This is a genomic window from Aliiroseovarius conchicola (assembly GCF_041403445.1).
Lineage (GTDB): Bacteria > Pseudomonadota > Alphaproteobacteria > Rhodobacterales > Rhodobacteraceae > Aliiroseovarius > Aliiroseovarius conchicola.
The window spans coordinates 1-57,671 of record NZ_JBGEHL010000009.1; the positions used below are offsets into that span (position 1 = coordinate 1).

Here is a 57,671-nt window from a genome sequence, read left to right on the forward strand (position 1 = left end):
GCACATTCCCGCGCTGGACTGGCAAGTAGGGCTGGATCAGCGCGTATTGATTTTCTGTTATCTCATTCATAACAGATACCTAGCATCAAATAGCACTAAGTAATAGTGTTAACAGGCCCTAGCAAAACCATCCAACAAAAGTTTCTGCAGGTTGGCTTGGTGCCTATTTCGTTTTGGTAAATGCTTGGCGAGATAACGAACTGCATTTCAGTTAAATACCGCGGGTTTTGAATGCAGGTTGTTAAGTTCTGTAGGTTAAACGGGATGCCGGTTCGTATAGATTACGTGGTGTCGGGATGGCGAAGCATGATGACGATGTTTTTGGTGAAGGCTCTCATGAGCGAGGTGGATTGGACGAGAAAGAAAAGCTAACAGAAGCGTTTTCTGGTACCACTGTTGTGGCGCAAGACGATCAGACACGCAGTGCGCTGCATTATGGTCAAGACGAAGCTGGTGCGTTGGGAGGCAGTGGACAGCTCGGTGGTGCAACGGTGATAGCTGAGGGGCTTAATGCCTCGTTGCACGGGTCCGCGAATGGCAAAGAGCTAAGAGCCAACGAGGCTGCTGAATACGTAGCACGAAGCGGTCGTAGCAATGCGCCGGTCTCCGTGGCCCAGCCTGTTGAAGAGGATGGTGCTAACGTACAGATATCAACCGTGACACAAAGCACCCCCGAAGTACAAGTTTCAGACGCGGCAACGCGATCAATAGCAGGTGAATCGGTGCACGTTGACGGACCGAGCCATAGCTCAGCGTCCGAAAGTAGTACTGTCGTCGTAGATGGCAAATTTCTAGCACCCACGACCGAGATTGACACTCCAAATACCGCCGCTGTGTCCCGCGACAACGCTGGTGATATCCCACAACCCTCCGAACCTGCCGCGCCTGCAGAAAAGCAGTCCATCCTCAATCGTGCTCCGGAGGCAGTTGAGATCAGCGAAACGTCCGTTGCAGAGAACGCAAGCGGCGCTGTCGTTGGGACTCTGACGGTGATTGACCCGGATGCGGGAGATACGCACGAGTTTTCAGTGTCTGATGATCGATTTGAAGTGGTTGACGGTGAGTTACGCCTGAAAGATGGCGAGCGCTTGGATCACGAGACCACTGCACAGATCGACGTTGAAGTCACCGCGACAGATGCCAGTGGTGCATCTGTGACCGAAGCCTTTGCGATCAACGTTACTGATGTAAATGAAGGGCCAATAAATCTCGGGCTATCGAATTTTGCCGTCGCAGAGAACGCAAGCGGCGCTGTCGTTGGGACTCTGACGGTGATTGACCCGGACGCGGGAGATACGCACGAGTTTTCAGTGTCTGATGATCGATTTAAAGTGGTTGACGGTGAGTTGCGCCTGAAAGATGGCGAGCGCTTGGACCAGGAGACCGCCGCGCAGGTCGACGTTGAAGTCACTGCGACAGATGCCAGTGGTGCATCTGTGACCAGTGTATTCAGTCTGAACGTCATAGAGGTCCCCGGTCTTTCCGCTACCACAGGTTTTAAGGCCGAGTACTTTGATGTTAATCATCGGCTGACAAAACTTGACGATATCAATTGGGAAGGTGATCCGACCTATCAGGAGGTGACGCCCAACGTAAACTACATCAACGGTCGCGGTTCATTCTGGGAAGGCGGCTCCAGGGATACGTTTGGGGCAAAAATCACGGGTAATATAGAGGTCGAAGAAGGTGGAAATTTCAATTTCCTGCTGGGTGGTGACGATGGTGTGATGCTGTTCGTGAACGGAGAGCCGGTGATTGACAATGATGGTTTGCATGGATTCCGAACACGGTCTGGTGAGGTCGAATTGGAACCAGGAACCCATCACATCGAAGTGCGCTATTTTGAGAACTACGGTCACGCCGGCCTGAAACTGGAGTGGGAAGGCCCGGGACTGGTCGGGCGCGAACTTGTGGCGGCGCCCGGGCTGGATGCGCTGCAAACGGTCAGCGGTATACCACTCACCTTAAATCTGGACTTTGATCATGCAGCCCTCGGCGTGGAAGACACTCTTACGTTGACGGGTTTGCCAGATGGTGCTGTTGTCGCCGCTGGTGGCGCCAATGTCATAGTGGACGGCACGGGTTCGGCAGACGTTTCAGGTTGGGACACAGACGCCTTATCGATCACGCCACCGTCCGATTTCACTGGTTTTGTCGACGCCAGCTTAACGGTAGCGATCAGAACTGGCCCAGACCAGATTGCGGAGGTGAGTTATCCGTTGGATTTTGCGGTAAATGAAGCACAGCTCAGTGCGCCTGAAGCAAATATGGTTGGGGGGTTTACCGCAAGTTATTTCGATGTTGATTACAGCCTACGCAAGATCGACGACATCGATTGGAACGGCGAACCAACTTATCAAGAATTCGTTCAAGATATCAATTACGCCAACGGACGCGGTTCGTTCTGGGAAGGTGGCTCTATAGATACATTCGGTGCGAAACTTGAAGGTCAAGTTAGGATTGAAGAAGGCGGCTCCTACAAATTCTTCGCGGGCGGTGACGATGGCGTTGTTCTATATGTTAACGGTGAGCCGGTGATTGATAACGATGGTTTGCATGGATTCCGAACGCGATCCGGTGAAATCGAGTTGGAACCTGGAACCCATCACATTGAAGTGCGCTATTTTGAGAACTACGGCCACGCCGGCCTGAAGCTGGAGTGGGATGGGCCAGATACCGAAGGTCGCGAACTCGTCTCGGCTGATCTTGATGATTATGTGGAGGAAAATGGGACCTTGGAGTTGGGTCTGAGTTTCTCGAACATAAGCGAGGATGCGAGTGTCCAACTGGATGGATTACCTGCAGACACTATTCTTACGTCAGGTGGTGTATCAGTGGTCACAGACGGTGGGCCGGTGGAAGTATCAGCGCAGGACACCGTGGCGCTGGAGATTTCACCGCCGCCTGGGTTTGAAGGGGTTATTGAGGGAAATGTCCTTATCACGGACACCGCGTTCAATGGCGTATCAGTTAACACTTCTAGCCCCTTCTCGTTGGCGGTGGGCGACCGAGATGTGTCGACAGAGCAAGCGAGTATTGATGAGGTGCTGCTAGTGGCCGACAGCGTTGATGTACACCAAACCGACGACCATGCGTGGGATGCCGATCCAGATGGCGTAGAAGAGATTAACTCAGATGACGATGTCATGGCGGAGCCGGTGCCGATCTACGAAGGAGACGAGAGTGCCGTGACTAGCACCGAAACCTATGAGCGAGTCGATTGGTGATTTCCAAACTGGTTTGCGGCAATTTGCGGAGAGAAGGCATTGTTCACGTGCGGACAGTGGGTCAAGTGAGCCCCTCGCTTCGGTTTGGAACCCCTGCCGAGACCGCGATTTACGGAACTTCACAACCGCTCTGACAAGGATCATTTGCTAGAAACCTGACAAACATGTGGTCAGTTTCCGCGACGGGTCTGGCCTGGCCAGACGGCGTATGGACCTAGAGATTGGAGTTTCCCGCCGCGAGAACGTGGGTCAGATCTTCTCGGTCGAAACCGTGGTGTGCGCGGTGATCCGGTATCGCTGTGACACTCGGGCCAGGTACTGCGAACTCATATAGGGCTTCGGCAGAACTAACTGAAACGCATGTTTGTCTGACGACAGCTTCGACTTTTTCCACCGATGATGTCAGCTCCGCTCGATTTGGGCGCATGGTGAATCTGATCCGTTTCCATGTGTCGAGATTGCTTGGACCGTTCGGCTCGGTCATGGAGGCGAAATAGTCAGGGCCGACGACCAAATATATCTCGGTATGCCGATATTGCGTACCATAAGCTCGCTGTTTTCCAGCCCGCCGGCCCTGACGGCGGCATCAAATCCGTCACAGATTAGATCAGACCGGCGGTCTGAGAAGTCGAAATATATGTCGAGGCCGGGCTAGTTGGGGGCGAATATCGAGAAGGCCGCCCAGGCTTGGTTTGTGTCAAGAATGCGGGCGCTGATACGCGGGAAGATCTTGTTCTGCGCAGCCAGTGATGGGGCGATACAAAAATGCACAGACATGAGCGAATGTCAGGTAAGGGCGGAAACCTTCTATACGAAACCGTCTTGTCTATCGGTATTACGACCTTACGAAACTGTAAGCTTCATGTCGGGCAATTGTGATCTTAGTGCTCCATCTCTGTTCCATCGGAAGGCAAGACGCCCTCCCAAACATCAAAATGGAGTAACGAAATGAACACGAAACTTATCACGGCTGGCGCCTTGTCAGGTCTGATTCTGGCAGGCAGCATTGCAGGCGCGGTATCCGCCCAATCAGTGGCGGATGCAACAAATCTGACCGAAGAACAGGTGATCGAAATTGCTTTGTCCGAAGTTCCCGGCGAAGTCACCGAAGTCGAACTGGAAGATCGCCGCGGAAAGCAGATCTACGAAGTCGAGATCACGGATGCGGATGGCGTTGAGAGAGAGGTGAAAATTGCAGCGGACACGGGCGATGTTCTGAAGGTCAAGACAGACGACAAAGACTGTGACAGTGACGACGATTCAGACGACGCATAAATTCAGACGGATTTTATCTTTGATGATTCCTCTATAGGCTGCCGGTAACGGCAGCCTCAATCCGTTTCACCTTATGATACAGGACGACCATGCGAATTTTGCTATTGGAAGACGATGACCAACTTGGCGCATGGGTCTCTGACGGACTTCGGGAAGAAGGTCATGTTGTCGATCACTTCACGGATGGAAAAGATGCGCTGATGGCCGCCATAGGACAGGGCTTCGATGTACTCATCCTAGATCGTATGGTACCCAGTCTGGACGGCTTGGCGGTGCTGAAATCACTGCGAGCGTCGAAAAACAATACACCGGCTCTTTTTCTGACAGCATTGGGTGAGGTGGATGCGCGTGTTGAAGGGTTCGAGGCTGGTGGCGACGACTATCTGACCAAGCCCTTTGCCTTTGCAGAACTGTCTGCTCGGGTAAGTGCACTTGGTCGACGTGGTGATGGTAATGACAGCTCCCCCCTCCAACAGACCGAACTGAAGTACAGCGACCTTACGCTAGATCTCCTGTCTCGGCGTTGCGAGCGCAATGGGCAGGCCATTGATCTAATGGCCAAGGAGTTCAAGCTTCTGGAGTATTTCATGCGCCGACCGGGCAGGTTGGTGACACGCACGATGTTGCTTGAGCAAGTCTGGGACATGAGTTTCGACCCGACCACTAGCGTGGTTGAAACTCACATTAGCCGCCTGCGATCAAAGATCGATAAGCCCTTTGAAGACGCATTGTTGAAAACGCGTCGAGGTGAAGGATATGTATTTGGCAAATAGGCTTCTGAGACGATTTAGGTGGCTTCGGCGATCCTCGGCTTTACGCTTATCGCTGTTGCTTTCGGCAGTTTTTGCTTGTGGTTTTGCCCTCGCCATTTTTGTTGCGCTTACCCTGGGCCAGTCCGCGATTGAAAGACGCATAGATATCTCGCTTGTCGCATTAGCAGGAGCGTCGGAACTGGAAGACGCCAGAGGTGAAAGTCCTGCGATGATCTTGCGTGCAAGGGATGATTTGGATGGTCTTCCCACCGCCTTTGCGCGCGCTGTGCGCCGTGGCGGTGGAACCGTCGAGCTTGGCAGAAGTCTATTTCGATCTGAGGTCTGGCGCGTATTGGTTGCCAAAGACAGTCAGGGCGAACCTGTGATGGTGGCAGTTCCACTGGAAGAAAGCGAACAGGCACAAGAGCTTTTGTCGGGAATATTGTGGACCACCGCGTTTATCGTGATCGGCTTAACACTCGCGATTGGTTTCGGAGCCGGTCTTTTGGCGCAGCGCAGGATCGTGCTGATAAATCGAACTCTTGGTCGGTTGGCAGATGGCGATTTATCTGCGCGAACCGAGCACCTAAGGACAAAGGATGACCTGGACGACATCGCACGGCATTTGGACACCACAGCGGCCGAACTTGAACGTCTTGTTATCCAGACCCGTCATCTAAGTGCGAGCATCGCCCACGATTTGCGTACCCCCCTTGCACGTCTAAGGGCTCAATTAGAGATGTTGCCCGACGGGCGGGGTCGTGGTGCAGCGCTAGAGGAAGCCGAGCGCCTTTCCCAAATCTTTGACACGATCATGCGGGTTGCACGCATTGAAGCTGCGCAGGGCAAAGAAGGCCTCGAACCGGTTGCTTTGGATATCTTGATTCAAGACGTCTTTGAGACTTTCGAAGCGGTGGTCGAGGACGAAGGGAAGAAATTGATCCTTGAAACCGCCTGCGATTCGGAGATCGAAGCTGATCGCCAGATGTTAGTGCAGGCTTTGGCAAATCTAATCCAGAATGCGCTGGTGCACGGAGGGCCGAATATCACCTTGTTTGCACAAGGTCACTCCGTCGGGGTCTACGATGACGGAGCGGGTGTGGAGTCCTCGCAGTTCGGTGAGATCGTTAAACCGATGGTCCGGTTGGACGCGTCGCGCAGCGCCGACGGTTCAGGTCTTGGTCTTGCATTGGTGCGCGCTGTCGCGGATCGACACAGCGCTAAACTGGAAATCTCTCAGAACAAACCTCGGGGTCTTAAGGTCGCTCTCAACTTTGCAGATTTGTAAGGTTCTGGACAGGCACAAGTAAACCACGGTCTCCATATCTGTATCATCGAAACGAACGATGAAAATGGAGATACCGACATGAACACCCTGATCAACAAAATCACCTCTGCCGTTTCCGGCGCCATTCTGTTTGTAGCGGCCATTGCCATGGCCGGGCTAGGATTTGCAGCCGTCGGCGTTCTTGCACTGTTTGCACTGGTTGGCATCGGGATTGCATTGATAGCTGCACCTTTCGCCAATCTGGCGCGGAGGGACTCCCTGACCGGTTTTGAGCAAGACGAGAAGGCTGCTGCCTAGTCTGGTGCCCTTGCGGAGAGTCCTCCCATGGCATCGCATCTGCTCCCGCACGGATTTGTCACAAAGGGCATTATTGGTTGTCGGCAGGTCTGATCAGATGCGGTTATTTGAAAGGCCTCGATAACGTATCGCAATTGGCAGATCCGGCGCTGCTTCGGTTTGAAGTGACCTTTGCTCTGTCGCAATTCGGCTGGCCGTTCTCTCACTCTACAACCCTAAAACAAGATTCGCGGTGATCGTGTCGCGATTTCCGTCTAAAGTGATCGTGTCGGTCGGCATGCCGAAATTCAGCTGAACGCGGGTGGTATTGAACTGACCAATGCTGCATCCTTGATCGGTCGTTACCCGATGACGGAATTGTTTAGTCCCAAGGAGAGGTCATCGTTGCAGGAGCAGAAGCCGCATTGCTCGACCACTTGGGCCGAAATTCAATCAACCCGTCGGCGCGAGCGGGATCGATCATTGAGGGGCGGGCACCGTTAACGTCCGCGCCCACATTCCTGACGACTACTATTGGCATATGGTCGGCATAGTGCTTTACGGAGAATTGGGGTGGCTATTTGCTGGTTTGCGGTGCAAATCGCGTGCGATTGCGTCCGTTGATGGAATTGAAACATGCTGAAATTGATCAAAAACGCTCTTATCCATGCGCCAAACCGTTTGGGCATCGGTCATATTGTCGTTGCGGGCGAACGTATCGTTTACCTCGGCAGTACGATGCCAGACCTGCCTGACTTGTTTGACGTAGAAATCTTTGATGCCGAAGGCGCCACGATCGTGCCCGGATTGATTGACGGCCATGCGCACATCACCGGCGGCGGAGGTGAGACCGGTCCGGCCAGCCGGGTGCCGCCTATGGTTTTGTCGGCATTCACCAAAGCCGGTGTCACGTCGGTGGTCGGGGTCCTGGGCACGGACGACCTGACCCGCAATACCCAGACGTTGGTACAGCAAGCCTATGGGTTGCGCGAAGAAGGGCTTTCAGCGTGGTGTCATACTGGCGGCTATCATGTTCCATTGACCACTTTGACAGGATCTGCACGCGGTGACATCGTGTTTCTCGATCCGGTTATTGGGGTGGGTGAGCTTGCGATCAGCGATCATCGGTCCAGCCAACCAACGCTGGACGAACTTCTACGTATCGCCAGCGAGGCCCATGTCGCCGGCCTTATGACCGGCAAGGCGGGGATTGTTCACTGTCACATGGGTGATGGTGCGCGTGGGCTGTCTATGTTGGAACAGGCAATTGAGACTTGTGAAATCCCGTCAAGGGTGTTCAACCCGACGCATATTAATCGCAACTTGCCATTGTTTCGTGAAGCCATCGCGCTGACTCGGCATGGTTGTTATGTCGATGCGACTGCCTTTCCGTGTGAGCATGTGGATCCTGGGATTTCGGCTGCCGATGCCTATCTGCAATTTCGCGATGCGGGGGGACGGCTGGACCGGTTCACTATCAGTTCTGACGGTGGCGGTTGCTTGCCCGCCTTTGACGACGAAGGCAATCTGACACGATTTGGCGTCGGGTTGTGCGATATTTTACCAGAGACCTTAGGGGAGCTCGTGCGAGCGGACGTGCCGTTATCAGAGGCACTCGCACCGTTCACATCAAATGTAGCCGATCTTCTAAAGCTGCGCCGCAAAGGGCGCCTGGCCACGGGAATGGATGCCGATCTGGTGGTTCTGAACGAAGATCTGGGCATACGCCATGTAATGGCGCGGGGGGAATGGCATATTCGTGACGGCCAAGCGGTCCGGTACGGAACATATGAATGATACCTGAGGAGGGGTGGAACCCCAGCAGGTTGCGAAAGAAGGTAGAAGAAGATGTGCCCTGCACCAGTTGACGACGACAAGCCACGCGGTTTCATCATCCCAATCGGAGGTGGCGAAGATCGCGTGAAAGAAATGCAGATTCATCGTAAATTCGTGGAGCTCTCGGGAGGCGAGGACGCCGATATTATTGTGATCCCGACCGCGTCGATGCTTGAGGATACGGGCCCGGATTATCACCGTATCTTTTCAGAGTTGGGGGCAGGGCAGGTGGAATTCTTACCAATCACCAACCGTGCTGATTGTGACAACCCGGATTATGCCGAGATGCTGGACCGTGCCACGGGGATTTTCATGACCGGTGGCAACCAGCTTCGATTGTCGGCGATTCTGGGTGGAACACTGGTCGCACAGAAAATTCGTCGCCGGAATGCGTCCGGCGTGCCGGTTGCGGGAACCTCGGCAGGGGCGTCGATCATGTCCGAACATATGGTTGCAGGGGGAAGCAGCAATTCTGCTCCCGCTGAAGGCAACATCACACTGGCGCCGGGTATGGGGCTAACCAATGCAGTTATAATCGATCAGCACTTCACTGAACGAAATCGGCTGGGTCGCTTGCTAACCGCTTCATCTTTCAACCCTTTTTTGATCGGTCTTGGTATTGATGAAGATACAGCGGCCTTTATCGGCCCAGACAACGTATTCGAAGTTGTGGGCAGCGGTACGGTCACTGTTGTGGATGCCAATCATCTAACGCATTCCTCGATGTGGGATGCGCGTGCGGGTGAAGCGCTCAGTCTTCTCGGGCTGCGGCTTGACGTTCTGGGCGAAGGATGCCGTTATGATCTGACCGCTCGCCAGGCTTTTCCGCCAGATGAGCATATGGCGTTCTGCACTCTTCCCGATCTATCCGGGGACGAGACCGCCAGTGGGGGGGGGCAATAAGATAACCAACGGGGAGCTTCATGAAAATAATCTCAACCAATGTATTTGTCGGCCCGAATGTGTGGGCCAGTTTTCCGGTCATACGACACGTCATCGATCTGGGTGTCTTGGAGGAGTGGCCATCGGCAAAAATTGGTTCCGAGTTTATTGATGCATTGATTGAGGCTCTTCCCGGTCTTTCTGAACACGGTTGCTCGTATCGCGAACCCGGCGGTTTCATTCGCCGCCTTCGGGAAGACGAGGGCACCTGGATGGGTCACATACTGGAACACTGCGCCATCGAGGTGCAGAATGTCGCTGGTACCGATGTTACCTTTGGCCGGACCCGCGGCACCGGTGTCCCGGGCCAATACAACATGGTCTACGCTTATCGTCAGCGTGATGTGGGTCTTGCAGCCGGCAAGTTGGCGATGCGCCTTTTGATGCATCTGTTGCCACGGTCCTTGAAGGATCAGACAGACTTTGATTTTGACGATGACTTCGACTGGGAAGATGAGCTGCGCAGCTATGTTCTTCGCGCGCAGCGAAAAGAGTTCGGCCCGTCGACCGGCTCGTTGGTAAAGGCCGCCGAAGAACGCGACATCCCGTGGATCCGTCTGAACGAAGGCTCGCTTGTGCAGTTTGGGCACGGCAAGTACCAAAAGCGTATTCAGGCAACGATCACCTCGGAAACCAAACACATCGCGGTCGAGATTTCCTGCGATAAGGAAGATACCCATAACCTGCTGAATGATCTGGGCCTCCCGGTGCCACATCAGCGCATGGTCTATAACCCCCGCGAAGCGGTGCGCGCCGCCGAACGGATTGGGTATCCGGTTGTGGTCAAGCCGCTCGATGCCAATCACGGGCGCGGGGTCTCGATCAACCTAAATTCGCCTGACGAGGTCGAGGCAGGCTTTGCCGAGGCCAAAGAGCATTCCCGCAGCCGCGCCATTTTGGTGGAAAGCTTTATCACAGGGTTTGATCACCGCATGCTGGTGGTCGACAACAAGCTGGTCGCTGTGGCCAAGCGGGTTCCTGGCCATGTGGTGGGTGACGGCAAACACTCAATCGCTGAACTGGTCGACATCGTAAACGAAGACCCCCGCCGGGGCATCGGCCACGAAAAAGTGCTGACCATGCTTGAGATTGACAATCAGGCCAACCGCCTCCTGGACACGGCCGGTCACACGTCTGATACCGTGCTGCCCGATGGTGAGATCTTCTATCTGCGTTCAACCGCAAATCTGTCGACCGGGGGCACCGCAATCGATCTGACAGATGTGGTACATCCTGACAACCGCGACATGGCAGAACGCGCAATCATGGCCGTTGGCCTTGATGTGGGCGGCGTTGATTTCTTGATCGACGATATCACCAAATCCTACAAGGAAATTGGTGGCGCGATTGTCGAAGTGAACGCAGCGCCCGGCTTCCGTATGCATGTCGCCCCATCCGAGGGCGAACCGCGCGACGTGGCGGGTAGGGTGATCGACATGCTGTTCCCGGTCGAGGAACCTCGTCGTATTCCGATTGCGGCCATAACGGGCACCAACGGTAAAACCACGACCTCGCGTATGTTGGCGCATATCATGAAAGCCAGTGGCAACATTGTTGGCCTTACGTCGACTGACGGGGTCTATGTTGATGGCAAGCTAAGTGTAAAGGGGGACATGACCGGGCCCAAGTCTGCCCAGATCGTACTGCGCGACCCGCTGGTGGATTTCGCCGTGATGGAAACCGCACGTGGTGGACTTGTGCGCTCGGGTCTTGGGTACCAACGTTCGGATGTTGCGGCCTGTCTGAATGTCTCGGCAGACCATCTGGGACTGGGCGGTATCAACACGGTTGAGGAACTGGCGGTCGTTAAGCGCGTTGTTGTAGAAAGTGCCACGGACACAGCGGTTCTGAATGCCGACGACCTTAACTGCCTCAAAATGGCGGATTATGCCAATGCCCAGACGATTTTCTATGTGACGACCAATCCGAACAACAACCTGGTCAAGGAACATATCAAATCCGGTGGCAAGGCGATTGTGCTCGAGCTAGGCATGAATGGCGACATGCTGACCATCTATGACAATGGAATGCATATACCGGTTCTCTGGTCACACCTGATCCCGGCGGCGTTGGAAGGCAAGGCCATCTTCAATGTGCAGAACGCCATGTTTGCCACCGCGATGGCCTATAGTTTCGGCGTAGATCTGGACAATATTCGCCATGGTCTGCGTACGTTCGACACCAGCTTCTTTCAGGCACCGGGGCGTATGAACGTGTTCGACGAGCATTCATTCAAAGTGATCCTCGACTATGCCCATAACCCGGCCGCTCTTGGTGCCATGAGCGCTATGTCGGACCGGATGGATGTTGAGGGGCGCAAGATCTGTGTCCTCTCAATGCCCGGGGATCGCCGGGACGAGGATATCGCCGATGCATCATCTGTCGTTGCCAACCACTTCGATCACTATATCTGCAAAGCCGATGACCATCGGCGCGGGCGGGGTCAAGATGAGGTTCCGAAAATGCTGCAAGCGGGCCTGATGGCCCATGGGGTGACAGAAGACGCAATCAGCATTATCCCAGATGAGGTCGAAGCGGTGGATGCGTCTCTGGCCATGGCCGCCCCCGGCGATTTGCTGGTGATCTTCGGCGACAACACCACACGGTGCTGGAAACAGATCATTCACTTCAACTCGGGCGAGGAATCGGAAGAGGTCTCATCGGTTGCCATCGCTACCCCAAAAGAGGCCTCTGAGTTTGAAGACCTACTTGACAGCGACCAAACCCTGATCCGGGACGAACGCGGGGTGCGTCTGGCCCGTGATGTCAGCGAAGACGCCGACTGAGTGGCCGGAGTGGATAGGATCGAATATCTTGAGAATGCGCTGACAATCACCAGCGCCGAGGCGGATCATATTCGCGTGGATGATGCGCGACGCCTGACCGGGCCGGGGATGCTATGGAACCGACCGGGCGCGGTGATGGATGTCTTCTTCGAAGATGTGCCGACGTCGCGAATTGTGGATCTGTGGCAGCGCCACGCCCGTAAAGTGCTCGACGCATTGGGGTGGCAGGAGGAAGGACTGACATCCCGGGCTTTCTGCGGTGGAGTCAACCTCGCAATCTCGGCCCCTATGGATCAGCTTTATTCGGCGATCTTCGCAGCCCGAACGGCTTGGCATTTCTGCGCGGCCGAACTGGTGGATGCCACACCCGGTGACTTTGACAGCATGATCGCGGACGTGAAGGAGGTTATGACCAAGGAGGCCAACCCGGCCCTGATCTCCCTCATTCATGCGTCTGCGGAGCATAGCGTCGACATTTTGTGTGATGATGATGAGATTTCGATCGGTCACGGCACCGGCAGCCAGACATGGCCCGTCAGTGCCCTTCCCACCCCAGACGAGGTAAACTGGGATGCGTTGCACGACATTCCCATAGCCTTCATCACCGGCACCAATGGCAAGACCACTACCGCGCGCCTGTTGGAAGCAATTGTCCGCGCGTCCGGCAAAGTGGCGGGTCTAACCTCCACCGAGTTTGTGCGTGTTGGTGACGATATACTGGATCGCGGAGACTATTCCGGACCAGGCGGAGCAAGAATGCTACTGCGTGACAAACGGCTCGAGGTGGCCTGCCTTGAAGTGGCGCGCGGCGGGATCCTGCGCCGGGGTCTGCCCACCCGCGCGGCGACGGCGGCAACGGTCACGAACGTGGCCAATGACCATCTGGGGCAATATGGCGTCAACACGGTGCCGGAACTGGCACAGGCCAAATTCGCTGTCCATCGCACCTTGTCAGACGGGGGTATCCTCGCGCTGAATGCCGATGATCCTTTTGTCGTCGCCGAGGCGAAAGAAACCAAGGCCAATATCTGGTGGCTGTCGCTAAGCCCCCAGACCCCGCAGATTCAGCAGGCAAGAGAGAATGGAAACTGCTGTGCGTTCCTCGATGGCGAGAACATTGTGTTCTTTGACGGCACTTCTGATGAGGTGGTGTCAAGCGTGTTCGACGTTCCCCTGACCATGGGCGGCGCAGCGCGGTACAACATCAGTAACACGCTGGCCGCGCTTTGCCTCGCCCGTGCTATGGATGTTCCGATGGATGCCATCCGCAAGGGGCTGTCCCGCTTCAAGCCTGATGCAAAGGACAATCCGGGGCGCTGCAACGAATTCAGTTACAACGATGCGCGCGTCTTTGTGGATTTCGCTCATAACCCACATTCAATCGCAGCAGTGTGCGAGGCCTTGTCAGGCCTGCCCGCAAAGCGCAGATTTATCATGCTCAGCCATGCGGGTGATAGGTCGGATCAGGATATCACGGACGTGACGTTGACTGCATTGAATTTCAACCCCGATGTGATCGTAGCGGCAGAATTGGAGGGTTACCTAAGAGGGCGCGAGTTGGGAGAAATCCCCGCCCAAATCGAAAAGACTGTCTTGGAGCATGGATATGATGCGAAGCAGGTCCTGAGAGCCACTTCTCCGACGCGGGGTGCCGAGATGATCTTGGAGCATCTAGCGCCCGACGACTTGGCCTTGCTTTTGGTACTGTCCGAACGCGACGCAGTGCTGAAGATGCTTAATAGCTGACGGCAATGCCGAACTACAGTTCACGAAGCTACTGCAAGAACGAAGCAAAATCAGTGAGCGTGCAGAAGGGCAGGCAAACGTCGGCGTCTTGGAATGTTGCGGCCTTGAGCTAAGTACGATCAGACGCGGATTGGGCGTCGTCTGGGACATTCGATCACCGTGTAGAAATCGGCACATCACGCCGGTGACAGCCGGTCATCAAGTGAGGCAGAAAATAGCAAGTTTGAAGCGCGATCTTCGAACTGCGCTTTAGCTGGGCTCCAGTTTTATAGCCAAAGAGTGGGCTCTGCCGCCCTTCGTCGCAAATTTGCAACTGGCAATGGCGGGCCATTTCGACCACTAGAGTTTTCGATGTCACACGATGTCGCTGAGGGTTTCTCCATACATATAGTCGTGAAAATTGCTTGGCTTGCCAATCAACTGGAACTCTGAGTTTGAATCGGAGCCATCGGGATTAAGAGCTCGCTTCAATCGGCAACGGAATTGTCAAACTGGCACCATGTTCGATGTTAATAATTGACACAGTCCCACGGTGACGGAGCGCGTGTCGAGGATCGCATGGGAACCACCAATCAACATTGCGGAGCGCCGCAAGCTGTACCGCAAATTTGTTTTGATCCTCAAGCCGCTGCCAGACGGTGACGATCTTATCTCCGGTCGAAGTTCGGATGGTAGCGGATTCGATAACTTGCAGCGCCCGAACCCCTTCAGTCCGGTACATCGCTTCAACAGCATGCGGTAGGTTCAGTGTGCCCCCGTCTGTAAAAAAGCTGGCGGGGTGCTAGGCAAAGCCCGTGACGTTGCTGCCCTCGGGGGCAAGCGGCGTGGTTGAAAACTTGTCCCCTGTTGCGTCTCGGACCAGGTCAGAGGTCATTAGCGACAGAGCGTCCTCACCCGACACGACCACATGGTGTGAAATCGCGAGCGCGGCGGATAGAAGGGACCGGTCAAACAGCTCCTCCGCCCTTAGCAGCGCCACGTTGGAGCGCTAACACCCCAAGGTCACAGCCATCAAGACCAATAGTACCAATATCAACCCAAGAGCCGTAGTCTGAGCGAAGCACGGCGCATCAACTGGAGATTTCATGCATATAGCCATGCCCACACGGGACCTTAGTGTAGGCGCCGTGTTCAACTGGCGTTTTCGCAGGCTCGACACGTGGGACTCAATTGCTTTGTTGTCGATATCATCACCAACTTCCATATTCGTGGTCGGTCAGGTGGGCCTCGGCCACAATGCGACTGCGCCGCTCCAGCAAACACTTCAAGACCGCCAGCACTCGCTATGGGATGTTTAGCGCGATGCCACTTGCCCTGACTTGCCGCATGGTGCGATCGAACTCGAGCTCACCAAGTCTCTCATGAGCCCCACAATCGAAGCCTTTACGTCGTGAAAGTGCTCTGATGCGTACTTCTAGCTGATCCATTAGGAACGGCTTTATAAGGTGATCGTCGGTTCCGCTGTCAAACCTTTCCACACGAGCGCCTGTACCCAATCGTGCTATCAGCAATATGATAGGGACGCAGTCGCCGCGACGCCGTAGCGGACGCAAGACCTCAAACCCGCCACGCCCAGGAAGATTGGTTTCGAACATGATCAGGCCGCCCGGGACTGGATTACAGCTGTCGGGGGCCAAGGCCGCCTACATCGAGCCGGGATTGCCTTGGGAGATCGGATACTGCGAAAGCTTCGACGCCCGGCTCTGCGATGAACTGCTCAATGGCTAAGTCTTCAACAGCTTGCGGGAGGCGCAAATCCTGATCGCACAATGGAGGAAACACAATAATACCAAACGACCACACAGTGCTTTGGGTTACCGCCCACCGGCGCCGGAAACCATCATCCCGATGGAATCCACGCAATCACGCACTAACATTCAAACTGGACCACCTAGGTGGGCCGATCAGCTTCAGGAAACAAGATAGCCGTGCAATTCAATTCTGACCCAGATGGCATGCATTTCTGATCATTAGGACAAAGCGGCCCCTCGTCGAAGTCATAGCCCGTGGCAACAAAGAGCTCACAGCGTAAGTCTTCAGTTCAGGTGTGTGCGAATGCGGTGAGAAAGTCGCTGCAAGAGCGTTGATTTCATCGCGGCCATGCAGCGCGGAAATCAACCTTTGATGAACCGCCGGGCGAAGACTTGGATGGCAGGGATCGGGTCACGGACGGGATAGGCGATGTCTGATCAACAGGACCGGTGAAGCGGGCGCCCCCACCCGGCGGCATCAGATGATTCCGCAGCCGAACACCTGGCACGCCACGGGTTCGCCGCACCAGTGTCTGACCCGGCCGCTGATCGACGCGCGGTTCAAGGCTGGCTTGCGACACTTCTGGGTTTCACCGGCGCTGCGGTCGCATTCTATCTGACCAACCGCAAGGAAGAGAGTTCCGGCTTGCGAAAGCGAGAAAATCTGAAGACGCGCGTGGCGCAGCTTTTTAGTGAATTCAAAGAAACCTTATCCACAGTCACGCAAGCAGGTTCCAGCTACGAAGCAACTGATTATAAAGACCTGATAAAGCGCATGTTGAAAACCAACAATGATCTCATTGAAGAAGGTATCGACACAAGGACACTGACCGAAATCGTGCGCAGTTTCAAAAACAATGAAGCCCGGGCTGATCATATAGCACAAATCAATAGGCTAAGTATGGCATATCGGGAGGCGCTTGATGCCTAGTTTCAATTGCGTCGTGTTCGTTTCCGGTAAAGGAGAGCTATCTGACATCGATTTCGCAGATGTCATGCGTGTAGTTCAACCAGGCCTGAATCGTCAGGAACGTGCTACAATGATGCAGAAATTTGTCGGCGAAATAGACAGGAAATCTTGGCGGCAGGACGCAATTGATGAAAAACACCCGCTGGTCATACGTGAGACACATTTCATCCCGAGAAACGACGAAGCTGATCTGGACCAGAAAGAGCTGCGCATTTTAGGCTGGAACCTGATTGCGTGGTCGATGCGTGCATTTTGGGAGGACAATCGCGAATTGCCCGTCGCCCCAATGATTGGCCTATGCGATGGGCATGTCGAGACGAATTTGCCGACCTGTCCGCTCTGCCGGAAACATATCGTTTGCTTGGGCGGACTGCCTAGGAATTTTGGTGTTCTGGCAAAGCGACTCAGGCAAATCGGCTTGGCCCATAACCCTGCCCCCGCAACTGATATTGCGCAAGTAAAGCAGCTGAAGGTCACATCGCAAACCACAACAGCGACTTACGACTACTCTGAACTGCTACAAAGTAGCGAGATCGTATTCATCGGCGCAGCGGCTGGAATCGGTGCGTCCGAAACAAGGGTTGAAGGTGAAATGGTTCGGCTCGAAATCAATGACCCACCGGAGGACGAACAACAGATACTTCAGCGCATTCGCGACATATTGGCCGCTGAGCACAAAACCCACCCCGGCGGCCGCTATGCGATTGCAAACCTGCCCAAACACCTACCCGATGAACTTCGGGACGCACCAGCTGAGATGTTTTCGCTGGTGGAAGATTACGCCATTGCGAATGACATGTCGATCAGGCTCGGCCGCGGTTGGTTTCCTGTGGATCTGCAACGTACGGAATCCGATGGCGTGACGTTGCAATATGCCGAAGTATTCGTTTTCGAAAAGCCAAAGCAGAATGCGCCGATTGACACCCAACCGAAAAGGATTCTGGGTCTTCTCTCAGGCATTTTCGACACACAAAATAACACTGTGGAGGTCAGTTAATGTCTTGTCCGATCATAGCCTTCTACGGGTTCAAAGGCGGGGCCGGTCGGTCATTCCTTTTGGCCAACACGGCTGCCTTTCTTGCCGCGGCGGGAAAGCGCGTGCTTGTCATGGATGTCGACCTTGAGGCACCAGGCCTCGGCGACTTCTTCGACGATCGCGTCGACCAGCCGCGCGGGGGTCAGGGTGTCCTGGGTGATGCATGGCGCCAAAAACGCGGTTATATCGACCTCATCCGCGAAGAAGCTGATCCAAGTGTCGAGATCGGTGAAGGCCAAAAGGCGGAAGCGAATCGGACCAAAATGGTTGCTCAAAACATCGCCGCAAAACTACGTCTGGCCGAAGACGGAGCGCTGACCGAGCAAAACAAAGACTATCTGACCAAAATCGACCCGCCCGTCCATCGCCACGCCGAAGAAAACGCACTGACTCCCCCAGCGGGAAGCCTCGTATTGCTTGGTCCAGGATCTTTGAAGTCGTCAGTAAATGCGGGGTCGCTCAACTACGTGTCAAACCTGCTCGCCATTGACATAGGTGCGCGGGTCATGGACCGACAGGGGCGAACGGCGCTCAACGGCCTCAAGCTCGCTTTGCAAGAGATGGCCGGATACGACTTTGTATTGATAGACGGTCGCACCGGGTACAACGCGAACTCCATCGCGACGATCCAGAACCTGGCGACGTCGGTTGTGCTGGTCAGCACACCTGCCATGCAGTCCATCGAAGGCATGGCACGTGTCAGTACACTCTTTACCGGCCTGAACCCTAGCCAGCCGCTGATCAAACCCCGGTTGGTGCTGCTAAAAGCCACAGGGACGCGTGCGCATCGGGCCGAACGCGACCGTCGGGAAGTTGCTCTTTGGAACAAGCGCAAGGTGATTGACGCTTATTTCAATAGTCTCGATGAAGAGGACATCTATGATTTCCCCTTCATCGACGATTTTGTGACGGGGGAATCTTTCATGTTCCGCCGCGGAAATTTACGTGAAATGCTGCATGCCGCTGAGGACGCAACGACTGAAGACAACAAACGACCGGTATCGGGAAGCGCATCTATCGCTTTACGCCGATACTGTGACGAGTTGCTGCGTTTGTTGAACGGTGTGGTAGATGTTTCGGCCGACGGCGATACAGCGCCCTTTACGTCTGACACTTTGCACACCGCTTTCGACGTCTGGCGACGCTCTGATCACCGTAAGCGGCCGTTTGACACCATGGATGATCCAGCGCCCAAAAGATCAAAATTCGCTGAAGCTATGAACGACGCTTCAAAACCGGTTGATGTACTGAAATACGACTCAGAAACTTATGTAAAGCGATTCCTGATGCAGACCAGACTTTACCTACGCCCTGCGTCAGATGGCCCATCAGAGGCAGGTACTGATGTTGCCACACAAACACGTCGAGAGGAAAAAAGCGTCACATTGAGCAAGCTCAAACAAGCCTACGCCAATCTATACTTAGAAGAGCGTGCACTGGCTCTGACCCGGCTTGATAGCGAGATGCAACGAGAATTGGCGGGTGGGGCAAAACAGACAAGTAGGTATGACGAAATTGATAGGGAATTCCTATCCATTTTGCCCAATCGCCGGCCAAAAGGCTTTGGTCGCCTGGAGGGTCAGCACGTAGAGATCGACGCGGATGTAGAGGTCCCCGAACCGGCCGTACAGATTAGCACAACACACGAAGTCTTATCTATTGCTCGCGACATTTCGGACAGATGCAGAGAGGTTGCATTGTTGTCGGATGACCAAATGGAGGAAGTCATCGGGCGCATCGACGCGTTGCAGCGCAGTCACCCCAACGGTCGACCAGCCAAGATCGCCGGAATCTTGCGCCAGCTCGCGCTGGCGAACACTGAGGGGACCGAAACGAACTACACCGTCGTCCTACGCCAATTCAACGAACTCGTCGCCGACAAAGACCAAGGATACCTGCCGAAATCTGCCGATAGGTTGCAGGGTGCGCGCGACTGGAACTTGATTGACGTTGTGGAACGCCGACTCATAGAGCTGATCAACAACGGACACCTCCCAGAGATGTCCGACATCATCCTAGCGACTGCGCAGACTGTCATGTCCCACTTCCTTCAGGCTGTACCGCGCCAGGGCTTCGATGCGCGAGACGTAGCGCGCACCGCCTCTTATATGTATCAGTGGATCAAGATCTGGTCACAAGCTGCGACAGCTGGTACCGACATCGGCAGCGCTGCACGAGGCTATCCCGATCGTGCAACACTGACTAAGATCCGAGCGTTCACAGATCGTGGCCCGCTGGTCACAGACATGAACTCCGAAGAACAGGTCACCCTGAACGGGTTGATTGGTATCTGTGCACTGATCTGTGGCAACAATGATGAAGCCCATGCCGCGATGGGCCGGATGATGGCGCTTATCCTGGACGCCGTGCAATCCGAAGGGCCGCGTGAGACAAGCGAAATGTTGCTCTTGGCGTTAGACCTTGCGTACAAGCTGGAGAATTATGAGGACAGCTGGAAACTGCAGAGACTGCGGGAAGGTGCCCTGTCGTTCGACCCGGAGACGGTTGATATTGACGACGCTCTGGCGGTGGTGACTGTCGGACAGCAACTGGGCGTGGGTTTCCTGATGCCCGTTGGGCCCGGCTTCCAATTCCAAACACTTCCAGTGGCAGGTTTTGACGACAACGGTCACCTTTCCCAAGTCCAATGGATCAACACGTCCGACCAAGAAGATCAGGGGTTGGGCAAGCGGATGGCCTGGTTCCACGCCACATATCTTATCGAAAGGGGGTTATACAAATCAGGGCAAGCGGAACTGGTTTTGGGTACCCCTACGTCACTGCGAACAACAACGCTGCCGTTGAGTTTCACTGGATCCTGGCTCATGTTTTGCCAAATGGAGGTTGGTGAATTTGACGGGTTGGAGGCGCTTTTTGACAGCTATTGGGCATCAAGTTTAAACCGCCGGTGGTACCGCTCCGAAGATTTGGACACCTATTTCAAAACAAGCTCGTATGTCCTGAAAACGGCCCTGGCCGCGGGGAACCTCGACGCCTTTGACAAATTCGAGGCGCGCACACGTGTTTCAGCAGGTAAAACCCTGGGACCGCGGATTGAGGTCGCAAAGATCGTTCGCGACCTCACGGTTCTGCGGCGCACCGCATTGGAAAAAGACTACGACCGCAACATAGTTTCGGACCGTGCCGAGCAATTGCATCGACGCTTGATCGCACTTTTGCCGCGCCTGTCAGCTTCGCCGGCGGATCGACAGTTCAGCTCGTTGATTGCGAAGCCGTGGATCGGCATGGGCGTCTTTTCGGGCGACGAACTTCCCAATCCGCGCCGGAGTATAGTGGCGACCACGCTTCTCGACGCACTAGAGCTACAGGTAGAGCCCGACACCGAGGTGATGGCCATCGTTGAGCGAATGCTCTGGGCTGACGAACGGAAAGAAAACGATAGTTTCTTGTCGCGCATAGAATTTGCCCTGCTCCTGCCGCGCGCCCGTCTTGAAGTGCTGCGCAGCCATGTGCCCGGGTTAGATGCAGATCTGGATGCGGCACGCCGTTGGATGGAGCGCGATCTTCTGGAAAACGGTACAGGGCGGCAAATCCATTACCCTGACCTATGATGGCATGCGGCGAATAGGCGGTTTAGGTGCATTCGTCAAAATGACCCGGCACTGACCACCTTCACAACCCGGCTGCGGCACGGTCTTATCTGTACGGCATATGCGAATTGATTCTGCGGAAGTAAACGCAAGAAGCGAATGTTGGCCGAGTCCCGCATTGCGGCATTCGAAGACAAAAGGCTTCGAATGGCAGGTTTCGCAGCCACCGGGTGTTCGGCGGCGCATTGATTGTGCTGGGCCTCTTCACCCGGCCGGTTGCGTTTTTGCTGTCTGGCCTGATGGCCTGTGCCTACTTCATGGCTCACGCACCCCAGAGCTTTTACCCGATCTTGAACGGCGGCGAATTGGCTATACTGTTCTGCTTCACCTTCCTCTATCTCGTCTTTGCTGGCCCCGGTCGTTGGAGCCTCGATGCGAAGATGGGCCGTTCGTAACCATTTCAAGGAGCCAGCTATGTCTGCTAGCAAACACACTCGTCGCGGAATTCTTGCCGGTTTGGTCACATTCGCCAGTGGTGCGTTCTTCTGGCGTCGTGCCGAAGCTGCCGGATTTACTCCCCAAGCAACGGAGGGACCGTTCTACCCCACCCCAACCATGCGTATGCCCGATGTGGATAATGATCTGGTAAAGGTGATGGGCCTTGTCAAAGAAGCAGGCGGTGAGGTGATCACTCTTAAAGGCACAATTACCGACGCTGACGGCATGCCCCGGGCCGGGCACCGGATCGAAATTTGGCAATGTGATTTGAACGGAAAATACCTTCACCCCGGCGATGATCGCAACGTGACCTATGATCAAGGGTTCCAAGGTTTTGGCCATGACATCACTGGAGAAGATGGGAGCTATAGTTTCCGCACGATCAAACCGGGCAAATATCCGGGGCGGACGCCGCATATCCATGTGAAGGTTTTCGACGGTGAAACTGAACTGCTGACCACACAGTATTACGTCGCCGGAGACCCCGACAACAAACGAGACAGCCTATTCCGCCGCATGTCAGACGAACAGGCTGAAAGCGTTTCCATGGTTTACGTTGATGTGAATGGTGAGGTTGAAGCAACAATCAACGTTCAGGTCTAGCTATCCATACTCTGACTCATGCAAAAAAGCCTCAATCTCAGGTGATGGCACCAAATAGCTGCCGTTCGAGCGATTGCAGCATCTGGAAAAACGGATTTATTTTGTTGATAACGGGAAGAGTAGGCGCCGCGACGGCGACAATAGGTACTTTCTAATTGGGACGTTCCTTTTGTTTTGCATGATTGTTCAGCCCGGGCCGATCCCAATTATGATCGGCCGCGAACACACTTTAGCTGTTCAAGAGTGTCTGAAGTCAGCGCTTGTGGGACCACTTAGGGCCATTTGCTAAGAGAGGGTTTTGGAGACGAACGCCCTGACGGGCTTCGCTTAAAGCCACTATTAAAGGAACTCCATGACTAACCTCACCATAAACGGCAAATAAAAAGCTATGCGTCGAAAAAGGAAAGGGTCTGTCGCAAAAGGCGGAACAGGTAGGGAAACTAGGTGCAGGGTGCAAAAGGATTAGATGCTGCGTACTACACTAATTTCAGCGTTCGAGCAGGAACTCACAAGCTATTGGCATCTCATCCATCGAAACAACCCAATTGATTGGCTTCCGCCGTAGCAACATTTGATATTTGCATCAAGTCTCTGATGAGTTGATCCTCTTGGCCAGTTTGAGCGGTTAACAGCCATATTTGAAGGTCTGGGTCATCAAATAGGATCTTCTCAAAACGTACGCTTTCCATGCGCTCGATGAGCGCTCGTGTTTCAGGTGACCTGCTTGCATCTTTGAGTTCAACAATGATTTCGCCTGGCACCGTTTCCGGCACGCATGGATTGGGCGAGTCAGCTTGCGCGCACCCCCACATGAAGCTTAGCGACAACGCGATAACTATCAGTGTGAATGCGGGTTTCATCTTTCCGGCTTCCAGCAGTTGGACGGTGCTTCGTCACCTGCCACAATAAAATCCTCACAGCTCAGGAAAGCATAGTTGAATGCCCCAACAAAGTAGCTGATTACGTTAACCAGAAGTAAAATCGCGATCAGCCAGTAAAATAGCCTGCGGTCGTGAAGCTCAACAGCTTCCGGTGCTGCCACCGAGAACAGAATGTAGGCGATGTAGGGGATCGATGGAACAAGCAACCAAGGCAGGATCGTCTGTAGCGATGAAACATCCGGCGACCAAATAGCCGCGGTCATGACCACAGTTGGTAGGAGCATGAGGACCACGCCCCACCATGTAAGGTATCGGCCTGTGTCGATATTCCGACCGAGCACGAAGCTGGCGATTAGCGCCGTAATCGACACAAACCATATGGCAAGAATGTCGCCATAAAATACCTCGCCATACGCCCCGAGCGTGAAGCTAATACGCCAGGTTGCCAGCGTTAGGCCGATGCAGGCGAAATAGAATGTTCCTGCCTCATCAATCCTGATCTTGTCAGTCATAACTAAGTGAAAGCTTCTCGGTTGTCGGGAGTGACTGGCAGGTCAGGATCGCACCGCCGTCGATGTCGCGATCTTCAAGTGCCATGCGGGCGCGCATATGGACATCGCCGTGGCTCAGTTTTGCGCGACAAGCGCCGCAAACGCCAGATTGACACGAGAATGGTGGCTTGAGGCCTGCAGACTTGACCGCTTCTAGAACTGTTTGGCCCTGAGCGATGTTAACCGCGTGGGTTTGCCCGTTCAGCGTGACCTCAGCCGACGCTGCCAGACCTTCAACACTCGTATCAAGATCAGCGTTCCCTCCATAGCTTTCCATATGGATGCGGCTGGCAGGCACGTCGAGCGACATCAGCGCCGCCTTCACGGCGTTGTTCATCCCACCCGGCCCGCAGACGTAATACTGCGCGTCCTGAGCATAAGGCGGGTTCTCGGCGATCAGGGCTTCAATTGCAGCCTTGTCGATATTGCCTTTTCGCCAGTAATCGGCAGAGGACCAAAATCCTGGCTTGGAAAAGAGATGGTGGATCGTCATCCGCTCAGGATTATCTTCCCAGACAGAGTTCAGTTCCTGCTGCAACAGGATCGATTTTTCGTTGTTGTTGCCATAGGCCAGATGCGCGAACGAGTTCGGCTCAGCCGCCATCACGGAACTGAGCATTGCATAAAGCGGCGTGATCCCAGACCCCGCACCGAAAAAGTAATGTGTGCGGCGGGCTTTTGTGCCGGGATCAAGGCAGAACCCGCCAAAGGGCGGCATCACATCAATCACGTCGCCCTTTTGCACGGTGTCATTGATGTGGTTGCTGACCACACCATCCTTGACCCGTTTCACAGTGATCCGCAGCGGGTCGCCGGTAAAGGGTGACGACGAAATTGAATAGCTGCGGCGCTGTTCCTCTCCGTTCACCATGAAGCGAAATGACAGATGTTGGCCGGCGCGCCAGGAGAAGGTTTCTTGCAGAGCCTCGGGCACATCGAACATCACCGTCCTGGCCATACCACCGATTTCATCACGGGTGTCCAGAACGGTTAGCGGGTGGAAATTGCGCGCGCTCATTTCGCCTCTCCCAGCCATTCAAGGACAACCTTCTGATGGTCGACAACGGGGCTTTCACCTACGGCGGCGGGTCCCGTTTCAAAATACGGGGATTTCAACGACTTCTGTTGTTGTTCGCAGGCATAGATATCTTCACCGGTAAAATCACCTGCCACCATCGGGTCATCTTCGCTCATCGCGTCGTGCTCTTCGTATTTCCCGCTCAGACCAAATTTGGTCCAGAACATCGAGGATTTCATCGATTGCTTGGCAAATTCCCATCCCGAACTGTTTGAGACCCGTCCACGATTGGACACACGGGTCAGCTCCGGACCAAGCGGTTCGATAATGAAAACGTTCCAGCCGTCTTCCGAGCCCGCCAAACCGATGCCCGGAAACAGCATTGGCACCCAAGCGCCATTCATGTCCTTGGGGATCACCCGGGGCGCAATCAGTTTGCTTTCCTGATCTTTCAGGAACGCGTCTACCGGCGGCTCCCAGAACATATAGTGCGGGCCCTCCCAATGGTATTTCGCCGCCTTGTGGTCGTACATTTGCAACGTGCTCGAATGTAGGTGGCTCAGGTGGTAGACATCAATGTAGTTCTCGACCACGACCTTCCAGTTGGCTTTGATCTCGTAGCTGTTGTTTAGCTCTTCGTACTCGACCAGGTCTTCTGGAACATGCGGCCCGATATGTGGCTCGACTGGTCCGAACCAGTCGGTGATGGACGGTGCGTCAGGGTCGGGGTGAACAAAGATCATCGACTTCCAGATGTCGACCTTGGCGGGCTTCAGTCCCAAGCAGGACTTGTCGACTTTGCCAAACTCCTCGTGCTCTTCCGGAACCGAGATCAGGTTGCCTTCCAGATCATATGTCCAATCGTGATACGGGCAGGTTAGTGCCTTTTGTGTCTTGCCGACAGCGCGGATCAACTGCGTGCCGCGGTGCCGACAGATGTTGTGAAAAGCCCGCAGGCGGCGGTCGCGCCCCATGACGACGAAGATATTGTTCAGACCGGCTTGAACAGAAATATACTGTCCTGGCTCACTGACATCCTCCATGAAACCGGCATAGCGCCAGGTTTTCGAAAAGATGTCGCGCTGTTCGCGGTCAAACCAATCCTGCGAGGTATAGGCCTCAACCGGCAAAAGATGCAGCATTCGGGACATCATGCACCTCCCATAGTTTGAGGAAAGAAATCCAGAACGACAAGAAGAGCGCCCAGCACAATCCACGCAATCTGAACAAGCCAGAACAGCAGCGGGTCGTCCTGACGCGTAACGTCAGACAACAGGAACGCGTGTCCCGAATAGAAATTCGGGATCGTCCAGTAAAGGAACAACAAACCCCACAAAGCCTGATATCCCATGGCCGTGCTGACCATCAGGACAGCAAAGGTGACGTAGTTGAGAATGCGGGTTTGGGTCATGTTTTCTTTTCCATTTCTTTCAGTAGATTGCGCGAAAGCGTCCGCGCTGTTTGCACCCACTCCTCGGGCATTTCGAGGGGAGCGAGCGACGTTACATTGAAGTAAAGTGCCGTGATGTTATGGGCCGTGGCGTGTACGACATAAGCATCAGCCTCCGGATGTTCTTTGCGTAGAGTCTCAGCGATTGTGGCTTCGAACCTCAAAAGTGATTCACGACAAGCAGCGCGCAGATCGGTGTCCTCGGCGGCACGTGCTGTTAGGGCGGCGAATGCCAGCACAAGATCGGGCGTCGCCCCGGTGGTTTCAGAAAACAGAAGCTCTACCAGTGCGGCACTCGGCTCTTTGGCAGGCAAAGCAGCGGTCAATGCCGCGGTCTGCTCGGTAAAACTCTGCAGTACATAGTCCTGAAGCGCTGAGATCATCTCTTCCCGATTGCCCAGATGATGGCGGATCAATGGGCGGGACAGCCCAGCTTCAGTCGCGACTTGAGAGAGCGAGGCGCCCTCAAGCCCAAACCGCGCCACACAGCGCACCAAGGCCTGCATCACTTGAGCGTAGCGTTCATCACGGTTTGAGGGACGTCCGGCCATGTCAATTCCAGTATTTCAGTCGCAAGGTCGAGGTTGCTACATCGCCAGTGGCGACTGCCGCATCTTCGAACTTTGATGGCAGGCCGCTGCGGCCCATAGCGGAAAATGCATAACCCTCGGACGGTACGTCGCCATTCATACCTAAATCACTATCGCCATCCTCGTCATGCAAGGCGGCAAAGGCGTACGCCCCCCGCGGTAGGTCATGAAACGTCACCGAGATTTTTGTGTTCGCGGCGGGCAAATACGCCATCGCTGCGGCTTTACTGACGTCCATTGCTTCGAAGGCATCGGCCCGGTCGAACGCGGCAACAATGACCGCTCCCTGCCCATTCCGTAGCCCATCAACAGTGACAGACAGTGATGAAGTTTCCTGAGTTTGGGCGAGGGACGCGTATGTCGTCACCATGACCAGCACTGGGATTGAGAGAAATTTGAAAGATCGCATCGGAGAACCTTAATTTATCATTCCTACCGGCATTTAGGGGCGCACCTATTAGCTGTCAATAGTGACAACTAATTAACTTGAGGTGCACCGCATTCCTACCCGGCTGCGCGCTCCTTGACTGAGGTGCCGCATCGGCTTGCCATAACTTCGGAGTGGAAGGTCAGATCCTCAAACAGATTTTGCGACCACTGCAACGCACCGGAAGCAAGCAAGAACACCTCAGGCACAATTACCCATTCTCCGATCCATGCACCGCCGGACCTTTCGTGCTCATGTAAGGTGAATTCCCCAATCTGTTCAGCCTTTTGTCGGCCAAGGCGGGATACAGCTTCCATGAATTCCGAAGTCCGCTGATTGCGTTTATGATGCATGGAAGACGACGCACCCTTGCCGTTGGTGTGCGTTTCAGTGATTTCGGCAATGTCGGAAGAGGACAACAAATTCACGTTGTGTGCGATCTTGCACAGTGTGGCACAGAGCGCACCAAGGGCAGTCACCACATCTGCGATCCCGTCACGCGCATTTTGCCAGTGTGGCTCAACAACGCCCAACCCAAGCCGTGCGGCAACGGCGGTTTTGACCTGCTCGCCCGCATCGCCCTCGTAGCCACGCAAGTCTCCGATTGGCCCGCCTATCTGAACGTTGAGACCACGGCTGGCCGCCTGTTCTAACGCCTCGCGGCGGCGTATCAGTTCCGAACGCCACACGGCCAGCTTTACCTCCAGCTTCATTGGCACCGCGTGTTGCCCATTGGTCCGGCCCATAATGATGGTGGAGGAGTGCGCCTTGGTGTGGTCGCCCAACAGCTTGATCAGTCGGGCCGTGACAGTCTCAATCTCTATCAGACCCAGCTTCATCTGCATGACCATCGCAGTATCCATGATGTCCTGAGTGGTTGCGTTGAAGTGCACGTGGGGGCCCTGTGTTCCCACCAAGGCGCGCAATTGTTTCACCAGCCCGACAATAGGCCGACCGACCAAATCCATCTCGGCGGCCAGCGCTTCGATATCCAGATCGGATATGCCAACCAATTCAATGGCGGCGGCGGCTTCAGCGGGGATCAGGTCGAGATCGGCCTGGCAACGTGCAAGAACTTGTTCGACTTTCAGCCAGGCGGTTATCGTGGCGTGCTCCGACCAGATCCTGCGCATTTCGGCAGATGAGAAACAGTTCCGATAGATCTGATAATCAAGCATCACCCAGTCCTCCGTCTGCGATCTTGCGTTCCTTCATGATTGATCGGATGCGAAAGCCCATGGCGACCAGTCCGAGCAATATGAAGCCGGCGGCGATGGGGCGTTCAACGAAGATCAGTGCTCCACCATCGGACATCAGCAAGGATTGGCGGAAGGTCTCCTCGGCCCCTTTGGCGAGTACGAACGAGATGACAAATGCGGCGACATTGAAGTCGAATTTGCGCATCAGCCAGCCGACAAACCCGGCCACGGTCATGACAGTCACGTCGAACATAGAACCACGGGCCGAATAGGCGGCAACGAATGCGGTCATGAAAATCAACGGATACAGTACATTGACCGGAACCTTCAGAATTATGCGGGCGACCTGAGTGGCACCAAAATATCCAATGATCCCATACGCAAAAATGCCCAGCATCCCGCACGCAAAGAGTTGATAGACCAGTTCTTTGTCCGTGAGAAACAATGTCGGGCCGACCTGAATACCGTGGATCAGGAAGACGCCCAGCAGGATGGCCCCGATGGTTGAACCCGGAATGCCGAGGGTTAGAAGTGGAGCCATCGACGGACCAGACACCGCATTGTTGGCAGCCTCTGGTGCGGCGACGCCTTCCAATGCGCCCTTTCCCCAAAGCTCAGGGTTTTTGGCACGACGTTTACCTTCTCCGTAGGAGATGAAAGCCGCAATGGCAGAGCCAAGACCTGGCAAAACGCCGATCCCGGCGCCAATGAACCCGCCCCGCACCGCATGCGGGATGCAGGGTTTATATTCCTCGTAAGTCAGGCTGTGTCCGGTCGGATCACTTTCGTTTTCCTTGATCTCTCCCTTCGCTTTCTTGCGCTCCTCCAGCTGCGCAAAGACTTCGCCCAGAACGAAAACACCGATCATCAGTGGCACTAGGCCAATGCCATTGGACAATTCGAATGAACCGAAGGTGAACCTCTCCTCGCTTGAGATCGGATCAAGTCCAATCATCGCGACCAGAATGCCCAGCAGAGCAGAAATCAGGCCTTTGACGATGGATTTTCCAATAACAGAACCAATCACGACAAAGGCAGCAAAGTAGATAGCAAAGGTTTCTGGTGGACCAAGTTTCAGAGCAATAGACGCGATGAACCCAACGCCAACCACAAGCATGATGTCGCCCATGAGATCGCCAATGACAGATGAGATCGTCGCGACCTTCATCGCCTTCCCGGCTTTGCCCGCGCGCGCAAGAGGGTAGCCATCGATCTGCGTCGCGGCGCTTGCCGCAGTGCCGGGTGTATTGAACAGGATCGCCGCAACCGACCCGCCATAGCGGCCGGATTTACCAATCACGTAAAGGAATGCCAGAGCAAACAGCGGCGGCATATAGAAGGTGATCGGGAGAAGCATCGCGATGGCCGCAGAGGCGGTCAAACCCGGTGTCGCGCCAACGATCATCCCGACGGCAGCTGCAAGTACGATGGCAAAAAGAAGCGTCGGATCAGTGATGACCGATAGAAGAGCAGGAAAAATTTCCATTGGACTTACCCCCGGAACCAGTCAAGCAGATCGAAGACTTCGCCATAGGGCGGGAAGACACCGAGCAGCTCGAAAAAGATGATGTGGAATGTCAGTGGGCAGGCAACAATCGAAACCGCCAATCCAACCCAGTTTCGGACCCCGAATAGGTAGAGGACCACGGGCGCGACGATGGCCGTGGGCAGGACGTAGCCAAACCAGCGGAATGACTGCTGATAGATCAGCGCAATTGCAAATAGGACCAAGATATCCATTGTGCCACTGTCGTTGACCTCAGCGACATCAGGGCCAGACGGCGTCGTACGCAACCCACCAATCAACAACAAACTTGCCAACACCAGTAACGCAACCGAGGCCGAAAAGGGAACAATCCCCGCCCAAGTGTCGCCGGGGCTTGCTGCTGGCACCAACCAGGCGCCCCAGATCGCAAGTAGTGATACCAGGACGAGTACTAATCCTTCGGTCATATCCCGCATCGTGCTCTCCTACAGTAATTCTTGAGTCGAGAGGGTAAAACCTTGGCGGCCAGACCCTCTGTCTACTCAGTTGTTCAAGGTCTCCACCAACGGTGCGGCATCTGCCTTCATCGCGGTCAGCGCGGCTTTGGCATCTGCACCACTTGCATAAACCGGGCCGGTTCCACGCTCTGCCAATAGCTCCGCGAATTCAGGTTTCGCAGCAATCTCAGCCAATGCGGTTTCCATGGCAGAAATGACTTCAGCGGGCGTTCCCTTGGGTGCGAAAACGATGACCGGAGATGAGACCGCAGCGAACGGTATATCCAGCTCACCGAAAGACGGAACGTCGGACATGATGGTGTCGCGGTCGGCGCTGTTTACGGCCAATGCCCGGAGCTGTTCTTCAAATCCGCGCAGCTGTTGCACGCCAAGAAAGCCAAAGTCTGCCTGTTCACCAATCAGCGCCGCACGCGTCGGTCCGCCACCTTTGAAGGGAACATCTTGCGCCGCGATATCGTTGTTGGCCAGAAAGCCTAAGCCTCCGACATGGTGGAATCCACCGCGGCCGGAATGTGCCCAGCGAAGCGAGCCGGGATCAGTCTTTGCTGCGTCGATCACGTCCTGAACAGTCTGATAAGGACTATTGATCGGCACCATCAATGAAGTACGCAACTGCCCTACCTGAGCAACAAACTCGAAGCTGTCCAGAGCGTCGACGTCGGTGTCGCGTGTCATGGTTGACAACAAGAATGATCCACCCGAGGTCATCATCATCGTGTATCCATCAGGCCGGGCCCCTACTACGGAGTTTGCGCCATTGAGACCACCCGAGCCGGGTTTGTTTACAACGACGACCGGTACATCCAACACACCTTCCGCCGCTGCCGAGATTGCGCGGGCATAGGCATCAGTACCGCCCCCAGCCTTGTAGGGAACAACGAGGTTGATGGGGCGTTTGGGCCAATCATCTGCGTAAACTGCAGTTGTGGTTGTGGCCAGCGCAACAGCAGCTGTTACAGCACCAAGGAATTCTCTGCGTTTCATTTGGGCTCCTCCTCCAAAATTATGACACAGCCTTTCTAACAGTGATTTTAATTGCCAAAATTGCAAATGTGACATCTAATGATGCAAAAGCGTAAAGGGTCGTTGTGATGAACATCAAAGCTCTCCGAGCCTTCCGGCATGCATTTTCTGAAGGATCAATCGCCGCTGCCTCCGACGTCATGCATCTTAGCCAACCCGCAATCAGCAGACTAATTAGCGGTCTGGAGACAGAGCTGAAGCTCAGTCTCTTTGATCGCAGTGGTCGCAGCCTTTCTCCCACCACCGAGGGGATCGCCTTTTACCGGGAAGCCGGACGTATCCTCGACAACCTCGATGAAATTCCCCGCATTGCGGGGGAAATTCGAGCCGGCCGGACGGAAAGTCTTAGGATCGTAACAATGCCTAGGATCGCCCAGTTCATATCAACCCCTGCCGTGGCACGGTTCATTCAAAGTTATCCAGACGTCAATGTGACCCTGGACGTGCGTGCCCGTCGAGAAGCCGGGAAATGGTTGGCCGGGCGGGAATATGATTTGGGTATCGCTGCACTTCCTGTAACTCATCCGGACATTCGGACAGTGCCGCTTGTTCGAGTTCGAGCGTCCGCCATCTTGCCCAAAACACATTCCTTGTCGGGTGCAGATTATGTAACCGCTGACCAACTCGTAAATGATACCGTATTACGGCTAATGCACGGGTTGCTGTTGCGTGATCAGCTTGATGACACCTTCAACTCGGCAGGCGTCACGCCACAAAAAACGCACGAGGTATCTTCATCACAACTGGCCTGTGCCCTTGTTGCAGAAGGCGCTGGCGTAACCATCGCCGATGAAATGGTTGCATACCCGTTCCACGACCGCGTCTCATCAGTTCCGATCATTCCTGAACGCTGGATGACGTTTGGCTTGCTGCTACCGAAAGCACAGAAGCCCAACGAAGCGGTTGACCAGTTTGTCGAAGTCCTCGCTTTGCACATCAATCGCGCATGCGCTTCCAGCGAAACGATGCACAGTGTTGCTTAGTGCAAGGCGAATGGTTCACAAAACTGGCGGTGTAGTCAGATAAGCTCAGGCGGTGCAGGCGCAGCGAACGGAAGGTTGGGCGGGCGCACCGCAGTATAGCGAACAAGTGTTGAAAGTCCGGTTTGGGCCGTTCGCGCCAATCTGGCAGGAGCATCAGTCGCAGCTTTGGAAAGGAAGAAATCTGCGTATCGGCGTCACGAAGATCTCATACGGCATCAGATAAGGGGTTCGAACCGGATATTCGCGGTTAGACCACAAACATCCGGTTCGCGGTGAATTGGGTCAGTTTATGACGCAAAGATCAATTTCGTCTGACGTCCTACAAAATGGTATTGGCGCTCTGGGGAGGATTCGAACCCCCGACCCCCTGATTCGTAGTCAGGTACTCTATCCAGCTGAGCTACCAGAGCGCGGTAGGCGGGGATTTAGCTGGACGGTGCGGGGTTTGCAAGGGGCAAAACCGTATTTCTGGACTCTTTTCAGAATATTGCCGGGTGGGTTTTGTTTGTGATGGGAAGCTGGTCTGGTTCGGCCGATAGCCGTTTGGAGAGCATTACGACCAGCGGTGTCGCACATCTTCGTATGCGATGGGCGTATGTACATCTCCAGCCGTTGCGCTTGACCGATAGCTTGAAAGCTGTGGGGCCGTTTCAGGTTGGGTGACGTTGCCGAGCGTGCTGAACGTGCCGCGTGCGACATTATGCGGATGGGCTGGCGCCTCTGAGAGGGTCAGGACGGGGGCGCAGCACGCATCGGTGCCTTCCAACAAAACAGCCCACTCATCTCGCGTTTTTTTACCGAAGCGTTTGGCAAAGGTATCACGCAAAACCGGCCAGCCCTCGATGTCCATTTGATCGGGAAGGGACGCCGCATTGATCCCGATGCGGGACAGAAACTCGGCGTAGAATTTGGGCTCTAATGCGCCGACCGACATATGTCCCCCGCAGGCGCATTCATAGATCGCATAGAACGGTGCGCCGCCATCCAGAAGGTTCGCCTCGCGTTGATCGACCCACAAGCCGGCGCCATATAGAGAGTAGATCATCGCCATCAGGTGCGCGGTGCCGTCGGTGATCGCGGCATCGATGACATCGCCCTTACCGTTTGCTTGCGCCGCATAAAGTGCGGCGAGCATTCCGGCGACCAAATACATTCCGCCGCCGCCGAAATCACCGAGCAGGTTTAACGGTGGAACTGGCTTGTCTGTGCCGATAGCGTGTAGTGCGCCAGTGATCGAGATGTAGTTGATGTCATGCCCAGCGGATTGGGCAAGTGGGCCGGTTTGACCCCATCCCGTCATCCGCCCGTAAACCAGCCGAGGGTTGGAGTGCTGGAATTCCTCAGGACCAAGGCCAAGACGCTCCATCACGCCGGGTCGCATGCCTTCGATCAGCATATCGGCCTTGTTGATCAGCACATGTGCTTTTTGGTGGTCTTCGTTGCGTTTCAGGTCAAGCTCGATGAAACCGCGGCCACGATTTAAGACGTCAAAGGTCTGCGGGATCAGGGGTTTAAGGCCGGGTCGTTGGATCCGGACCACATCTGCGCCCATGTCTGCAAGCCACATTGCCGCAAACGGCGTCGGACCAAGCCCCTGAATTTCAACGACTTTCACGCCGTCTAGGGGCCCCTTGGCGCTGGTGTCATTCATCAATTGACCTTGCAATCAGCTCTTTCATGATTTCGTTGGTGCCGCCATAGATCATTTGAACACGCGCATCTGCGTAGAGCCGCGCGATCGGGTATTCCATCATGTAGCCATAGCCTCCAAAGAGTTGCAGGCATTCGTGCATGATCTCGTTCTGCACTTCGCTGCCCCAGTATTTCGCCATCGAGGCGGTGGGTGCATCCAAGGTTCCGTCGATCAGCCGACTAATGCCGTCATTGACGAAACTGCGGAGAACCTCGGCCTTGGTTTTGCATTCCGCCAGCTTGAAACGCGTGTTCTGGAAATCCATCACACGTTGCCCGAAAGCTTTGCGCTCTTGCGTATAGGCAATGGTCTGTTCCAGTGCGAAATCAATCGCACCGAGCGCTTGGATGGCGATCAGCAATCGCTCCCACGGCAGTTGTTTCATCAGCTGATAAAAGCCTTGACCCTCATCAGATCCAAGAAGGTTGGTTTGCGGCACTTTGACGTCTTCATAAAACAATTCGGACGTGTCGTTGGCCTTCATCCCCAGTTTCTTCAGATTTTGACCACGCTTGAAGCCTTCACACTGATCGGGTTCAACAACAATCAGGGAAACGCCTTTGGACCCCGCACCGGGATCAGTCGTGCAGACCGTGATGATCAGGTCGGCGGCCTGACCGTTGGTGATGAAAATTTTCGATCCGTTAATCTTGTATTGATTGCCGTCTTTCTCGGCCCGGGTGCGCACTGCTTGCAGGTCTGACCCAGTGCCCGGTTCAGTCATGGCAATCGCGCCGACGATATCGCCCGATGCAAGGCCGGGAAGCCAGCGTGCCTTTTGTTCCTCGGTTCCATAGGCCGCGATGTAATGCGTGACGATCGACTGGATACCGTACCCCCATCCGCAATCACCGGTTCGGGTTTGTTCATAAATAACAACGCTTTCGAACCCCATGTCGCCGCCAGCACCGCCGAACTCTTCGTGCGTGGCGCCCCCCATGATCCCAGCGGTTCCGGCGGTGCGCCAAAATTCGCGGTCCACAATGCCCTGATCCACCCAGCGTTCGATATTGGGAGTCAGTTCATCGGCAAAGAACCGATTGGTCATATCCGCGAACATGCGGTGTTCATCGCTGACCCAAGCGGCTGAGGGGGTAAAAAGGCTCATGATTGGCTCCTGTTCCAGACCATCTTTGGTCAACTATACGCCACCGGTGCCGCTAGGGGCTGGTAACGTGGCGTTACAATGGCTAGACGGAACGTGAAGGAATTCGTGTATTTGCGCGACAATCCACCGCAAATCGTCTGCAATTGTCGGTTTTGCGTGATTTGTCGTTTTGGATCGCGTATTTGAACAAAAAAGAAGTTTTACGGAGACGGCAGTGGGCATTGTACGGGTAGATTTCTGCAAATTGGCGGCAATCGGAGCACTGGGGACATTTGCGACCCCTACGCACGCAGAAGTTGGAACGCTGACATCAAGCTACACGATCTATGGTACTCCGGGCCTGATCGCCATGCCGACGGCCGAGGCTGCGGCTGATAGCGAGTTGGCTTTTACCTATTCGCAATATGGTCCGAATGCGAACGGTACACTGAGTTTTCAGATTACGCCGCGTTTAACTGGTAGTTTCCGCTATGCAAAATTGGCGGATTTTCATCCGCGAGTCGGCGACTATTTCGACCGCAGCTTTGACGTTCGCTATCGTGTTCTGAACGAAAGCAAATATTTTCCGGCTGTATCGGTGGGTATCCGCGATTTCATCGGGACAGGTATTTACTCCAGCGAGTACATCGTTGCGACCAAATCCATCGGGGACCGTTTGCGGATCACCGGTGGTTTGGGCTGGGGGCGCTTAGGCAGCTATAAACCGATCGGTTCTACCGGATCGCGCCCACCTTGGGATTTCGGTCAGGGTGGTACGCTGAATGCTAGCCAGTGGTTCCGCGGTGATTTCGCGCCATTCGCCGGTGTGTCCTACAAGGTGAGTGACAAGCTGACAGTGAAGGCCGAGTACTCGTCTGATGCGTTTGTGCAAGAAGTTGCAGCCGGCATCATGGAGCACAAGTCCCCCTTCAACTTTGCCGTTGATTATCAGGTATCGCCCGCGATCCACGTCAATGCATTCTATCTGAATGGCGATACATTCGGGGCGAATCTTGTTGTGCGCATCAATCCGCGTCAACCAATTGCGCGCACCGGCAACGAGCGCGCGCCTTTGCCTGTCAAACCCCGCCCCGCGCGTAGCAATGCACAGGCTTGGGGGACGGAATGGATTTCTGATCCCACAAATGAGACCGGCATCCGCAAAGCAGTGGGAGAGGCGCTTAACAAGCAGGGCATCACATTGGAAAGCCTTGCATTGGGCACCAGCCGGACTGAGCTTAAGGTGACCAACCGCAAGTATCATTCCCCTGCACAAGCCCTTGGTCGAACGGCGCGCATCCTGACCCACGCGATGCCGCCATCTGTCGAAACTTTCGTGATCACACTGGTCGACAAGGGTGTGCCGTTGTCAAAGGTCACGATGCGGCGCAGCGATGTAGAAAAACTGGAAAATGCTCCCGCTGTGGATATGTTCCAACGCGTTACTATCGACGAGGCCGAGCCACGCGCTGTGCGCAACTCCGAACTCGCCATGCCACAGGACCGGTTCCGGTGGGGACTTGCCCCTTATCTGGGTCTCAGCTTCTTTGATCCGAACAGTCCGATCCGTGCGGATTTCGGTTTGAAACTCAGCGCCAGCTACGAGGTTGCTCCTAACTTCTTCCTTTCTGGCGCGCTGTCGCAGAGTCTGTGGGGGGATTTGGGCACCTACGATGTCAACGAGGAGACTGCCCTTCCACCCGTACGCACGCTTGCGGCTGCCTATGCGGCTGAAGGGAATCCTGCAATCTCTCACCTGACTGCGACAATGTATGGACGCCCAGGCAAGAACCTCTATAGCCGCGTCTCTGTTGGATATTTGGAAAGTATGTTCGGGGGTGTGCAAGGCGAGCTTCTATGGAAGCCTGTCGACAGTCAGCTGGCACTTGGCGCAGAAGTGGCTTGGGTGAAACAGCGCGACTTCGACCAGCTTTTTGGGTTTCGCGACTATAGCGTCGTGACGGGTCATTTGTCGGCATATTACGACTTTGGAAATGGGTTTACTGGGCAGGTCGATGTTGGTCGTTACCTAGCGGGCGACTACGGAGCGACGCTGTCGGTTGACCGGACATTTGCAAATGGGTGGAAGGTCGGCGGTTTCGTGACCAAAACCAACGTATCCGCTGAAGATTTTGGCGAAGGTTCTTTCGACAAAGGTATTCGGCTGTCCATCCCGTTTGAATGGGCGTTTGGTACGCCATCACGCGGGAACTCATCTGCGGAATTGAGGTCTTTGTCGCGCGACGGCGGCGCAAAGCTGGAGACTGACGGTCGGCTGTTCGAATGGGTCGAGGCTGGCCACGGGAACGCGCTGGCGTCGCGTTGGGGTAAGTTCTGGAGATGAGTGTGTTGAGAACGAGTTTCCATATGCGGCGTGGAGCCGCGAAACTAGCGCTTTGCGGTGTGCTGTTGCTTGGTGCCTGCGGGTCGGATAACTCCGAAATCGAACTGCCCAAGATCACAGCGAAGCTCTTGCAGGAATCCGGTAAAAACCTTCTTCCGAAGCTGGGAGTGAAGTCTGAGGGGACCAAATCCCAAGCATCGGCGAAGCCTGCTGACCCAAATGCGATTGTAAAGAAAGCCCTCTCAGCCACGAAGGGACCGATTGCGTTAGCAGTTCGTGTGGATACCAATGCTGTTCTTGCAATTAGTCCCACCGGTCGGAATGGTGACTATGTAACTTGGGGCAGTGCGCCAGGTCAGGCGCTCGTTTTCAAGCGCGGGGTTTTGTCAAACACCCGTGGCCTGGGTGATGACTTGATGGCAGCGCGTATCGATACCGCCGTATCAGCGATCACTTCTCGGCGTGAGGCATCATATCAAAGAGAGCATTTTTACCTCGGAGACCTCGGGCAGAATACCAGTCTTAAGGTAGACTGTACCCTGACCCGCGTGAAATCCGAGCGTGTGACCTTTGGTGAGATCAACGCGGACGCCGTGGTGATGAAGGAAAGCTGCCAGCGTGGCGAAATCAAGTTTTCCAATGTCTATTGGGTTGACGGACGCGGGCGTGTTCTGAAATCAAGCCAGTGGATCGGTCAACGCCTTGGTAGCTTGGCGGTTCAAAATCTGCGTCTGTAATCTCGCAGTCTGAACTATTGGCGCGCATACGCGTCCTCGTATCGGACGATATCATCTTCACCAAGATACGCCCCCGTTTGCACCTCGATGATCTTCAGGTCGTGCGGTGCCGTGTTTTCCAGGCGATGTAGTTCACCAGTCGGAATATAGGTCGATTGGTTTGCTGACAGTTCAAACGTGCTGTTCCTGATTGTCACAGTTGCTGAGCCCTCCACGACCACCCAATGCTCGGCACGGTGAGTATGTGATTGCAGCGAAAGCACGCCGCGCGGATGCACTGTGATCAACTTCACCTGAAATCCGGGCCCATCAACGAGCTGTTCAAACCACCCCCAGGGGCGGAAATCGCGAGGGCGTACGGTAGCCTGCGATACATTGCTGGTCGTAAGAGCCTGTACGACGGCACCAATTTCGCCAGTTCGACTTCGATCAGCAATCAACACTGCATCCTGCATCGCGACAGCCACAAGGTCGCGTAGGCCAAGCCCAACGATTGCTTGTTTCGGTGTTTCGGACATCAAAAGAGTGTTGTGACAATCGAAGTCGTGAGCGTTACCGACCTTGACCACACCGTCTTTCGGCCTGGTGTTGTCACGTGTCTCTTGCCAGTAACCCTGCCAACTTCCAAGGTCCGACCAAGCGCCATCATAGGGAACGGCAGTGATGTTGTCCGCGTGCTCCATAACGGCATAATCCAGCGAAATATCTGGCAGTTTTCGCCACTCAGATTCTGAGAGTCTGGTGAAGCCCAGATCAAGTTCACTGCCAGCAAGTGCCATTTTCACCGATGCACAAATATCGGGGGAGTATCTGTCACACGATGAAATGATGTCTGAACACCGGAACATGAAAACCCCCGCGTTCCAGAGATGAGTGCCACCATCCACCATCTCTTTGGCTGTAGCGAGGTTCGGTTTCTCGGTGAATGAAAGGACTGGGATCGGCGCGTTGCTTCCGTCGGTTGGACCCGCCAGTTCCAGATATCCGTATCCGGTCTCGGGTCTATTTGGTTTGATCCCAAAGGTCACGATCTGACCCGCTTCAACCGCGGGCATGCCATTTACAACCGCCCTTGCAAACGACTCGGGATCTGGCATCTGATGGTCTGACGGGGCAACAACACAAATGGACGAAGGATCTTTGCGTGCTTGCGCCAGAGCTGCCGCCAGAACCGCGCCCGCAGTGTTACGCGACATTGGTTCTAGTAAAATCAGTTCTGGCAGTGTGCCAATCTCGCCCATCTGCTCAACGACGTGAAAGCGATAATCTTCGTTGGTGACGATAATAGGTCGCTGAAACTCTGGGCGCTGAAACCTTTGTACAGTCTTTTGGAACAGGCTAAGCGTGTTTTCGAACTTCAGAAACTGCTTGGGATAGCTTTCGCGCGACATTGGCCAGAGCCGTTTACCGATCCCGCCAGCCAAAATGATCGGTATGATCTTTTGCAATGCAGAGAGTCCTTCGCACCAGATAGGGCATTCAGCCAATGGTGGAATCATGACCTCTACAAACAAAAACGGCAAGCCCAAGAGCTTGCCGTTTCAGATTGAGTACTTCTTGCGAAGTATTCGAATTAGTTCGATGTGTCGGTCGAATCGTCCGAAGCAGCGATGATGCCGGCTACAACAGCCAGGCCAAGCAGTGCCAGACCGGTGTTACCCAGCGAGCTACCAGCTTCTTCAACTACTACTACTTCTTCTTCAACAACTGCGTCGCCGTAAGCGCCAGCGAAAGCAGGTGCGGACAGAGCGATCATGCCAGCAGCGGCAAGGGTCATCACTTTTTTCATGTTTCATACTCCATAATTAATTAGCGGGCGCGCAGATTTTACGAGCCGTCCATGATTGTTTTACATACCAAGAGCGTCATTGGAAGTGTGTTCTTGCATTCAAAGCCCCCAGTATGCAGAAGTTTGCTGCCCTGTGGCAGCGATGCCATACCCACAATCATCCGGCGAAAATGTGGGTAAGGAAAACCGAACCACAATGCTTGGAACGAGGCTGAACCCCGGCTCCTACACCACTGTAGCGCAGCTTTTTCCCTAATATATTCTTTCTATGTCCGGGTGATTCCATCCATTTGCGGACAACCAGCTTCGCCAGACTGTCATATGAGTGCCGTCCAATTCGCCCACCGTTTTTTGCCGTAAAGTGACACTGCTCAGAAGAGCGAATCATAAACCGTCGGCCATCAATGCCATACAGATGGACCATGCCGATATTTTCGGCGCCGGTGCGAAAGCGTACCCCGGATGCTTTCAAACGATCTGAAAGCGAACGTCGGAACGAACCACTGGCCTTGTGACTCAGCTTTTGGCTGCGTGCCATCCAGGTGGAATGTTTGGCTGCTTGCTTTCTTAGCCCCGATATGGGCTTCAGGGGGTTGAGCCCTCTCTTGCAGCGTTCTGCATTCACTCGTGACACCACCGCCTTTTCAAGAAGGGCTTGGTTCAACCCTTTGTTTGGAATTGATTTTTCAACACCTTGCACCCTCTTTACAGCGCAGGCCGCGTCTGCTGACGAAGCAAAGAGCGTAATGGACATCGCCGTTGCAACTCCAAGGGTTTTAAGTGCTGTTCCAAACATAATATATCTCTGATTTGTGTATCCCGATCGGAAGGATCACAGCATGCCATGGCGTGGTCGTGGCGCAAATGCGGCGAAGTCAAGATAGGCGGAGGTTCGCCATGCGTTGACAGGGTTTGCGCGATACAGCATCTCGTCATAGAAGTATTTTGATTAAAGAGGTTTCGAGCCAATGAAAATTGCAATGATAGGCACCGGATATGTTGGGCTAGTGTCGGGTGTGTGTTTCTCGGATTTCGGGCACGACGTTGTGTGTGTCGACAAGGATCCGGCCAAGATTGCGCTGCTCGATGCCGGAGAAGTTCCGATCTATGAGCCGGGTCTGGAAGATCTAATGGCAAAAAACGTCGCTGCCGGGCGTTTGTCGTTCACGCAAGACCTGAAAGAAGCCGTCAAAGGTGCGAAAGCAATTTTTATCGCCGTTGGCACGCCAACGCGTCGTGGAGACGGCCATGCCGACCTTTCATATGTTTACGCTGCGGCAGAAGAGATCGCTGATTCGCTTGAAGATTACGCAGTCGTCGTGACGAAATCGACGGTGCCGGTGGGCACCAACCGCAAGGTGAAACAGGTCATCCACAAAACGAAACCCGAGCTTGAATTCGACGTCGCTTCGAACCCAGAGTTCCTGCGCGAAGGTGCGGCCATTGATGACTTCATGAGACCTGACCGAGTGGTCGTTGGCGTACAGAATGAGCGGGCATCTGAAATCATGTCCGATATCTATCGCCCGCTCTTTCTGAGAGATTTCCCGATTGTTACGACCGACCTGGAAAGCGCCGAGATGATCAAATACGCAGCAAACGCCTTTCTTGCCGCAAAGATCACCTTTGTGAATGAGATTGCCGCTTTGTGCGAGCGTGTTGGTGCCGACGTCAAGCAAGTGTCGAAAGGCATGGGTCTGGACGGTCGTATTGGTAACAAGTTTCTTCACTCTGGTCCCGGGTATGGAGGGAGCTGTTTTCCGAAAGATACGAAAGCTCTTGCGCGGATCGGGCAGGAACATGGCTTGCCCATGCAGATCACCGAAACCGTCATCACTGTGAATGAGGAAACCAAGCGAAGGATGATCGATAAGATTGTCGATCTTTGCGATGGATCGGTGTCTGGCAAGACGATTGCTGTCCTTGGTGTGACTTTCAAACCTAACACTGATGATATGCGTGACGCGCCCAGCTTGACCATCGTTCCGGCACTGATCGGGGCAGGTGCAAAGGTGCGCGTTGTTGATCCTCAGGGCTTGCGCGAAGGAGAAGAGCTTTTGCCGGGTGCACATTGGGTCGAAGATGCGTATAAAGCGGGTCAAAATGCAGACGCAGTCGTGATCCTAACGGAATGGAATGAATTCCGTGCACTGGATTTGAAACGTCTGGCAAAAAGGATGGAAAACCCTCGCATGGCCGACCTGCGCAATATTTATTCTCCCAAAGATGCCAAGCAGGCAGGCTTTGTTGCCTATTGCGCTGTGGGCCGACGGGGTTATGGTCCTGATGGTTGGCATGACTGAAGTCCCGTATTTCAGATCAGAGGCGCGCGAGCAGGAAGCGACAGGAATGAAGCGTCTTTTTGACATCTTTTTTGCTCTGGTATTGTGCATACCGGTGATCCCAGCGCTTGCGGTTTTATACGTGATTGTTGTGGTCAAGGATGGGCGGCCTTTCATATATCGCTCGTTGCGCAATACGACTTTCGATAAGACGTTCGACCTACTCAAGATTAGAACAATGCGGACCGTTCCGGATCACGAGAATGTCGGCATCACCGGCGGGCACAAAAAAAGCCGCATCACGCCGATGGGGCGGTTTCTTCGCAGCCATCGATTGGATGAGTTGCCCCAAGTCTGGAATGTGCTGAAAGGCGAGATGAGCTTTGTTGGGCCACGCCCGCCCGAGCCGCGATACGTGAATTCCAACGCGGCGATTTATCAGCAGGTGTTGCTGGATCGCCCTGGAATTACCGGGCTTGCGTCGATTATCTTCCACAGCCACGAAGAAAAAATGTTGGCGCAGTGTGAAACGCAGCAAGAATCAGAGGACGTCTACGTGCGCCGATGCATTCCACGCAAGGCACAGCTCGACTACATTTATCATGTAAACAAGTCCTTGCGTCTGGATTTGTATATTCTGTATCTGACGGCTGCGAAATTGCTGCCATTACCAGGTCGGCGGGCGCGACGCATTCGTGGATAACTATTTGAATACCGATGGCTTTTGATAGCCAGTTCAAAAAAATTCGGAGAACCTAGATTGAAAGTTGAACAGACCAAGCTGGACGGTGTGGTTGTTGTTACACCAGCGCGTTTTGGCGACAATCGCGGCTTCTTTAGCGAGACCTTCTCGACCCGTGCGATGGAAAATGCGGGCCTGCCGTCAATATTTGTTCAGGATAACCTGTCACGATCAGCGACCAAAGGCACGGTGCGTGGACTGCATTGCCAAGCGCCCCCACACGCGCAAGCCAAGTTGGTTCGATGCCTGCGAGGCGCCATTATTGATGTCGCCGTGGACGTTCGTGATGGATCGCCGACCTATGGCGAATGGGTCGCTGTTGAGCTGTCGGACCAAAACGGGTCAGCCTTGTTGGTGCCCGAGGGCTGTCTGCACGGCTTTGTAACCCTGACCGATGATGTCGACGTGTTTTACAAATGCTCGGACCATTATGCGCCCGAAACCGAGATGTCGGTGCGCTTTGATGACCCTACGATCGGTATCGATTGGGGCATCAGCTCGGAAGAAGCTACACTAAGCGGTAAGGACGGCGAGGCCGGGTCTTTTCAGGCCTTCGTAACACCGTTTGGATTGGATGGCGGGCCGCGCAATACATAACGCAGCCCCCCGCGGTTTCGGTTTTTGCAAGCCCTAGACGGCGGTTCCATCGCTGACTTTCAACCAAGCGCTTCCATCGCAATAGGCAAGCTGTGCGCCTCCGGCAGCATCAGATACAAATGCAACGCCCCCTGCACCGAATGTGGCCGCCGACGGAAGGCTTGCCTTGGCGACCGGAGTAAGTCGCATAACGCCATCGATATCCAGCTTGGCAGCCGGCGTTTTGCCGATGCCCACATCGCCGTCACCTGTCGCGGTGATCGCCTCGTTCCAAACTGAACCGTCTGCGCTGGTCTTAATGCGAAACTCGTCGTCTCCTGCCAGTCCGAACTCTGCGCGACCTGACCAGTCCGATTGAAATAGCATCGCAGCTGTGTCCCCGGCGCTGGCTTTGTTGATCTTTAGCTGATGTGATGTGCCGTCGTGCGTCAACAACGTGGCATCCGACGCGACGGTCAGCTTGTTTGTGGCGTCAGCCGTGGCGTTTACACCCACAAGGTCAAGATTGTTGGTGGTTTGAGCCGTGGAAACCCACTGCCCGCCATCGAACCGTACCGCTTCGCTGCTGTTTGTCACATCTGCGCGCCAGCCCTCCAGTGGGGTCAAAAACTGCCAGGTCCCGTCTTGTAGCCATGTAACATCGTGATCGTTGCCAGCCCAATCGCCGGTCGCACCCGCCGCGACAATATGACGATCTCCATCAGACGCACCGACGGGAGGGGTGGTTTCAGTCATTGATGTGACCGACAGTTGAACCAGTACATCAAGGAGACGCAAAGCCTCGTTGTGAGTGACGTGTTTCTGGGCTTGGGCCGCTTGTATCAAGGGCAATGACAGGATGGGTGACGTCTCAGACATGGGAACCTCCGGTAAGCTGACGTGTTCCGATGATTGACCATCCGCGCTGCTAATTTTGTCATAACGGGCCGTTCGCACTTGACTCCTAATGTTGAAAATACTTAGCATGATAATAATTAACATGACAATGAAATGCACGGCCGCCTACTCAGCTGCCGGGAGATAACCCATGAACGATCTTGCAGTGAATCTTGAGAAACTGACCGGATATCTAAAACGGTTTCGCGATGGTGGGATACCCAATCGCGTTGCGGGTGAAGATAAAGCTGGCTCGGCCGGCGCGTTCAGCACGATCAGCCCTATCGACAAAAGCCATATCTGCAATGTTACGCGCAGCTCGGAAGCCGACGTTGATGCGGCGGCACAGGCTGCCGCTGCTGCCTTTCCCGCTTGGCGCGACATGCCTGCGTTGGAACGGAAGAGAATTCTGATCAATGTCGCCGACGCGATCGAGGCGCGCGCTGAAGAAATTGCGCTGTGTGAATGTTGGGACACGGGACAGACTTTGCGTTTCATGTCGAAGGCAGCGCTGCGGGGGGCCGAAAACTTCCGCTACTTCGCGGATCAAGTGACCTCAGCGCGTGACGGCCAGCATCTTCAATCCCCTACACTGACGAATATCACGACCCGCAAACCCATCGGGCCGGTGGGCGTGATTACGCCATGGAATACCCCGTTTATGTTGTCGACATGGAAAATCGCCCCGGCGTTGGCTGCGGGCTGCACTGTGGTCCATAAACCAGCCGAAGACAGCCCGCTATCTGCCAGATTGCTGGTGGAGATCGCGGAAGATGCAGGGGTGCCACCGGGCGTCCTTAACACGGTGAACGGTTATGGCCACGACGCCGGGAAACGCCTGACTGAGCATCCTGCGATCAAGGCAATCGCATTTGTGGGTGAAAGCCGCACCGGCTCAATCATCACGAAACAGGGGGCGGATACGCTCAAGCGGATGCATCTAGAACTGGGTGGTAAGAACCCCGTCATTGTGTTTGATGACGCCGACATTGAGCGAGCACTGGACGCCGTCATTTTCATGATCTTCTCGATCAACGGCGAGCGTTGCACCTCGTCATCGCGCCTGTTCATTCAGGATACGATCCGCGAGGCGTTTGAAGCCAAGCTGGTCGAGCGCATCAACAATATCAAGGTCGGGCACCCGCTGGACCCAGCGACCGAAATTGGCCCGCTGGTGACGGAAGAGCACTACAACAAAGTTACAAGCTATTTCGACATCGCCAAAGAGGATGGCGCCACGATCGCAGCGGGCGGGGTAAAGCTTGGTGACGAGGGATATTTCATTCGACCAACGCTGTTCACCAATGCGTCCAACGAAATGCGCATCGCACGGGAAGAGATTTTTGGACCGGTTCTGACTTCAATCCCGTTCTCGACCGAAGAAGAGGCGTTGGCGATGGCCAACGACACTGAATACGGACTGGCGGGATATGTCTGGACAAACGATCTGACCCGCGCTCTGCGCTTTACCGATCAATTGGAAGCGGGCATGATCTGGGTGAACTCGGAAAACGTGCGTCACCTGCCGACACCTTTTGGCGGGGTGAAGTCTTCGGGCATCGGGCGTGACGGTGGCGATTGGAGCTTTGAATTCTACATGGAGCAAAAGCACATCGGATTTGCCACAGGGCAGCACAAAATCATGCGTTTGGGCGTCTGACGTCCAAACCGTATCATGACCGAAACGCGCGACAACCAAAGGGGAGGAGACCCAATGGGACACATCGTTCAAGCTGCAAAAATTACCCATGTGCCAAGCATCTGGATGTCGCACACGATGGAGAAGTACAAAGGCATTCGCCAGCCGGCCATTGATGGCTATGCGAAGCTACGACAGGATGCGATTGATCGCGGCGTCGATACGTTCATCATCTTCGATACCCACTGGATCACCAATCAGGGCTTCCACCTAAACGCCAAACCGCATCATAAAGGCCGTTTCATCAGCCATGAACTGCCGCATATGTTGGCAGATATGGAATTCGATTATCAGGGTGACAGTGAACTTTCCCGAAGCATTCTGAGTGTGCTTGAGGAACGTGGCGAGCGCGCCATGGGGCATGCCCAACCCGATTTGGGGATGGAGTATGGCACGCTCCTGCCCATGCACTTCATCAACGAAGGTGTGAATGCACGCGTGTTGCCCGTTGCCGTAAATCAGTTTTCATCCATCGAAGAAAACCGCCGTTGGGGGTCTGCGATTGCGGAAGGCATCCGGCGTTCGGATCGCAAGGTCTCAATCTTTGCGTCTGGGTCGATGAGCCACGATTTCACACCCAATGAACGGTCCGTCGATGGGCTGAATTCGGTGAACGGTGAATTCAACCGCCAGATGGACCTACGGGTTTTGGAGCTTTGGGAAAATGGAAAATGGGGCGAGTTTCTGGACCTTTTGCCCGACTACGCGGTCAAATGCACCGGGGAATGCGCCATGAATGACACGGCCCTTCTGTTCGGTGCATTGGGTTGGAAGGATTATGAGGGCGAGATCGACATCTACACCCCCTACTTCGGAAGTTCAGGCACGGGACAGGCCAATATAAGCTTCTCTGTCTGACCCGCATTCAAAGGAAAACACATGCACTTTGCCACATTCTCCTCTGGGGAAGAGACCTTTTTCGGAACCATCACTGATGGCGGTGCTATCGCTCTGAATGATGCGTTTGCGGACCACGCCAGCCTTTATGACGTTGTCGCCGCGGGCGAGTTCGACAAGCTTGCTGGTGCGTCCCAAGGCCAGCCTGTGACCCATACAGATTTCCAATATGAGATGGTCCTGCCCAACGCCCCCCGCATTCTATGTGTGGGTGTGAATTTCCCAGACCGGAATGCAGAGTACAAAGACGGCAGCGCACAGCCGAAATATATGTCGCTGTTTCCGCGCTTCGCCTCGGGTTTCACTGGGCACAACCGGCCTTTGATCCGGCCGCCTGAGAACCACACCCTGGACTACGAAGGCGAGGTCGCGATTGTCATTGGCAAGGGCGGTCGACGGATTTCTCAAGACGATGCCTATGACCATATCGCAGCACTGACGCTGTGCAATGAAGGCACGATCCGTGATTGGGTGCGGCATGCAAAGTTCAACGTAACCCAAGGCAAGAACTGGGACCGGTCCGGTGCCATTGGCCCGTGGCTCGTGCCCTTCACCGATGCAGCGCAGCTGGACGACGCCCGCATCATCACCCGCGTTAACGGAGAGGTCCGACAAGACGACACCCTGAACCGCATGACATTCCCGATCCGCCGCGAGATCGAGTACATTTCGACGTTCATGACGCTGCAGCCCGGCGACATCATCGTAACCGGTACACCGACCGGCGCAGGCGCGCGGTTTGATCCGCCGAAATACCTGAAACCCGGCGATGTGGTCGAGGTCGAGGTCGAAGGCATCGGCACGCTGCGAAACGGCGTCGAGGACGAAGCGGTATGACGCCCGAAGATCATGCACGCGCCGCCGCCGACCTGCTCAAGGCTGAGAAAACGCGCGAACAGATAGGGCTTCTGACCCGTCGCCATCCTGAAATGGATATGGACGACGCCTATGCGGTGCAAAATGCGATCTATCGTGCGAAGTTGACCGCGGGGCGTCGCGTTATCGGTTGGAAGATTGGCCTGACCTCGAAGGCGATGCAATACGCGCTGAATATCGACATTCCGGACAGCGGCATCCTGTTTGATGACATGCTTTTCGAAACCGGCGACACCGTTCCTGCCGGGCGGTTTATCCAACCCCGGATCGAAGCCGAGATAGCCTTCGTCATGAAAGCGCCGTTGGCTGGGGCAGGGGTCACGCGCGAGGATGTGTTGGCGGCCACGGACTATGTAACACCCTCCATCGAAATCCTCGATACGCGCATTGAGCGGGTCGATCCCGAGACTGGCAACGCCCGTACAGTCTTCGATACGATCAGCGACAACGCCGCCAATGCCGGTATTGTGCTTGGTGCCGAACGCCACGCGGTTGGCGCCTTCGATCTGCGCTGGGTCGGTGCACTGACGTTCCGAAATGGCGAGATCGAAGAGACGGGTCTGGGCGCTGGCGTGCTGAATGACCCCGTCGAAAGTGTCGTTTGGCTAGCTCGACGTATGGCGCAATATGGGCAGAGTATTGAGCCGGGCCAGGTTATCCTGTCTGGCAGCTTCATCCGTCCCGTTGAGTGCCCCTCCGGGACCAAAATCCACGCTGATTTTGGCCCCTTCGGTTCCGTCGACATCCGTTTCGCGTAAGGAGGCCTCATGCCCGCACCAAGCAACCGTTTCAAACAGGCGCTGAGCGAGCGCCGCGCCCAGATCGGCTGTTGGGTCGGTATGGCGGATGCCTATGCCGCCGAGATCGCGTCCACCGCAGGGTTCGATTGGCTGCTAGTTGACGGAGAGCATGCGCCCAACGACCTACGCTCAATCCTTGATCAGGTCCGAGTGATCGAGGCCTCAGATAGCCATCCGGTTGCCCGTTTGCCGATCGGTGAAAGCTGGATGATCAAGCAGTATCTGGATGCTGGTGTGCAAAACCTTCTGGTTCCGATGGTCGAGAGCGGTGATCAGGCCAACGAACTGGTTCGTGCCGTGCGCTATCCCCCGCACGGAATTCGCGGCGTCGGATCAGCCTTGGCCCGCGCGTCGCGGTTTGCGGAGATCCCCGACTATCTTACCACGGCAGACGATCAAATCTGTTTGCTGGTACAAGTCGAAAGCCTTGCCGGGTTGGCTGCGCTTGATGACATTCTAGCGACGGACGTTGACGGTGTATTTATCGGACCCTCTGATCTTGCCGCCGATATGGGGCATATCGGGCAGGCGGGGCATCCCCAGGTCAAGACCGCCGTTCTGGACGCGATTGCCCGAACCGTTGCAGCAGGTAAGGCGGCTGGGATACTTACTCTGGATCGCGACATGCAGCGCGAATGCCTGGCGCTGGGCGCGACATTTGTTGCAACTGATATTGACGTGACCCTGTTTGCAAAAGCTCTTCGCAGAAGCGCGGCAGATGGTAAAGCGCTTTTGGATTAGCGCATCCTTGAAACGACCTAAGAAAAACGGCGCCCCGAAGACCGAGGCGCCGCAGATCATCTTGTCTTGTATGTCTGTCAGCTTAGATCAAACCGATCCGCGTTCATGACTTTGTTCCATGCAGCCACGAAGTCTTCCACAAACTTTCCGCTTGCATCGGTTTGGCCGTAAACCTCTGAAATTGCGCGTAATTGCGAGTTTGAACCAAAGACCAGATCAACGCGCGTTGCGGTCCATTTCTCGGCCCCGCTGGAGCGATCTTGACCCGAATAGGTGCCGTCGCCGTTGTCCGCCCACTTGATGCCCATGTCCAGCAGGTTCACAAAGAAGTCGTTGGTCAGTTGACCTTCGCGTTCCGTCAAAACCCCGTGTGCAGAACCGCCGTGATTGGCGCCCAGCGCACGCAGTCCGCCGACTAAAACGGTCATCTCCGGCGCGGTGAGAGTCAGCAACTGGGCCTTATCGATCAACAACTCCTCAGGTGAGATTGTGTAGTCGGTTTTTTGCCAGTTGCGGAACCCATCTGCTGCTGGTTCCAGATGTCCGATGCTATGTTCTTCGGTTTGTTCTGCGGAAGCGTCGCCGCGACCTAAGCTGCAATCAACCTTGATGTCATGACCTGCGGCTTTGGCGGCGGCCTCGACAGCTGCAGCGCCGCCGATGACAATCGTGTCAGCCATAGATACGGGTTTGCTGAATGCAGACCGTACGGCTTCGAGCGTTTCTAGTGTGCTCGCCAACGCCTCAGGTTCATTGACTTCCCAGCCGTTCATTGGGGCCAAACGTAGGCGCGCGCCGTTGGCTCCGCCCCGCATGTCCGAACCGCGGAACGTCGAGGCAGACGCCCAAGCCGTCCTAACCAACTCCGAGACAGACAGGCCTGACGCCAAGATCGCAGCTTTAAGATCGGTGACGTCCGCATCGGACAGTTTGGTCTCGGATACTGGGATTGGGTCTTGCCAGATCAGGTCTTCATCAGGAACCTCTGGCCCGACATAGCGAGACTTTGGCCCCATATCGCGGTGGGTCAGCTTGAACCATGCGCGAGCAAACGCCTCGGCCAGTTCTTCTGGGTTTTCGTGGAAGCGCTTCGAGATTGGGCCATAGATCGGGTCCATACGCATCGCCATATCGGCGGTGGTCATCATGGTCGGAACCTTCTTCGACGGATCATGAGCCTGCGGGGCCATGTCCTCTTCTGTCACGCCGACCGGCTCCCAAATCCACGCGCCAGATGGCGACTTGGTCAGGTTCCAATCGTACCCGAACAGCAGATCGAAATACCCGTTGTCCCATTGAGTTGGGTTGGCGGTCCATGCGCCCTCGATCCCGCTGGTCGTGGTGTCGTCGCCCGAACCCGAGCCCAGCTTGTTGATCCAGCCCAAGCCCATTTCCTCAATGGGAGCGGCCTCCGGCTCTGGACCAACAAGGCCCGGATCACCGGCCCCGTGCGCTTTGCCAAACGTGTGGCCACCGGCGACAAGGGCAACCGTTTCTTCGTCATCCATCGCCATGCGGGCAAAGGTATCGCGGATATCGCGGCCAGACGCCAGAATGTCTGGCTGTCCATCCGGACCTTCGGGGTTCACATAGATCAGACCCATTTGCACCGCGGCCAGGGGGTTTGTCAGATCGCGTTCACCAGAATAGCGGCTGTTGGGGTTGTTGTCCGGGGCAAGCCATTCTGTTTCGGCCCCCCAATAGACGTCTTCTTCCGGCTCCCACACATCTGCACGTCCGCCCGAGAAGCCGAAAGTGCGACCTCCCATCGATTCAATCGCGACGTTGCCCGCAAGGATGAACAGGTCCGCCCACGAGATGTTGTCGCCGTATTTCTGTTTGATTGGCCACAATAGTCGACGGGCCTTGTCGAGGTTCCCATTGTCCGGCCACGAATTCAGGGGCGCAAAACGTTGCTGCCCCGTACCTGCCCCGCCACGACCATCGGCCGTGCGATACGTTCCTGCCGAGTGCCAGGCCATCCGAATGAAAAAGCCGCCATAGTGACCATAGTCGGCGGGCCACCAGTCCTGACTGTCCGTCATCAGTGCCGTCAGATCAGCTTTCAGCGCATCATAATCAACAGATTTGAACGCCTCGGCATAATCGAAATCTTGTCCCATTGGGTCAGATTTGGCCGAGTTTTGGTGCAAAATCCTAAGGTTCAGCTGGTTGGGCCACCAGTCTTTGTTTGAACGCATGCTGACGTTTGTCGCACCATGTGCAACTGGGCATTTTCCAACGCTATTTCCATCCATCTTTTTTCTCCCATTTATTGCCACGGCACCGGCTGGTGTGGCGGCATGTTTGACCGTTGCGTCTAAGTTAGCGCGAATTTATGATAGGGAGAAATTGTATTACCAAATCTTTGTGATAATTTCAGATTATGATGAATGTGACTCTCAAACAGCTCCGATACTTCGACGCATTGGCGCAGAATGGGCATTTCGGGCGGGCGGCAGCCGCGTGTTCAGTGTCCCAGCCCGCACTGTCTGTGCAGATCAAAGAACTTGAAGAGATGTTGGGGTTTTCGCTGTTTGAACGGATGCCACGTCAGGTGCGTTTGACCGCGTTGGGGCATGAATTTCTGACGCGCGCGCAGGATATTTTGCGCTCTGTCGATGAGCTTTCAGAACTGGCGCGGGCCGCTAAAGACCACAATGTCGGGCAGTTGCGCGTCGGCGTCATTCCGACAATCGCGCCCTACTTGCTGCCGACTCTTGTGCGGCACTTGTCGCTTAGCTTCGCTGGGGCCGAGATCAATATTCGCGAAAGCATGACGCCAAATCTGCTTAAGGAATTGTCTGAGGGGAGGATCGACACCGCCATTCTGGCTCTTCCAGTGTCGGAACCGTCTCTGACCGAGATTGCCCTGTTCGACGAGGACTTCGTTTTGGTGCGTCCGGCACATGATCGGAATGCGCCGGTTCCTGATCGCGACGGGCTGCGCGAAATGCGGTTGCTATTGCTGGAAGAGGGTCATTGCTTTCGCGACCAGGCATTGTCTTTCTGCAATATCCCCTCAAACCTGCCCCGCGAAACACTGGAAGGGACGTCATTGTCGACATTGGTGCAAATGGTGGGGGCTGGGATTGGCGTGACGTTGATCCCAGAAATGGCGGTTGGCGTGGAAACACGATCGGCAGCTGTTTCGGTTGCCCGATTTGCCGATCCGCAGCCCAAGCGGACCGTGGGTATGGTCTGGCGTCGAACCAGTCCACTAGCGCATCAATATCAACGCATCGCCGAGATCGTGCGTCAGTCTGCCGAAGCGCAGCTGATCGCCTCGCGGTCGCGACTGCATACCGCCGGTTAGACCAGCCGTTACCCGGCATTGACTCTGTCTTCGGCTAGCGTTGCGGACAACGATGAGAGACCGCCCGTGCCCCCCGGATGTTCCACTGCTGCGCTGCCACAGGCGTTGCCCTGTTTCAGGCAGGCCTCTACCGGTTGGCCGTGAAGCCAAGCGGACAGGAAGCCGCCGTTAAATGCGTCTCCGGCCCCTGTCGTGTCGATGGCTGCTGTGGGAACCGCAGGTTCAGCGATCCAAGCTCCGCCATGGTACGCCCGCGCCCCTTCGGCCCCACATTTCACGACGATCAGAGGTCCTGCTGTGTCGCGTAGTCCCGAGCATGCCAGACGGCCATACTCCAATGTGTTGGGCAGGAAAACGTCGACCTGCGATAACAATTCGGCCATGGCCGAGCCCTGATCCAAAAGTGCGTTGTCCCAACTGCAATCGACCGAGACCGTCGCGCCAGCTTGTTTTGCTTGAGCAATAAGATCGGGGTGTTCCACCAAGCTGCGCAGTTCACCGATATGCAGGTGGCGAAAGTCGCCGCCCAACTGGCCGTGGTTCGGTAACGCGGGGCCCGCTTTATGGCTTAGAAACGCGCGATCATCATTGTTGGTGATCGCAACGGTTAACTGTGGTGAGGCGCCCGCCGGGGCGCTCGAGCAGCGGGAGACGTCAATCTGGAACCTATCGATGTCCCTCGCGACGATCGTGTCAAACGGTGCCGCTGGCAGTGTCGCTAAAAGCGATGTCTGCCACCCAAGCGCGCTGAACGCCGCCGCGGTGATAAACGCACCACCACCCGCATGCAGGGAAAGCCCGTCGCAGAAAGTTTCGGTTCCGACCACAGGCAGATTGGGTGCGCCGGTGAATACCAGATCACAATAAAGCCGCCCCGCGCATAGGATGGCATCAGAGGACATCACCCCCGGCGTCACCGCAGCGCCATTTCTGTAGTCGCATCAAAAATATGTAGGTCATCCGGATCAGCCGACAAAGTCACTTCGTCCCCGACTGCAGGAGGTGTCCTTCCCGATGCCTTGGCAATGATCTCTCCCGACGGGGTGTCGACATATAGCAATGTTTCGGCCCCCAGCGGTTCCAACACCGATACAGTTCCAGCGATGATCGGTGCTGTGGTGCCCAATGTCAGGTCGTCGGGCCGTACTCCAACTTGTACCGCACGCGGCGCGGTGCTGGTATGAGGTGTTTTGAGTAGGCGCCCGTCGCTCAATTGCACGCCTTCGCCATTCAGCGTCCCGGGGAGCATATTCATCGACGGTGCGCCGATGAATTGCGCGACGAACGCATTGGCGGGTCGGTGATAAACCTCGGCGGGGGTGCCAACTTGTTGGATATGGCCGTCTTTCATGATGACGATGCGATCAGCCATTGTCATCGCTTCGACCTGATCATGGGTAACGAAGATGATGGTGTTGCCAACACGTTGGTGCAGCTTCTTGATCTCTAACCGCATCTGCGTCCGAAGCTGAGCGTCTAGGTTCGACAAAGGTTCGTCGAACAGGAAAACGGCGGGATCGCGGACCATGGCCCGTCCGATGGCGACACGCTGGCGTTGACCGCCAGACAATGCGCTGGGTTTACGATCCAGAAGCGCCGTCATTCCCAGAATTTCGGCAACTTCTTGAATACGCGCCTCTTTCTCGGGTTTCGATAAGCTCGAGGATCGCAGGCCGAACGCGATGTTTTTCTTGACCGACATATGCGGATAGATGGCGTAGTTCTGAAACACCATCGCGATATCACGCTCTTTGGGTTCAAGGTTATTGACGACGCGGTCCCCGATCATAACTTCGCCCGAGGTAACTTCCTCAAGGCCTGCGATCATTCGCAGTGTCGTGGACTTTCCGCAGCCAGAAGGGCCCACGAATACGACGAACTCACCGTCTGCCACGTCCAAGCTGATGCCGTGTAGCACTTCGGTTGCGCCGTAGCTTTTGGTCAGGTTCTGCAATGAGAGATTGGCCATAGGGTTCAGGACTCCAGCAGGGAATTAAAGGCAGAAGCAAGACGCCCTTCGGCGTCCTTGTGGCGGGATACACGATGCGCCGAGGCTTTGATGAGGTCATCCAATTGGGCACTATATGTCATGAGCGCGCCGTCCAGTGCCGCAGGTGCTGGTCCCCCAAAGCGATCGCGCACTGCGACGAAATGCTCGGCCGAGGTCGCGATGGCAAACTGTGCTTCAGACATCGACAGGTTGCGCCCAATTTCAGCATTAAAGGCCTTCGCGCACTCAGCGTATCCTTGAGTCAGAGGCTTTCTTGCTGAGATGACTTCTCGCGCCGTGGTGGCAGCGACCTCGTGCGCTTGTCGAAATGTCACGCCCTCGTCGCGAACCAATGTGTCCGCAAGTTCAGTTATTGTGATGCAGGCAGCGTCCGTGATGCGTTTCACGTTCTCGGAATTGATTGAGCACGCAGGTAGGAACGCCGTCATCAGTTCCAACACACGCCCGCCGGACGTGAATGCAGCATAGCCAGCTTGTTGTACTTCACCTTCGCTGTCGTTCATGTCGGTGAACGGCGTATTGTGCATGGTGTTCACGATTGTGTCGCATCGTCCGACCGTGACGGATGATAGGTGGCGCAGATGCTCAATCGGCACCGGATTGCGTTTTTGGGGCATGATTGAGCTGATCTGCACAAGCGAGTTTGGCACATAAAGCTGTCCGACCTCGAAACTCGCCCAGATCCCCATGTCTTGAATGACGCGACCCAGATGCAGAAAGACGAGTTTCATCGCAGAGTATAGGCCGGTGACATAGTCTACAGATGCGATGCAGCCATATGAGTTTTGCAGCGGGCTTTCAAAACCCAACAAAGCGGCCATGCGATTGCGATCAATCGGGAACCCTGATGTGGTGATGGCTGCGGCCCCCATCGGGCAGTGTTCAAGGCCGTCGGCTGCCGCATTCAGCCGTTCCATATCCCGCAAAAGCACCTCGATCATCGCTGATAGATAATGCCCGAAGGTTGTTGGTTGGGCGGGCTGGCCGTGAGTGTAGGCGACGATCAACGTATTGGCCTCGGCCTGCGCCTTCTTGATCAGGGCAGAGCAGAGGGTTTCAAGCTGACCAAGCATCAACGCTGTTCTGCTGCGCAGGGCCAGCTTGAACAACGTGTGGTCCATGTCGTTGCGCGACCGGGCGGTGTGTAGCATTCCGCCAAGATCACCAAGCCTGCCCTTAAGGGCGGCCTCGACGACAAAAAAATAGTCCTCGAACTCCCCTGTGTATTCCAACGCATCAATATCGGTTTCTTGGTCAATGCTCTTGAGGGCATGAGCGATCTTTGCCGATTGGGCGGGCGTCAGCACGCCCGTTTCACCCAGCATCACCAAATGTGCCTTGTTGATTGCTGCCATGTGATGGGCGTAATGGGTCTTTACACCCTCAAATAGTGGCGCAAGCACGGTATCTTTGTAGGTTGGATCGGGGAATTTCGACGTGTCACTCATCCTTTGAGCCCCGCCATAACAACGCCCCGAATGATGAAGCGCTGGAAGATAAGAAAGACAACCAAGGTCGGGATGGTCGAGATTGCAGCACCCGTCATGATCAGTTCCCACGCGACATCCGCTTCATCACCGAAGCCGGACAAGCCGACGGGGATCGTGTACATTTCGACCGAGTTGGTGACGATAAGGGGCCACAGGAATGCGGTCCAGTTTCCAAGGAAGACGAAGATTGCAAGGGCGGCTAGTGCGGGTTTGACCAAGGGCATCGCGACGGTCCACCAGATTTGTAGCTCGTTCAACCCATCGATGCGGGCGGCTTCGATGAAATCGTCGGGCACGCTTTCAAAGAACTGCTTCATCAGAAACGTGCCAAATGCCGTCATCAAGCCGGGGAACATGATACCCCAGTAGCTGTCGAGCCAGCCGAAGGATTGGCTCATCAAATACCACGGGATCACCAGCATCTCGGTCGGGATCATCAACGTTGAAAGGATCGCGATGAAAACGATCTGACGTCCCGGAAAGCGGAATTTGCACAGCGTGTAGCCCACGAGACTGTCAAAGAAGAGGTTCGCAATTGTGGTGATTGTCGCAATGATAATCGAATTGATGAACCAGCCATAGAACCGCCCATCCTCAAGCACATAGGTGTAGTTCTCAATCGTCGGCTCGTTGGGGATCAGGTTGACGTTATAAACTTCGTGCGGCCATTTCAGTGATGTCGAGATCATGTAGGCAATCGGCATGATCATCAGTATGCCGCCAAGAAACAGAAGCAGCCATCGGATGATCTGCCCCATGTTGCGGGGTTTGCCCGGGGCTTTGGCCTCTAACACAGCGGCCGTAGTGGGGCGGATGTCGGTTACTGTCATCTCATTCGCTCCGAAGCAGGCGCAGTTGGATCAGGGACACGACGAGTAAAATCAAGAACAGAACCACGGTTTGAGCGGCCGCGTAGCCCATGTTGAACCCGTTGAATGCGGTGTCGTAAATCATCAAGACCAGCGGTTTGGTCGAGTTCAACGGCCCGCCAGGATTGTTCGTTGTCATGTTGAATACATGGTCAAATATTC

General features: G+C 55.1%; 51 protein-coding genes, 1 tRNA gene and 1 pseudogene (1 of these 53 running past the window's edge). 27 read left to right on the plus strand and 26 right to left on the minus strand.

Annotated elements, in window-relative coordinates; translation table 11 throughout:
• Window positions 1–296: 296 nt before the first annotated feature.
• From V6N04_RS14015 to V6N04_RS14055, 9 genes are all read left to right on the plus strand, one after another.
• On the plus strand, window positions 297–3,227 hold the full coding sequence (locus tag V6N04_RS14015; RefSeq protein WP_371170818.1) for a PA14 domain-containing protein: 2,931 nt from the start codon (window positions 297–299) through the stop codon (window positions 3,225–3,227).
• Window positions 3,228–4,175: 948 nt separating this feature from the next.
• Window positions 4,176–4,502 (plus strand): PepSY domain-containing protein, encoded by a 327-nt coding sequence (locus V6N04_RS14020; RefSeq protein ID WP_371170819.1) that lies wholly within the window; start codon window positions 4,176–4,178, stop codon window positions 4,500–4,502.
• An 89-nt stretch (window positions 4,503–4,591) separates the two neighbouring features.
• Window positions 4,592–5,275 carry a winged helix-turn-helix domain-containing protein gene (locus V6N04_RS14025; RefSeq protein WP_371170820.1) on the plus strand — a complete coding sequence of 228 codons (684 nt, stop codon included), beginning with the start codon at window positions 4,592–4,594 and terminating at the stop codon, window positions 5,273–5,275.
• Between the two features lie 208 nt (window positions 5,276–5,483).
• The gene (locus V6N04_RS14030) at window positions 5,484–6,542 is read left to right on the plus strand and encodes a HAMP domain-containing sensor histidine kinase (RefSeq protein ID WP_371170821.1); all 1,059 of its coding nucleotides are present in this window, start codon (window positions 5,484–5,486) and stop codon (window positions 6,540–6,542) included.
• Window positions 6,543–6,620: 78 nt separating this feature from the next.
• Window positions 6,621–6,839, plus strand: a complete 219-nt coding sequence (locus V6N04_RS14035; protein WP_371170822.1) for a hypothetical protein — start codon at window positions 6,621–6,623, stop codon at window positions 6,837–6,839.
• Between the two features lie 615 nt (window positions 6,840–7,454).
• Window positions 7,455–8,615 (plus strand): beta-aspartyl-peptidase, encoded by a 1,161-nt coding sequence (gene iadA / locus V6N04_RS14040; RefSeq protein ID WP_371170823.1) that lies wholly within the window; start codon window positions 7,455–7,457, stop codon window positions 8,613–8,615.
• Between the two features lie 51 nt (window positions 8,616–8,666).
• A complete protein-coding gene (locus V6N04_RS14045) occupies window positions 8,667–9,557 on the plus strand; it encodes a cyanophycinase (RefSeq protein ID WP_371170824.1) in 891 nt (296 codons plus the stop codon).
• Between the two features lie 20 nt (window positions 9,558–9,577).
• Window positions 9,578–12,382 (plus strand): cyanophycin synthetase, encoded by a 2,805-nt coding sequence (gene cphA, locus V6N04_RS14050; protein WP_371170825.1) that lies wholly within the window; start codon window positions 9,578–9,580, stop codon window positions 12,380–12,382.
• 9 nt (window positions 12,383–12,391) lie between these two features.
• Window positions 12,392–14,128, plus strand: coding sequence for a Mur ligase family protein (locus tag V6N04_RS14055; protein ID WP_371170826.1), 1,737 nt, complete (start codon window positions 12,392–12,394; stop codon window positions 14,126–14,128).
• Between the two features lie 781 nt (window positions 14,129–14,909).
• On the opposite strand, the gene V6N04_RS14060 is transcribed toward V6N04_RS14055, so the two are convergent.
• On the minus strand, window positions 14,910–15,107 hold the full coding sequence (locus V6N04_RS14060; RefSeq protein ID WP_371170827.1) for a hypothetical protein: 198 nt from the start codon (window positions 15,105–15,107) through the stop codon (window positions 14,910–14,912).
• 304 nt (window positions 15,108–15,411) lie between these two features.
• Entirely contained in the window at window positions 15,412–15,723 is a 312-nt protein-coding gene (locus tag V6N04_RS14065) for a response regulator (protein WP_371170951.1), read from the minus strand.
• 3 nt (window positions 15,724–15,726) lie between these two features.
• Between V6N04_RS14065 and V6N04_RS14070 the strand changes: the two are divergent.
• From V6N04_RS14070 to V6N04_RS14095, 6 genes and pseudogenes are all read left to right on the plus strand, one after another.
• Window positions 15,727–16,054: pseudogene (locus tag V6N04_RS14070) on the plus strand (integrase core domain-containing protein); the annotation flags it as partial.
• A 354-nt stretch (window positions 16,055–16,408) separates the two neighbouring features.
• Complete coding sequence (locus V6N04_RS14075; protein ID WP_371170828.1) at window positions 16,409–16,810, plus strand: hypothetical protein; 402 nt, start codon at window positions 16,409–16,411, stop codon at window positions 16,808–16,810.
• Entirely contained in the window at window positions 16,803–17,846 is a 1,044-nt protein-coding gene (locus V6N04_RS14080) for a hypothetical protein (protein WP_371170829.1), read from the plus strand. Before V6N04_RS14075 ends, V6N04_RS14080 begins: the two co-directional genes overlap by 8 nt.
• Complete coding sequence (locus V6N04_RS14085; RefSeq protein ID WP_371170830.1) at window positions 17,846–21,457, plus strand: KGGVGR-motif variant AAA ATPase; 3,612 nt, start codon at window positions 17,846–17,848, stop codon at window positions 21,455–21,457. The genes V6N04_RS14080 and V6N04_RS14085 overlap by 1 nt, the downstream gene beginning before the upstream one ends.
• Before the next feature lie 209 nt (window positions 21,458–21,666).
• The gene (locus V6N04_RS14090; RefSeq protein WP_371170831.1) at window positions 21,667–21,891 is read left to right on the plus strand and encodes a DoxX family protein; all 225 of its coding nucleotides are present in this window, start codon (window positions 21,667–21,669) and stop codon (window positions 21,889–21,891) included.
• A 19-nt stretch (window positions 21,892–21,910) separates the two neighbouring features.
• Complete coding sequence (locus V6N04_RS14095; RefSeq protein ID WP_371170832.1) at window positions 21,911–22,537, plus strand: dioxygenase family protein; 627 nt, start codon at window positions 21,911–21,913, stop codon at window positions 22,535–22,537.
• Between the two features lie 524 nt (window positions 22,538–23,061).
• On the opposite strand, the gene V6N04_RS14100 is transcribed toward V6N04_RS14095, so the two are convergent.
• The 11 genes from V6N04_RS14100 to V6N04_RS14150 form a co-directional block, all read right to left on the minus strand.
• A complete protein-coding gene (locus V6N04_RS14100) occupies window positions 23,062–23,397 on the minus strand; it encodes a hypothetical protein (protein WP_371170833.1) in 336 nt (111 codons plus the stop codon).
• Window positions 23,394–23,930 (minus strand): hypothetical protein, encoded by a 537-nt coding sequence (locus V6N04_RS14105; protein WP_371170834.1) that lies wholly within the window; start codon window positions 23,928–23,930, stop codon window positions 23,394–23,396. The genes V6N04_RS14100 and V6N04_RS14105 overlap by 4 nt, the downstream gene beginning before the upstream one ends.
• Window positions 23,923–24,987 (minus strand): 2Fe-2S iron-sulfur cluster-binding protein, encoded by a 1,065-nt coding sequence (locus V6N04_RS14110; RefSeq protein ID WP_371170835.1) that lies wholly within the window; start codon window positions 24,985–24,987, stop codon window positions 23,923–23,925. The genes V6N04_RS14105 and V6N04_RS14110 overlap by 8 nt, the downstream gene beginning before the upstream one ends.
• Entirely contained in the window at window positions 24,984–26,138 is a 1,155-nt protein-coding gene (locus tag V6N04_RS14115) for an aromatic ring-hydroxylating oxygenase subunit alpha (protein WP_371170836.1), read from the minus strand. Before V6N04_RS14115 ends, V6N04_RS14110 begins: the two co-directional genes overlap by 4 nt.
• Complete coding sequence (locus V6N04_RS14120) at window positions 26,138–26,398, minus strand: hypothetical protein (protein WP_371170837.1); 261 nt, start codon at window positions 26,396–26,398, stop codon at window positions 26,138–26,140. The genes V6N04_RS14115 and V6N04_RS14120 overlap by 1 nt, the downstream gene beginning before the upstream one ends.
• Window positions 26,395–26,988, minus strand: coding sequence for a TetR/AcrR family transcriptional regulator (locus tag V6N04_RS14125; RefSeq protein WP_371170838.1), 594 nt, complete (start codon window positions 26,986–26,988; stop codon window positions 26,395–26,397). The genes V6N04_RS14120 and V6N04_RS14125 overlap by 4 nt, the downstream gene beginning before the upstream one ends.
• 1 nt (window position 26,989) lies before the next feature.
• Window positions 26,990–27,436, minus strand: coding sequence for a DUF2141 domain-containing protein (locus V6N04_RS14130; RefSeq protein ID WP_371170839.1), 447 nt, complete (start codon window positions 27,434–27,436; stop codon window positions 26,990–26,992).
• 95 nt (window positions 27,437–27,531) lie between these two features.
• Window positions 27,532–28,632, minus strand: coding sequence for a lyase family protein (locus V6N04_RS14135; RefSeq protein WP_371170840.1), 1,101 nt, complete (start codon window positions 28,630–28,632; stop codon window positions 27,532–27,534).
• On the minus strand, window positions 28,625–30,139 hold the full coding sequence (locus V6N04_RS14140; RefSeq protein WP_371170841.1) for a tripartite tricarboxylate transporter permease: 1,515 nt from the start codon (window positions 30,137–30,139) through the stop codon (window positions 28,625–28,627). Before V6N04_RS14140 ends, V6N04_RS14135 begins: the two co-directional genes overlap by 8 nt.
• Before the next feature lie 5 nt (window positions 30,140–30,144).
• Entirely contained in the window at window positions 30,145–30,615 is a 471-nt protein-coding gene (locus V6N04_RS14145; protein ID WP_371170842.1) for a tripartite tricarboxylate transporter TctB family protein, read from the minus strand.
• A gap of 66 nt (window positions 30,616–30,681) precedes the next feature.
• On the minus strand, window positions 30,682–31,641 hold the full coding sequence (locus tag V6N04_RS14150; RefSeq protein ID WP_371170843.1) for a tripartite tricarboxylate transporter substrate binding protein: 960 nt from the start codon (window positions 31,639–31,641) through the stop codon (window positions 30,682–30,684).
• A 107-nt stretch (window positions 31,642–31,748) separates the two neighbouring features.
• On the opposite strand from V6N04_RS14150, the gene V6N04_RS14155 reads away from it, so the two are divergent.
• Window positions 31,749–32,663 carry a LysR family transcriptional regulator gene (locus V6N04_RS14155; RefSeq protein ID WP_371170844.1) on the plus strand — a complete coding sequence of 305 codons (915 nt, stop codon included), beginning with the start codon at window positions 31,749–31,751 and terminating at the stop codon, window positions 32,661–32,663.
• 333 nt (window positions 32,664–32,996) lie between these two features.
• On the opposite strand, the gene V6N04_RS14160 is transcribed toward V6N04_RS14155, so the two are convergent.
• The 3 genes from V6N04_RS14160 to V6N04_RS14170 all read right to left on the minus strand — a co-directional run bounded on the left by V6N04_RS14160 (window position 32,997) and on the right by V6N04_RS14170 (window position 35,464).
• Window positions 32,997–33,073, minus strand: a tRNA-Arg gene (locus V6N04_RS14160).
• 143 nt (window positions 33,074–33,216) lie between these two features.
• Window positions 33,217–34,314 carry a CaiB/BaiF CoA transferase family protein gene (locus V6N04_RS14165; RefSeq protein WP_371170845.1) on the minus strand — a complete coding sequence of 366 codons (1,098 nt, stop codon included), beginning with the start codon at window positions 34,312–34,314 and terminating at the stop codon, window positions 33,217–33,219.
• Window positions 34,307–35,464 carry an acyl-CoA dehydrogenase family protein gene (locus tag V6N04_RS14170; protein ID WP_371170846.1) on the minus strand — a complete coding sequence of 386 codons (1,158 nt, stop codon included), beginning with the start codon at window positions 35,462–35,464 and terminating at the stop codon, window positions 34,307–34,309. Before V6N04_RS14170 ends, V6N04_RS14165 begins: the two co-directional genes overlap by 8 nt.
• A 214-nt stretch (window positions 35,465–35,678) precedes the next feature.
• On the opposite strand from V6N04_RS14170, the gene V6N04_RS14175 reads away from it, so the two are divergent.
• Together V6N04_RS14175 and V6N04_RS14180 are read left to right on the plus strand one after the other, a co-directional pair.
• On the plus strand, window positions 35,679–37,787 hold the full coding sequence (locus V6N04_RS14175; protein WP_371170847.1) for a YjbH domain-containing protein: 2,109 nt from the start codon (window positions 35,679–35,681) through the stop codon (window positions 37,785–37,787).
• Between the two features lie 23 nt (window positions 37,788–37,810).
• A complete protein-coding gene (locus V6N04_RS14180) occupies window positions 37,811–38,524 on the plus strand; it encodes a YjbF family lipoprotein (protein ID WP_371170848.1) in 714 nt (237 codons plus the stop codon).
• 14 nt (window positions 38,525–38,538) lie between these two features.
• Here V6N04_RS14180 and V6N04_RS14185 read toward each other — a convergent pair whose 3' ends face one another.
• The 3 genes from V6N04_RS14185 to V6N04_RS14195 all read right to left on the minus strand — a co-directional run bounded on the left by V6N04_RS14185 (window position 38,539) and on the right by V6N04_RS14195 (window position 41,109).
• A complete protein-coding gene (locus V6N04_RS14185) occupies window positions 38,539–40,023 on the minus strand; it encodes a mannose-1-phosphate guanylyltransferase/mannose-6-phosphate isomerase (protein WP_371170849.1) in 1,485 nt (494 codons plus the stop codon).
• A gap of 74 nt (window positions 40,024–40,097) precedes the next feature.
• Window positions 40,098–40,313 (minus strand): hypothetical protein, encoded by a 216-nt coding sequence (locus V6N04_RS14190; protein WP_247038358.1) that lies wholly within the window; start codon window positions 40,311–40,313, stop codon window positions 40,098–40,100.
• 157 nt (window positions 40,314–40,470) lie between these two features.
• Window positions 40,471–41,109: a CAP domain-containing protein gene (locus tag V6N04_RS14195; RefSeq protein ID WP_371170850.1), complete on the minus strand. Its 639-nt coding sequence runs from the start codon at window positions 41,107–41,109 to the stop codon at window positions 40,471–40,473.
• A gap of 172 nt (window positions 41,110–41,281) precedes the next feature.
• On the opposite strand from V6N04_RS14195, the gene V6N04_RS14200 reads away from it, so the two are divergent.
• Genes V6N04_RS14200 through rfbC form a run of 3 tightly spaced genes read left to right on the plus strand, consistent with a single transcriptional unit; the run spans window position 41,282 to window position 43,934 of the window.
• Window positions 41,282–42,616, plus strand: coding sequence for a UDP-glucose dehydrogenase family protein (locus tag V6N04_RS14200; RefSeq protein WP_371170851.1), 1,335 nt, complete (start codon window positions 41,282–41,284; stop codon window positions 42,614–42,616).
• A gap of 46 nt (window positions 42,617–42,662) precedes the next feature.
• The gene (locus tag V6N04_RS14205; RefSeq protein ID WP_371170852.1) at window positions 42,663–43,298 is read left to right on the plus strand and encodes a sugar transferase; all 636 of its coding nucleotides are present in this window, start codon (window positions 42,663–42,665) and stop codon (window positions 43,296–43,298) included.
• Between the two features lie 57 nt (window positions 43,299–43,355).
• Window positions 43,356–43,934 carry a dTDP-4-dehydrorhamnose 3,5-epimerase gene (rfbC, locus tag V6N04_RS14210; RefSeq protein ID WP_371170853.1) on the plus strand — a complete coding sequence of 193 codons (579 nt, stop codon included), beginning with the start codon at window positions 43,356–43,358 and terminating at the stop codon, window positions 43,932–43,934.
• A 33-nt stretch (window positions 43,935–43,967) separates the two neighbouring features.
• Here rfbC and V6N04_RS14215 read toward each other — a convergent pair whose 3' ends face one another.
• Window positions 43,968–44,792: a DUF2793 domain-containing protein gene (locus V6N04_RS14215; protein ID WP_371170854.1), complete on the minus strand. Its 825-nt coding sequence runs from the start codon at window positions 44,790–44,792 to the stop codon at window positions 43,968–43,970.
• A 169-nt stretch (window positions 44,793–44,961) separates the two neighbouring features.
• Here V6N04_RS14215 and hpaE point away from each other — a divergent pair, with 169 nt between their 5' ends.
• Genes hpaE through V6N04_RS14240 form a run of 5 tightly spaced genes read left to right on the plus strand, consistent with a single transcriptional unit; the run spans window position 44,962 to window position 49,823 of the window.
• Window positions 44,962–46,470, plus strand: a complete 1,509-nt coding sequence (gene hpaE / locus V6N04_RS14220) for a 5-carboxymethyl-2-hydroxymuconate semialdehyde dehydrogenase (protein WP_371170855.1) — start codon at window positions 44,962–44,964, stop codon at window positions 46,468–46,470.
• A gap of 54 nt (window positions 46,471–46,524) precedes the next feature.
• Window positions 46,525–47,367 carry a 3,4-dihydroxyphenylacetate 2,3-dioxygenase gene (hpaD, locus tag V6N04_RS14225; protein ID WP_371170856.1) on the plus strand — a complete coding sequence of 281 codons (843 nt, stop codon included), beginning with the start codon at window positions 46,525–46,527 and terminating at the stop codon, window positions 47,365–47,367.
• Between the two features lie 21 nt (window positions 47,368–47,388).
• Window positions 47,389–48,243 (plus strand): fumarylacetoacetate hydrolase family protein, encoded by an 855-nt coding sequence (locus V6N04_RS14230; protein WP_371170857.1) that lies wholly within the window; start codon window positions 47,389–47,391, stop codon window positions 48,241–48,243.
• On the plus strand, window positions 48,240–49,040 hold the full coding sequence (hpaH, locus tag V6N04_RS14235; protein ID WP_371170858.1) for a 2-oxo-hept-4-ene-1,7-dioate hydratase: 801 nt from the start codon (window positions 48,240–48,242) through the stop codon (window positions 49,038–49,040). Before V6N04_RS14230 ends, hpaH begins: the two co-directional genes overlap by 4 nt.
• Before the next feature lie 9 nt (window positions 49,041–49,049).
• Window positions 49,050–49,823 (plus strand): aldolase/citrate lyase family protein, encoded by a 774-nt coding sequence (locus V6N04_RS14240; protein ID WP_371170859.1) that lies wholly within the window; start codon window positions 49,050–49,052, stop codon window positions 49,821–49,823.
• A gap of 77 nt (window positions 49,824–49,900) precedes the next feature.
• Here V6N04_RS14240 and katG read toward each other — a convergent pair whose 3' ends face one another.
• Window positions 49,901–52,081, minus strand: coding sequence for a catalase/peroxidase HPI (katG, locus tag V6N04_RS14245; RefSeq protein WP_371170860.1), 2,181 nt, complete (start codon window positions 52,079–52,081; stop codon window positions 49,901–49,903).
• 128 nt (window positions 52,082–52,209) lie between these two features.
• On the opposite strand from katG, the gene V6N04_RS14250 reads away from it, so the two are divergent.
• Window positions 52,210–53,139: a hydrogen peroxide-inducible genes activator gene (locus V6N04_RS14250; protein ID WP_371170861.1), complete on the plus strand. Its 930-nt coding sequence runs from the start codon at window positions 52,210–52,212 to the stop codon at window positions 53,137–53,139.
• An 8-nt stretch (window positions 53,140–53,147) separates the two neighbouring features.
• On the opposite strand, the gene V6N04_RS14255 is transcribed toward V6N04_RS14250, so the two are convergent.
• The 5 genes in view from V6N04_RS14255 to V6N04_RS14275 are tightly spaced (at most 11 nt apart) and all read right to left on the minus strand, a layout consistent with a single transcriptional unit that may run on beyond the window.
• On the minus strand, window positions 53,148–54,041 hold the full coding sequence (locus V6N04_RS14255; RefSeq protein WP_371170862.1) for a carbohydrate kinase family protein: 894 nt from the start codon (window positions 54,039–54,041) through the stop codon (window positions 53,148–53,150).
• Between the two features lie 11 nt (window positions 54,042–54,052).
• Window positions 54,053–55,108, minus strand: a complete 1,056-nt coding sequence (locus V6N04_RS14260) for an ABC transporter ATP-binding protein (protein ID WP_371170863.1) — start codon at window positions 55,106–55,108, stop codon at window positions 54,053–54,055.
• Between the two features lie 5 nt (window positions 55,109–55,113).
• On the minus strand, window positions 55,114–56,598 hold the full coding sequence (gene argH / locus V6N04_RS14265) for an argininosuccinate lyase (protein ID WP_371170864.1): 1,485 nt from the start codon (window positions 56,596–56,598) through the stop codon (window positions 55,114–55,116).
• Complete coding sequence (locus tag V6N04_RS14270) at window positions 56,595–57,470, minus strand: carbohydrate ABC transporter permease (RefSeq protein WP_371170865.1); 876 nt, start codon at window positions 57,468–57,470, stop codon at window positions 56,595–56,597. The genes argH and V6N04_RS14270 overlap by 4 nt, the downstream gene beginning before the upstream one ends.
• 1 nt (window position 57,471) lies before the next feature.
• A protein-coding gene (locus V6N04_RS14275) for a carbohydrate ABC transporter permease (RefSeq protein ID WP_371170866.1) crosses the window boundary here: on the minus strand, window positions 57,472–57,671 show its final stretch. 694 nt of this gene lie beyond the right edge of the window; 200 of the gene's 894 nt are visible here — the last part of the coding sequence; its start codon lies off the right edge, out of view; the stop codon is at window positions 57,472–57,474.

Coding starts and splice junctions, on each gene's coding strand:
- V6N04_RS14015 (WP_371170818.1), top strand. CDS start 297: ATGGCGAAGCATGATGACGATGTTTTTGGTGAAGGCTCTCATGAGCGA.
- V6N04_RS14020 (WP_371170819.1), top strand. CDS start 4,176: ATGAACACGAAACTTATCACGGCTGGCGCCTTGTCAGGTCTGATTCTG.
- V6N04_RS14025 (WP_371170820.1), top strand. CDS start 4,592: ATGCGAATTTTGCTATTGGAAGACGATGACCAACTTGGCGCATGGGTC.
- V6N04_RS14030 (WP_371170821.1), top strand. CDS start 5,484: ATGATCTTGCGTGCAAGGGATGATTTGGATGGTCTTCCCACCGCCTTT.
- V6N04_RS14035 (WP_371170822.1), top strand. CDS start 6,621: ATGAACACCCTGATCAACAAAATCACCTCTGCCGTTTCCGGCGCCATT.
- iadA (WP_371170823.1), top strand. CDS start 7,455: ATGCTGAAATTGATCAAAAACGCTCTTATCCATGCGCCAAACCGTTTG.
- V6N04_RS14045 (WP_371170824.1), top strand. CDS start 8,667: ATGTGCCCTGCACCAGTTGACGACGACAAGCCACGCGGTTTCATCATC.
- cphA (WP_371170825.1), top strand. CDS start 9,578: ATGAAAATAATCTCAACCAATGTATTTGTCGGCCCGAATGTGTGGGCC.
- V6N04_RS14065 (WP_371170951.1), bottom strand. CDS start 15,723: ATGTTCGAAACCAATCTTCCTGGGCGTGGCGGGTTTGAGGTCTTGCGT.
- V6N04_RS14080 (WP_371170829.1), top strand. CDS start 16,803: ATGCCTAGTTTCAATTGCGTCGTGTTCGTTTCCGGTAAAGGAGAGCTA.
- V6N04_RS14085 (WP_371170830.1), top strand. CDS start 17,846: ATGTCTTGTCCGATCATAGCCTTCTACGGGTTCAAAGGCGGGGCCGGT.
- V6N04_RS14095 (WP_371170832.1), top strand. CDS start 21,911: ATGTCTGCTAGCAAACACACTCGTCGCGGAATTCTTGCCGGTTTGGTC.
- V6N04_RS14100 (WP_371170833.1), bottom strand. CDS start 23,397: ATGAAACCCGCATTCACACTGATAGTTATCGCGTTGTCGCTAAGCTTC.
- V6N04_RS14105 (WP_371170834.1), bottom strand. CDS start 23,930: ATGACTGACAAGATCAGGATTGATGAGGCAGGAACATTCTATTTCGCC.
- V6N04_RS14110 (WP_371170835.1), bottom strand. CDS start 24,987: ATGAGCGCGCGCAATTTCCACCCGCTAACCGTTCTGGACACCCGTGAT.
- V6N04_RS14115 (WP_371170836.1), bottom strand. CDS start 26,138: ATGTCCCGAATGCTGCATCTTTTGCCGGTTGAGGCCTATACCTCGCAG.
- V6N04_RS14120 (WP_371170837.1), bottom strand. CDS start 26,398: ATGACCCAAACCCGCATTCTCAACTACGTCACCTTTGCTGTCCTGATG.
- V6N04_RS14125 (WP_371170838.1), bottom strand. CDS start 26,988: ATGGCCGGACGTCCCTCAAACCGTGATGAACGCTACGCTCAAGTGATG.
- V6N04_RS14130 (WP_371170839.1), bottom strand. CDS start 27,436: ATGCGATCTTTCAAATTTCTCTCAATCCCAGTGCTGGTCATGGTGACG.
- V6N04_RS14135 (WP_371170840.1), bottom strand. CDS start 28,632: ATGCTTGATTATCAGATCTATCGGAACTGTTTCTCATCTGCCGAAATG.
- V6N04_RS14140 (WP_371170841.1), bottom strand. CDS start 30,139: ATGGAAATTTTTCCTGCTCTTCTATCGGTCATCACTGATCCGACGCTT.
- V6N04_RS14145 (WP_371170842.1), bottom strand. CDS start 30,615: ATGCGGGATATGACCGAAGGATTAGTACTCGTCCTGGTATCACTACTT.
- V6N04_RS14150 (WP_371170843.1), bottom strand. CDS start 31,641: ATGAAACGCAGAGAATTCCTTGGTGCTGTAACAGCTGCTGTTGCGCTG.
- V6N04_RS14155 (WP_371170844.1), top strand. CDS start 31,749: ATGAACATCAAAGCTCTCCGAGCCTTCCGGCATGCATTTTCTGAAGGA.
- V6N04_RS14165 (WP_371170845.1), bottom strand. CDS start 34,314: ATGAATGACACCAGCGCCAAGGGGCCCCTAGACGGCGTGAAAGTCGTT.
- V6N04_RS14170 (WP_371170846.1), bottom strand. CDS start 35,464: ATGAGCCTTTTTACCCCCTCAGCCGCTTGGGTCAGCGATGAACACCGC.
- V6N04_RS14180 (WP_371170848.1), top strand. CDS start 37,811: ATGCGGCGTGGAGCCGCGAAACTAGCGCTTTGCGGTGTGCTGTTGCTT.
- V6N04_RS14185 (WP_371170849.1), bottom strand. CDS start 40,023: ATGATTCCACCATTGGCTGAATGCCCTATCTGGTGCGAAGGACTCTCT.
- V6N04_RS14190 (WP_247038358.1), bottom strand. CDS start 40,313: ATGAAAAAAGTGATGACCCTTGCCGCTGCTGGCATGATCGCTCTGTCC.
- V6N04_RS14195 (WP_371170850.1), bottom strand. CDS start 41,109: ATGTTTGGAACAGCACTTAAAACCCTTGGAGTTGCAACGGCGATGTCC.
- V6N04_RS14200 (WP_371170851.1), top strand. CDS start 41,282: ATGAAAATTGCAATGATAGGCACCGGATATGTTGGGCTAGTGTCGGGT.
- V6N04_RS14205 (WP_371170852.1), top strand. CDS start 42,663: ATGAAGCGTCTTTTTGACATCTTTTTTGCTCTGGTATTGTGCATACCG.
- V6N04_RS14215 (WP_371170854.1), bottom strand. CDS start 44,792: ATGTCTGAGACGTCACCCATCCTGTCATTGCCCTTGATACAAGCGGCC.
- hpaE (WP_371170855.1), top strand. CDS start 44,962: ATGAACGATCTTGCAGTGAATCTTGAGAAACTGACCGGATATCTAAAA.
- hpaD (WP_371170856.1), top strand. CDS start 46,525: ATGGGACACATCGTTCAAGCTGCAAAAATTACCCATGTGCCAAGCATC.
- V6N04_RS14230 (WP_371170857.1), top strand. CDS start 47,389: ATGCACTTTGCCACATTCTCCTCTGGGGAAGAGACCTTTTTCGGAACC.
- hpaH (WP_371170858.1), top strand. CDS start 48,240: ATGACGCCCGAAGATCATGCACGCGCCGCCGCCGACCTGCTCAAGGCT.
- V6N04_RS14240 (WP_371170859.1), top strand. CDS start 49,050: ATGCCCGCACCAAGCAACCGTTTCAAACAGGCGCTGAGCGAGCGCCGC.
- katG (WP_371170860.1), bottom strand. CDS start 52,081: ATGGATGGAAATAGCGTTGGAAAATGCCCAGTTGCACATGGTGCGACA.
- V6N04_RS14250 (WP_371170861.1), top strand. CDS start 52,210: ATGATGAATGTGACTCTCAAACAGCTCCGATACTTCGACGCATTGGCG.
- V6N04_RS14255 (WP_371170862.1), bottom strand. CDS start 54,041: ATGTCCTCTGATGCCATCCTATGCGCGGGGCGGCTTTATTGTGATCTG.
- V6N04_RS14260 (WP_371170863.1), bottom strand. CDS start 55,108: ATGGCCAATCTCTCATTGCAGAACCTGACCAAAAGCTACGGCGCAACC.
- argH (WP_371170864.1), bottom strand. CDS start 56,598: ATGAGTGACACGTCGAAATTCCCCGATCCAACCTACAAAGATACCGTG.
- V6N04_RS14270 (WP_371170865.1), bottom strand. CDS start 57,470: ATGACAGTAACCGACATCCGCCCCACTACGGCCGCTGTGTTAGAGGCC.